The organism is Pseudomonas sp. B23(2017) (assembly GCF_002113725.1).
Lineage (GTDB): Bacteria > Pseudomonadota > Gammaproteobacteria > Pseudomonadales > Pseudomonadaceae > Aquipseudomonas > Aquipseudomonas putida_Z.
Genome location: NZ_NEJM01000008.1, coordinates 113,645 through 170,253 on the forward strand (window position 1 = coordinate 113,645; position 56,609 = coordinate 170,253).

The window sequence follows — 56,609 nt, forward strand, 5'->3', positions numbered from 1 at the left end:
GGGCGAGGTGGCGCTGGAGGCCATCGCCGGGCTGCACGCCGACTACGACAGCCAGAACCAGCGCCTGCTGCTGCAAGTGCCGCCGGCCTGGCTGCCCGACCAGCAGCTGGGCGACCGCAACCTGTACCCGGCCAGCGATGCGCGCAGCAGTTTCGGCGCCTTGTTCAACTACGACCTGTACCTGAACGACACCGATGACGGCGGCAGCTACCTGGCGGCCTGGAACGAACTGCGTCTGTTCGACAGCTGGGGTACGTTCTCCAGCACCGGGCAATGGCGCCAGTCGTTCAATGGTGCGCCGACCGACGACACGCGCCAGGGCTTCTTGCGTTACGACACCACCTGGCGCTTCACCGACGAACAGCGCCTGCTGACCTACGAAGCCGGTGACCTGATAACCGGGGCCTTGCCCTGGACCAGCTCGGTGCGGGTCGGTGGCCTGCAGTTGTCGCGCGATTTCGCTGCGCGCCCCGACCTGGTCACCTATCCGCTGCCGGCGTTCTCCGGTGAAGCGGCGGTACCGACCTCGCTGGACCTGTTCATCAATGGCTACAAGTCCAGCACCAGCGAATTGCAGCCGGGCCCCTACACGTTGACCAACGTGCCGTTCATCAACGGCGCCGGGGAGGCGGTGGTGGTTACCACCGATGCCCTTGGCCGGCAGGTGTCGACCACCTTGCCGTTCTACGTCACCAGCAGCCTGCTGCAGCAGGGCCTGACCGACTATTCGGTGGCAGCCGGCAGCCTGCGCCGTGACTACGGGGTGCGCGATTTTGCCTACGGCCCAGGGGTTGCTTCGGCCAGCCTGCGCTACGGGGTCAGCGACATCTTCACCCTGGAGACCCATGCCGAAAGCGCCGAATCGCTGATGCTGGGGGGCCTGGGCGGCAACATGCGGCTGGGCAACCTCGGCGTGCTCAACGCGGCCCTGGCGCAGAGCCGGTTCGACGGCGACAAGGGCCACCAGGTCGCCCTCGGTTACCAGTACAACAGCCAGCGCATCGGCTTCAGCTACCAGCGCCTGCAACGCCATGGCGACTATGCCGACCTGACCCGGGTCAACAGCCGGGACATACAGCTGAGCCAGCGCAGCGAACAGGTCACGTTGAGCCTGAACCTGAACGAATACGGCAACATCGGCGCCGGCTATTTCGATGTGCGCGCCGGTGACGGCACACGAACCCGGTTGATCAACCTGAGCTACAGCAGGCCGCTGTGGGGCAACAGCAGCGTGTATCTGTCGGCCAACCGTGAAGTGGGGGACAGCCAGTGGGCGGTGCAGGCGCAACTGGTGATCCCGTTCGACCTGCATGGCACCCTGGCCCTGGGCATGGAGCGCAGCCAGCAAGGCGAAAGCCTGCAGCGGGTCAACTACAGCCGCGCGACGCCGGTGGGTGGTGGTGTCGGTTACAACCTGGGCTACGCCGCCGGTAGCGAGCGCGATGCCTACCGCCAGGCCGATGTCACCTGGCGCCTGCAGTCGGTGCAGTTGCAGGCCGGTGTGTATGGCAGCAGTGGCGAGATGACCCGCTGGGCCGACGCCAGTGGCTCGCTGGTGTGGATGGATGCCGGGCTGTTCGCTGCCAACCGCATCGACGATGCCTTCGTGGTGGTCAGCACCGGTGGTTACGCCGATGTGCCGGTGCGCTACGAAAACCAGGAGGTCGGCCGCACCGATGCCGATGGCCACCTGCTGGTGCCGTACAGCAGCGGTTACTACCGCGGCAAGTACGAGATCGACCCCATGGACTTGCCGCCGGACATCCTCGCGCCGGAAGTGGAACAGCGGGTGGCGGTGCGCCGGGGCAGTGGCTACCTGCTGGAGTTCCCGCTCAGGCGCGTGCTGGCGGCCAGTGTCGAACTGGTGGACGCCGACCGGCAGGTGCTCAAGCTGGGCAGCCGTGTCACCCATGCAGAAAGCGGCAGCCAGGCGGTGGTCGGTTGGGATGGCCTGGTCTATCTGGAAAACCTGGCGCCGCATAACCGTCTGCAGGTGGAGCTGGAAGGGGGTGGGCAGTGCCAGGTGGCGTTCGACCTGCCTGAAGCACAAGGTTCGATCCCCTTGATCGGCCCGTTGGTGTGCAAGTGAAGGCCTGCTGGCGTGGTTTGTGGGCATGCGCCTTGTTGTTGTGGGCGGGCTCGGCCTGGGCCAAGTGCACGTCAGTGCTGACTACGCCGGCGGCGTTTGGTTCGCTCAACTCGACCCAGGTACGTGGCGCGGTACAGACAGCTTCCAGTACCAACTCGGGCCTGCAATGCAACGGTTCGGTGATCAGCGTGCTCAGCAGCACCGACTCCTTCAAGATCAAGGTCACCTCTACCACCAGCGGGCTGGTAGGCCCTACCGGGGATGTGATCCCCTACACGCTGTATGCCGACGCCACGACCACCTATCCGATCACCCGTGGCACCGCCTTCGAATTCAGGACCACCGGCATCCTCGACTTGCTCGGGTTGCTCAACGGTACACCGAAGAACGTGCCCATCTACATGCGCACGCAGGTAGGCAGCAACGTATCGGCCGGGCTGTATCAGGAAACCCTCACTGTCGAGTGGACCTGGGACTATTGCGACGGGATTGGTGTTGGCGGGCTTTGCATAGGGCGAGACCAGGGCACTGGTACCAAGACCCTGCTGGTGAGCATGACGGTGACCAACGACTGCCAGATCACCACACCCAGCATCAATTTCGCCAGCGCGCCGGTGGTGGCGGGGTTCGGTACGGTTAGCCAGAGCCTGAGCGTGTCGTGCACCAAGGGCAGCAACTACACCGTGGGCCTGGATGACGGGCAGAACGTGGCCAATGGGCGACGGCGGATGAAGTCGGCGGCCAACAACTACCTGGCCTATGACATTTTCAAGGGCGCCGGTGCAGTGCGCTGGGGTTCGACAGGGGCAGCGCGACGGGCCAGTACCGATGCCGATGTGAACCCCGGCACGGGTACCGGCACCGGTAGCCAGGTGTTCAACTACAACGCCAAGGTCTACACCGACCAGGCTACACCCCCGGCTGCGACCTATACCGACAGCGTGCTTCTGGATGTGCAGTTCTGAGCGCAGGGACCTTGTGGCAGCGGCGGTCCGCGTAACCTGTGGGAGCGGCTTGAGCCGCGAAGAATCCAACGCGGTGCATGGCACCGGCTACGCCGGTGTTCGCGGCTAAAGCCGCTCCCACAGGGTCCCTGCTAATTCCATGAGTCATGTGCAGTCCTGTGAGAGCCGGCTTGCCGGCGATGGGCCGTTTCAGTCAGCGCAAATCGTCAACCATCTTCGCCAATGTCTCCAGCACCGCCCCGGCCAACGCCTTCGAGCGCGCCCCCGACCACCCGGTGACGGCATCCGGCGCGTCGTCATGGTCCTTGAACGGCATTTCCAGAGTCAGTGACAGGCAGTCATGCGCCATCCCCACCGCATTGCAGGCCAGCGTCGTGTTGGCTTGCCCCGGTTCGTCGCGGGTGTAGCCATGCACGGTCTGGAAGTCGCGGGTCAGGCTGCACAGGGTGCTGCGGAACTGCTCTTCCAGTTTGGCCAGACGCGGCGTGTAGCCGGGGTTGCCCTCGCAGGCCGCGGTGAACACATGGGGAATCTCCTCGTCGCCATGCACGTCGATGAACGCATCCACGCCGTATTGCTTCATCTGCGCCTGGGCGAAGAACACCTCGGGGCTGAGCTCGACGCTGGCGTCCTGCCAGGCACGGTTGAGGTCCTTGCCCTTGAAGTTGGTGCGCAGGTGGCCGAGGAAGGCGCCGTCGGGGTTCATGTTGGGGATCAGGTACAGGTCGGCCTTGGCCAGCAACTGCCGGATCACCGCGTCGTTGGCCTGCAGACGGTCGATCACGCCTTCCATGAACCATTCGGCCATGTGTTCGCCCGGGTGTTGCTGGGCAATCAGCCACAGCTTGCGCTTGCCTGCGGCGCCATCACCGGCGCGCAGCAGGGGAATGTCGCGGCCCTGTACGCTGCGGCCACTGGCGAGCAATTCGACCCCCGGCAGTTGCCGTGCACGCTCGATCAGCTGGTTGTGGCGCGCGCGCGGGTAGGGCTCGAAGTAGGCGAACCAGATGTGCGGCTGTTCGGCCTTTACCTCGAACGACAGCGCCGTGCCGTCGAACTGGCTGGGGACGCGAAACCAGGTTTGCTGGTCGTAGGAGGCCACGGCGTTGTAGCCGCTCCAGGCGTTCTTGTAGGAGGAACCGGAGGCGTTGTCGAGGCTGAAGCGATGGACCTGGCCCGGCGTCAGCCCGCTGACCTTGAAGTGGAACCACTGGTAGTGGCCGCTGTGGGTGTCCGGGCGGATGGCCAGGTGCACCTGGGCCGGGTTGCTGGCATCCAGCACCTGGATGTTGCCGGAGTCGAAATCGCAGTCGATCTGCAGGGGGGACAGCGTCACGGTCATGTGCCGGGCTCCTTCTGGGGGCTTTGTTGTGAGGGTACTGTACACGGCTTGGCAGGGTTGCTGCGCGAGATCAGGCAACGCGGGGCCGATCAGGCGGTTGATGTATCAGGATATTGCATAGTAGCGCCTGGTTTCATAGCATCTCCCCCCAGGAGATGGCATTCCTCCTTGAACCGCCCCCGCGCTGATGATGCCTACGCATACCCTGTGACAGGGGCGCGTAGGCTATCGCCCGCCGTCTACCCACAGGGTTCCCGTTTACCCTGTGGAGTTTCCCGATGTACCTGTCCCTTTTTTCCGTAGTTGTTGGTGGCAGCGCTGGTTGCGTGTTGCGCTGGCTATTGGGCCTGCGCCTGAATTCGCTGTTCCCGGGCATGCCCTTCGGCACCTTGCTGGTGAACCTGGTTGGCGGTTTCATCATTGGCGGGGCCATGGCGTTTTTCCTGCGCTGGCCCAACCTCGACCCGGCCTGGCGGCTGCTGGTCACTACCGGCTTTTGCGGTGGCCTCACTACCTTCTCGACGTTTTCCGCCGAGGTGATGGCGATGCTGATGCATGGCCGTTATGGCTGGGCCATGGCCACGGTGTCGGCGCATGTGCTGGGCTCGCTGCTGACGACCTTCGCCGGTTTCGCGCTGGTGCGCTGGCTGGGCTGAGCAGGGGCGCGCTGCCTGGCACCGGCTTGGCCGGTGTTCGCGGGTAAACCCGCTCCCACAGAGGCCGCGTCGCGCTTAGGAATTGAATTCTCTGCGCGAAAGCGCAGCCCAGAGTGCCGGGTGATCTCCTACAGGAGTGTCACTAGCCTCAGGTGCGGTGATATCCCTGTGGGAGCGGGTTTACCCGCGAAGAGGCCCGCACAGTCAATGTGTCGCTTCCAGGTTATTTGAAGAACTGACTCGGCGTAGTACCGAACTGGCGCTTGAACATGCTGGCAAAGGCACTTGGGCTGTCATACCCCAGCGTCCCCGCCACATCGATGATCCGCTCGCCCAGGGCGATCCGCTCCAGTGCCTGCATCAGCCGCGCCTGCTGGCGCCACTGGCCGAAGGTCATGCCGGTTTCCTTGCGGAACAGGCGCTGGATGGTCTTTTCGTCCACCCCCAGCTGCTGGCCCCAGTCGGCCACGGTGGCGTTATCGTCAGGCCGCTCGTGCAGCGCGGCGCAGATTGCCTGCAGGCGCTTGTCGCCGGGCTGCGACAGCTTCAGTGGCAAGGTCGGCAGCACGCAGATCTCGTCGAGGATCAGGCGCATCACCCGGGCTTCACGCGAGTCCTCGGCAAACGGCGCGGTAAAGCCGACGGAGGCCTTGATCAGTTCGCTGAGCAACGGCGAGATACTGATAGCCTTGCTCTGCACGGGCAACTGCACTGCCGCGTCGGTGCGCACGAACACACTGCGCATCTTCACATCGCCCACGCAGCGGATCGCGTGCACCTGGCCGCAGGGCATCCATACGCCGCGGCTGGGTGGCACGGTCCAGCGTTCGTTACCGGACTCGACGATCATCAGGCCTTTGATGGCATAGATCAGTTGGTGCTTGGCATGGCTGTGGGGCTCGATGAACCAGTCGGTCGGGTAGTCCGTCGCACGGCTGCCCACCTCCCAGCTCCACTCATCCACCTCCACCAGCAATTCGTGCTGCGGCTTCAGCATTTCGACCTCTTGTACGGGCAGCCTGGCACGCCCACTTTAACAGCAGCGGCTGGGGCGGGCTTGCGAGCGGGTTGCCGGCAGCAGCGCGGTGGCCAACCCCAGCAGCGGCAGGAACGAGATGACCTGGTACACCCACTCGATGCCATGCCGGTCGGCCAGTTCGCCGAGCCCGGCGGCGCCGATGCCGCTGATACCGAACATCAACCCGAACATCACCCCCGACACCATGCCGACCCGGCCCGGCACGGCCTCCTGGGCGTACACCACCAGGGCGGCGAAGGCCGAGGACATCACCAGGCCGATGGCCACCGCCAGTACCGCCGTCCAGGCCAGGTTGGCGTAGGGCAGGGCGAGGGCGAAGGGCGCCACGCCGAGGAACGAGACCCAGATCACCGCCTTGCGCCCGATACGGTCACCCACCGGGCCACCGGCGAAGGTGCCCAGGGCCACGGCCGCGAGGAACACGAACAGGTACAGCTGGCTGTGCTGCACGCTCAGGCCGAAATGCTCGATCAGGTAGAAAGTGAAGTAGTTGGTGAACGAGGCGATGTAGACGAACTTGGCGAACATCAGCACGGCGATAACCGCCACGGCGCGCCACATGGCGCCACGCGACAGGCCGGGGGCCTGCTGGCCGGCGAAGGACTTGAGCCGGGTCTGGCCGTGGCGTACGGTCCAGCCGGTCACCCGCAACAGCACGAATACCGCCAGCGCGGCCGCCAGCATGAACCAGGCAATGGCCGGTTGGCCGTGCGGAATGACGATGGCAGCGGTCAGCAGCGGGCCGAGGGCCGAGCCGGTGTTGCCACCGACTTGGAAGGTCGACTGCGCGGTGCCGAAGCGCCCACCGGAGGCCATCCTGGCCACTCGCGAGGCTTCGGGGTGGAAGGTCGCCGAGCCCACGCCGACCACCGCCGCGGCCACCAGCAGCATTTCATAGCTGCTGGCGAAGGCGAGCAGGGCGATGCCCACCAGCGTCACCAGCATGCCAGCCGGCAGCAGGTAGGGTTGCGGGTGCTTGTCGGTGTACAGGCCGACCCAGGGTTGCAGCAGGGACGCGGTCACCTGGTAGATCAGGGCGATCCAGCCGATCTGGGCAAAGCTCAGCGCGAAATCGCTCTTGAGCATCGGGTAGATGGATGGCAGCACGGCCTGGATCAGGTCGTTGAGCAGGTGGGCGAATGCGGCAGCGCCGACGATGCGGACCAGAAAGCCCTGGGGTTGGTCGGCAGGCGTGGTGGCGGCCATGGAGGCGGTGGAGGTCGTCATGGGCGATCTTCTTCTGGCGAAAGGGAACAAGGCATTTGCCGAGGAAGGGTAGCCAGTGCCCGGTTTGCCTGTCTCACGCCGAACAGGCAGCCACTGTCGCGTTTCGGACATTCCGGGCCTGACGCCCTGAATTCGCAAGCGGTCCGCGTACCCTGTGGGAACGGGTTTACCCGCGAAGAATCCAACGCGGTGCATGGCACCGGCTGCGCCGGTGTTCGCGGCTAAAGCCGCTCCCACAGGGTCCCTGCTAATACCTGGCCGCCCTCGGATTCATCGTTCGTGCCGCGCCACCCAGCGCAGCAATGCTGCAATCGGTACGCTGCGATGAGCCTCGTGCCGGTAGGGCTTGCCTTCGGCGGTAAAGCGTTCGCGATAGCGGCTCAGCACCAGGCTCCGGCCATCGGCCGAAACACGGGCCTCCAGTTCATGCAGCAACAGCGGTTGCCGGGCAGCGCCTTCCAGGCGCCTGAACAGCAGCATGGCGGCTTGGGCATCATTCTTCACGGGCACCCCCTGCACAATCCACTGGCCGCGCCCCCGGCTCGCCGGCCTTGCCTTCTGCCACCCGGTTGCTGCGCCGCTGCGCGGTGTAGTCACGCAGCGCAACGTAGTAGTCAGGCCAGGTGCGCAGCAGGTCGGTCAATGGCAGTGCTTCGGCCCGTGCATCGACGATGCCGCCGGCCGTGGCTACGTTGCCCATGGTTTCGACGGTATCGCTGTTACCGCCAAACGGGTCCAGTGCCAGGCCCAGCACCGTGCCGGTGGCATCGCGCAGGTTGTGGGTGCCCAGCAGCGGCAGCTCGACAATGGGCCCCGCGGCGATGTTCCATACCCCGAAGGTCTGGCCAAAGTCCGAGCGATGCTGGCTCAGCCCCATTTTGCCAGACACGTCGACCAGCCCCGCCACGCCCAAGGTGGTGTTGAAGATGAAGCGGGAGAGGCTGGTCATCGCCCGTTCGCCATTGCCCTGCAGCAGGTCGTTGACGAACACCTTGGGCTCACCGAAGTTGCTGGCAAAGTTGTGCATGCCCTGTTGGGCAAAACCGGGCAGCGCGGTGTAGCCCCGGGCGACGGGGGCCAGCAGATAGTCATCGACCGTGCGGTTGAAAGCGAATACGGCGCGGTTGGCAGGCTCGGCCGGGTCACTGACCTGATAGGCGACATTGCCGCAGGCCGCCGTGGCCGGTGCACGTTGGCTGCAGCCTCCCGCTGCAAGCAACGACAAGGCCAGCGCGGCGGAGCGCGCTGAGCGGGAGGCGGATGATGAACGGGACATAGATACATTCCTGGCAAGAACTGGCGGCGATGCTGCGCAGTTTTCTTTGCCTGGGAATGTCCGGATTGTCTCGGCGTCGACACTTTGTTTCCGGGTTGAAATATATGACGGCTGCGTGGGGATGGCCTTAAAGTACGGCTTGGTAACCTTGTTTTGCGGTGCTTTTTTGTGAGCCATTTGCTGATAGTCGACGATGATGTCGAGGTGCTCGACCTGCTGCAGAAGTTTCTCTGCCAGCATGGCTACGAGGTTGATGTGGCCAAGGATGGCAAGGCGCTGTGGCAGGCCGTTGAGCGGCGGGTGCCGGACCTGGTCATTCTGGATGTGATGCTGCCTGGCGACAGTGGCCTGGTGTTGTGCCAGCGCTTGCTGGCCGAGCACAAGGTGGCAGTGATCATGCTCACCGCCATGGGTGAGTTGAGTGACCGGGTGGTTGGCCTGGAGCTGGGCGCAGACGACTACCTGACCAAGCCGTTCGCCGCCCGTGAACTGCTGGCCCGGGTGAGGGCAGTGCTGCGCCGTGCCGGTGAAGCGGCCGGTGGTTCGGCGGGCCATGCCTGCGCGACCCTGGAGTTTGCCGGCTGGCGGCTGGATGTGGTGCGGCGCGAGCTGCGTTCGCCGGACAATGTCATGATCCCCTTGTCCAACGGTGAGTTCGAGTTGCTGCTGGTGTTCGCCGAGCATCCGCGGCGGGTGCTCAGCCGCCAGCAGTTGCTGGACATGGCCCGTGGCGATGCCTACGACGCCTATGACCGCAGCATCGACGTCCAGGTGAGCCGGCTGCGCCGCAAGCTTGAAACCGACAACGGCAACGAGCCCTTGATCCGTACCCTGCGCAACGCCGGTTACCTGTTCACGCCCACGGTCGCGAAGCGATGAAGCTGCTGGCCAGGGTTCGCCAGGCCCTGCCACGGCCCAGGATCACCATTGCCCGCTGGATCGCACTGACCACCCTGACGGCGATGCTGTTCCTGCTGCTGCTCAAGGGGCTGTTCAGCCTGTTGCTGAGCGTCTGGGCGCAGCCACCGCTGCTGGAGAGCGGGGTGATCGAGAAGGTTGCAGCGGTCACCCGCATCCTCGATGCCGCGCCCATGGCGCAGCGTGCCAACATCGCCAGTGCGGCGGGCGACGGCTCATATTCCGTGCGCTGGCTGCGCCGCCATGACGAAGCGGGCGTGCCAGTGCTGGTCGATGCCGAGTTCAGCGAGGGCACGCCTATCCTGCGCGCACTGCTAAAGCGCCCGGATGCCAGGGTGGAGGCTTTCGAACCGTCCGACATGCCGGAGTACGCACCTGAACGTGGCTATGCGCTGATGATCGAGCTGAGCGACAAGTCCTGGGTGCTGTTCCGTGCCACCAGCCGTAGCTGGGGCCTGGATGAACTGCCGCGCAACCTGATCATCCTCGGCCTGATGCTGGTTTCCAGCCTTGCCGTCGCGTTGCTGGCCACGCGCTACCTGGCCAAGCCACTGGAACGCTTTGCCGAAGGTGCGCGGCGTTTTGGCAAGGACTTCAACGCCCCGCCCATTCCGGTGGTCGGCCCGCACGACCTGCGCCAGGCCATTCTTGCGTTCAATGCCACCCAGGCCCAGCTCAAGCATTTTCTCAACGACCGCACCCAGATGCTTGCGGCCATTTCCCATGACTTGCGTGCACCGCTGACGCGCATGCGCTTGCGCGCCGAGTTCATCGACGATGCCCAGCTACAGGCCAAGTTGTTCAAGGACGTCGACGAGATGCAGGCGATGGTCGATGCGGCGTTGGAGTTCTTCCGTGATGACGCACGGCTGGAACAGACGACCGTATTCGACCTGGGCGAGTTGCTGCTGACCGTGGTGGACGACTTCAAGGACGCGGGGGTCGAGGTCGGCCTCAGCGGGCCGCGCCGCTGTGTGTACACGGGGCGGCCCGTGGGTATCAAGCGCGTGCTGGTCAACTTGATCGACAATGCAGCGAAATACGGCTGTGAGCCAACGGTGGTGCTGGCGGTAAGCGCCAGGCAGATCGAGATTACCGTGCAGGATCGCGGCCCGGGCATCGCGCCGCAGCTGCATGAGCAGGTATTCGCGCCGTTCTACCGTATCGAAGGTTCACGCAACCGCAATACCGGTGGTGTGGGGTTGGGCCTGCCCGCAGCACGGGCCATCGTGCTGGAGCAGGGGGGCAGCGTGACCCTGGGCAACCGCCCGGGTGGCGGGCTGGAAGTCAGGGTCATGCTGCCGCTGGGCTGATCAGAGCCCCAGTTCGCTGAGCCCGGGGTGATCATCCGGGCGCCGGCCCAACGGCCAGCGGAACTTGCGCTCGGCTTCGCTGATAGGGTGCTCGTTGATGCTCGAATGACGGTTCTGCATCAGCCCGTCCTCGGCAAACTCCCAGTTCTCGTTGCCATAGGCGCGGTACCACTGGCCGCTGTCGTCGTGGTACTCGTAGGCATAGCGCACGGCAATGCGGTTGCCGGTGAAGGCCCACAGCTCCTTGATCAGGCGGTACTCCAGTTCATGGTTCCATTTACGCGTCAGGAACGCCTCGACCTCGGCACGGCCACGCGGGAACTCGGCGCGGTTACGCCAGACGGTGTCGATGGTATAGGCAAGCGCGACCTTGGCCGGGTCGCGGCCGTTCCAGCCATCCTCGGCCAGGCGGACCTTTTCGATGGCGCTTTCGCGGGTGAAGGGCGGCAGGGGTGGGCGGGACATCGGGGTACTCCTCAGTTCGATTGGCTGGTAGGAGAGTAGTAGCCGCTGGCCGAACAGAGAATGGGTGTGCCTGGCACATCATAATTGCAGTGCGTGGAACAATTGAGACCGCTCGAGATGGGGCAACTGTCTTGCTCAAATCTGAAAGCTTGCGCAATCCCTGTGGGAGCGGCCTTGTGTCGCGAAAGGGCCGCAACGCGGCCCCGGGATTTCAGCCGTGATGCATAGGTTGCCGGGGCTGCGATGCAGCCCTTTCGCGACACAAGGCCGCTCCCACAGGAGGGGGCTTTATCAGGCTGCTGCGGTTTTCCCGGCAGCCTTGCTACGCCCGCCCAGCCACACCAGCAGCAGCCCGGCAGCCGCCAGCACGCCACCTGCCATCGGCACTGCCGCATAGCCCAGGTCCAGGCTGATCACCGCACCACCCAGCGCCGCGCCCACGGCATTGCCCAGGTTGAACGCGCCGACGTTGATCGACGAGGCCAGCCCCGGTGCTTCGATGGCGGCGATCATCACCCGCATCTGCAGCGGCGGTACCACGGCGAAGGTGAACATGCCCCATACCAGCAAGGCGATGGCGGCGCCGATGTGGCTACCGAGCACCAGCGGCATCAGCAGCATGATCACTGCCAGTGCCGCGAGGAAGATTCGCGCCGCCCCATCCAGCGACCAGTCGGCCAGGCGGCCACCCAGGCTGTTGCCCAGGGTGAAGCCCACACCGATCAGCACCAGGCCGAGGGTGACGAAACTGTCCGAGGCGCCGGTCAGTTCGGCCAGTACCGGTGCCACGTAGGTGTACAAGGTGAACATGGCGCCGGCACCGAGCACGGTGGTGGCCATTGCCAGTAGCACGCTGGGGCGGGCGATGACCGCCAGCTCCTTGCGCACGTGCGGCACGCTGCCGCGTTCACCCTTGGGCAGGGCATACCACAGCGCGGCCATGGCCAGCAGGCCCAGCACGGCGGTACCGGCAAAGGCCATGCGCCAGCCGACCTGCTGGCCGATCCAGGTGGCGGCCGGCACGCCGCCGATGTTGGCGATGGTCAGGCCCATGAACATGGTGGCCACGGCACTGGCCTGTTTCTCCTTGGGCACCACGCTGGCGGCCACCACTGCGCCAAGGCCGAAGAACGCGCCGTGGTTGAGGCTGGTGACCAGGCGCGAGGCGAGCAGGGTGTAGTAGTCCGGTGACAGCGACGACAGCAGGTTGCCGAGGGTGAAAATGGCCATCAGCGCCATCAGCGCGGCGCGCTTGCCGAAACGGCTGAACAGCAGGGTCATGATCGGCGCACCGACCATCACCCCGATGGCATAGGCGGTAATCAGCATGCCAGCGCTGGGGATGCTGACATCGACACCTTGGGCGATCACCGGCAGCAGGCCCATCGGGGTGAACTCGGTGGTGCCGATGCCGAAGGCGCCGATAGCCAGGGCAAACAGGACGCGCCCGGGTTTCATTGCGCAGGCTCCTGCGCGTCCAGTTCGGTCAATGGCCCTTGCATACGGTAGAAGGTCAGGTCGCTGGCGGTGAAGAAGGCCTGCGAATGGCCGTTGGCGAAGTCATCCACATGCACCACGGTGGCGCCGTCGGCTTCCTGCCAGGAGATCACGTAGACCCCTTCGGCAATCTGCTGCCACTGGCATTCGGCTTCGCCGCTGGCGCCAGCGTAAGGGCCGGAAACGATGGCGTAGCTTACGCGGCGGCCATCGGCGGAATAGATGTTGTGCGCGGCCAGGCCGGGGTATTCGACCTGGAAGCTGCGGCCTGCGAAGGCCGGCAGTGGGGTAGGGGTGCTCACGGGGTGGCCTCCGTCAGTTGGGTTTTTGTCTCATGGAATTGTGGCAATACGTATTCGGCGATTTCGCGCAGGGTTTCGTCCAGCGGGCGCACGTTGCGCCGCAGGTGCAGGCCGATATGGTCGACGCCCGCCGCACGCAGGGCGCTGAGTTCGGTCGCCAGCGCCTTGCGGCCGCCGCGGAAACCGAAGCGCCAGCGTTGCAGCGGTTCGTCGGGGTTGTCCGCCAGGTCCAGGTGGATGAAGCTGCTGTAAGGCTTGTTGCCCGCCACCGCGCGCCAGGCGGCGACCCGGCGCCGGTGATCGTCTGCTGTGCCGGGGTAGGCCAGGCAGCCGTCCAGGTTGCTGCCGATCCATGCCGGGCTCTGCTGGGCCAGGCCGGCTACCAGCAACGGTAGCGGCGAAGCGGTGCTGGGTAGCACGGCCAGCCCTTCGGGCAGGTGGCCGTTGGCACCATCACGCAGCAGCGCGACCTGTTCGCGGAATGTGTTGCCACGCCCCTCGAAATCCCGACCGAACAGTGGGTACTCCACCGGCCGGTCACCACTGGCCACGCCCAGCAGCAGGCGGTTGCCACTGAGGCGCTGCACGCTGTTGGCCGATTTCAGGGTCAGCAGTGGTTCGCGAATCGGCAGCACCACGGCAGCCGTGCCAAGCAGGATGTCGCGGGTTACCCCGGCCAGGTAGCCGAGGTAGGCAAACACCTCGAACACCTGGGCGGCGTCGCCGAACGACGGGTCGTACAGCGGCACATCGCGGACCCACAGGGCGCGGTAGCCCAGGCGGTCGGCCAGTTGTGCCAGTTCTGCGTGGCGGGCCAGGTCCGGCTCGCCGAACTGGCGGCCATCGCGGCGCCGCGCCTGGTCGCCGGCGGGCGTCCAGTCGTGGTCCAGCGGCGCTTCCAGGCCGATGCTGAAGCCGCCAGCAGTCAGGCGTTCGAGGGGTGTGGTCATGGTATCAATCCCAGATTGGCGCCAGGCCGTCAGGGCTGACTTCGCGGCCATTGCGCTCGAGCTTGGCGATGCGTGCCATGTCGTCGGCGTCCAGCTTCAGGTCACGGGCGAGCAGGTTGCTGGCCAGGTTTTCGCGCTTGGTCGACGACGGGATCACCGCGTAGCCCAGCTGCAGGGCCCAGGCCAGGGCAACCTGGGCGACGGTGGCCTTGTGCTTGGCGGCGATGTCGGCCAGAACCGGGTCCTTCAGGACTTTGCCGTAGGCCAGGGTCATGTACGAGGTGACGGTGATGCCTTGCTCCTTGAGGAACGCGGTCAGCTTGCTGTTCTGCAGGTACGGGCTGAGTTCGATCTGGTTGGTGGCGATTTCGCCTTTGCCGACCACTTCGATGGCCTGGCGGGTCAGTTCGATGTTGAAGTTGGACACACCGATCTGGCGCGTCAGGCCCAGCTTCTTGGCTTCGGCCAGGGCGCTCATGTACTCGCGCAGCTCAACGCCGTTGCCTGGGGCAGGCCAGTGGATCAGCAGCAGGTCGACGTAGTCGGTGCGCAGTTTCTGCAGGCTGTCGCGCAGGCTCGGGATCAGCTTGTCGGCGGCGTAGTTTTCGACCCAGATCTTGGTGGTGATGAACAGCTCGTCGCGCTTGACGCCGCTTTCGGCGATGGCCTGGCCGACGTCGGCTTCGTTCTGGTAGATCTGCGCGGTGTCGATGACCCGGTAGCCCAGTTCCAGGGCCGACTTGACCGAATCGATGACGGCCTGGCCGGTGAGGCGGAAGGTGCCGAGGCCGAAGGATGGAATGCTCATGGATCTGCTCCTGGTGAGTGAGAGGTGAGCCGAATCGAGCCTGGTCGCTCGGGTTCGATCGCTCTTCGTGTGGGGAGCAGTGTGCGGCTTTGAGGGGGATTGATTAAGGTGGGGCGGGGCCAAGGTCATTTGACCGGGAGGCAAGAATAGGTCGCTGTGCCTTGACTGTTGCTGAGGGAATGCAGGGTAAACCTGTACCGGCCTCTTCGCGGGTGAACCCGCTCCCACAGGGACCGCGCCGCACTCAAGAACGGTGCAGTACCTGTGGGAGCGGGCAAGCCCGCGAAGAGGCCGGTACAGGAAAACGAAACGGCCCGCCATAGAGGCGGGCCGTCTGGCATTGCAAGGTGACGATCAGCGGCGGCGGAACAGCGGCAGCGGCTCGTCGGTGGCGGCCTGGTAGGTCACCGAGAAGTCCTTCAGGCTTTGCAACGCGTCTTCCGGGTCCTTGTCGGCACGGATGGCGAACGCGTCAAAACCGCAACGGGCCATGAAGAACAGCTGGTCGCGCAGCACGTCGCCAATGGCGCGCAGCTCGCCCTTGAACTTGTAGCGGTCACGCAGCAGGCGCGCATTGGAGTAGTTGCGCCCGTCGGTGAACGCCGGGAAGTTCAGTGCGATGACCTGGAAGTGCTGCACGTCCTCGCCGATTTCTTCCGCTTGCTCGTCGCTGTCCAGCCACACGCCCAGGCCGCCGTCGCGGGCCTTGAGTACGTGGGCATGGTCGCGCCACATCTGCAGCGGGACGATGTAGTCGTCGCAGTTGGTCAGCTCGTCAAAGGACGTTTCCTTGGGCAGCAGATGCCAGGTTTCGTCGACGATCTGGTTGTTCTTAATGATTCGCTGCATAGACGCGTTCCTTGAAGGGGTCGATGCCGATACGCTGGTAGGTGTCGATGAAACGCTCTTCCTCGGTACGTTGCTCGACGTACACGGCGATCAGCTTCTCGATCACATCGGCCATGTCATCCTGTGCGAAGGACGGGCCGAGGATCTTGCCCAGGCTCGCGCCACGCGCGGCATTGCCGCCCAGCGACACCTGGTAGAACTCCTCGCCCTTCTTGTCCACGCCGAGGATGCCGATGTGGCCCACGTGGTGGTGGCCGCAGGCGTTCATGCAGCCGGAGATGTTCAGGTCGATCTCGCCGATGTCGAACAGGTAGTCCAGGTCGTCGAAGCGGCGCTGGATGGATTCGGCGATCGGGATCGACTTGGCGTTGGCCAGCGAGCAGTAGTCACCACCCGGGCAGCAGATGATGTCGGTCAGCAGGCCGATGTTCGGGGTGGCGAAGCCGCTTTCGCGCAGTTCCAGCCACAGGGCGTGCAGCTGGCGCTGCTCGACGTCGGCGAGGATGATGTTCTGCTCGTGCGAGGTGCGCAGGAAGCCGAAGCTGTAGCGCTCGGCCAGGTCGGCCACGGCGTCCAGCTGCTTGTCGGTCAGGTCGCCCGGGGCAACGCCGGTGGGCTTCAGCGACAGGGTCACGGCCACGTAGCCAGGGCGCTTGTGGGCGCGGGTGTTGCGCGAGCGCCAGCGGGCGAAGCCTGGGTACTCGGCGTCCAGGGCGGCGTAGTCGACGTTGTCCAGGGCCAGGTAGGCCGGGTCGACGAAGTGGCGCGATACACGCTGCACTTCGGCTTCGGTCAGCGTGGTGCTGCCGCCGCGCAGGTGGACCATTTCGGCCTCGACCTTCTCGGCGAACACTTCCGGGGTAAGGGCCTTGACCAGGATCTTGATCCGCGCCTTGTACTTGTTGTCACGGCGACCGTAACGGTTGTACACGCGCAGGATGGCGTCGAGGTAGCTGATCAGGTCCTGCCACGGCAGGAACTCGTTGATGAACGAGCCCACCACCGGGGTACGGCCCAGACCGCCACCGACCAGCACACGGAAGCCCAGCTCGCCAGCGGCGTTGCGCACCGGCTCCAGACCGATGTCGTGCACTTCGATGGCGGCGCGGTCTTCCTGCGAGCCGTTGATGGCAATCTTGAACTTGCGCGGCAGGTAGGCGAATTCCGGGTGGAAGGTGGTCCACTGGCGGACGATTTCGCACCACGGGCGCGGGTCGACGATTTCGTCTGCGGCCACACCGGCGAACTGGTCGGTGGTGGTGTTGCGCAGGCAGTTGCCGCTGGTCTGGATCGCGTGCATCTGCACGGTGGCCAGTTCGGCGAGGATGTCCGGGATGTCTTCCAGTGCCGGCCAGTTGTACTGCACGTTCTGGCGGGTGGAGATGTGGGCGTAGCCCTTGTCGTAGTCGCGGGCGATCCTGGCCAGGGTGCGGACCTGGGTGGCGTTCAGCTGGCCGTACGGCACGGCGACGCGCAGCATCGGTGCGAAACGTTGGATGTAAAGGCCGTTCTGCAGGCGCAGAGGGCGGAATTCTTCTTCGCTCAGCTCACCGGCCAGATAGCGGCGGGTCTGATCACGGAACTGCTTGACGCGGTCCTCGATGATCCGCTGATCGTACTCGTCGTATACGTACATAAAAGTCCTGTCTCAGGCATGCAGCTATTCGCGCGCACGGCCGCGCACTCCGCTTCGGAGCCGGGGAACGATAGCAGGTTGCGTTTATGCGCTAAAGTGATGTTTTTGCATATGAAAAGAACCAAATGGACTATGTGAGACTGACTGCCATTTGTGCGTTGGGCGTGGCCTGGCGTTTATAATCCGATGTTTGCTTCGCAGGGATGTCAGCCCATGCTCAAGGCATTGTGCCAAAGCTTGTGTCTTGTCTTGCCGCTGGCGGCGAGCGCGCAGCCGGTTTCGGTGGTTTTCCTCAACCCGGGTCTGTCCACCGAGACGTTCTGGACCAGCTATAGCCGCTTCATGCAGGCCGCTGCGGACGACCTGGGCATGACCCTGCGCGTGGAGTACAGCGAACGCCGCGCCGACTTGGCGCTGACCCAGGCCAGGGCGATCCTGGGCGGGCCGCAGCGCCCGGATTACCTGGTACTGGTCAACGAGCAGTACGTGGCCCCGGAGATCATCCGCCTGTCGCGCGGCAGCGGGGTCAAGCTGTTTCTGGTCAACAACGGCCTGACTGCCGGCCAGGCCCGCAGCATCGAGGCCCAGCCCGACAAGTATGCCGCGCTGCTGGGCACCTTGACGGCCAACGACGAGCAGGCGGGCTTCCAGATGTTGCACCAGATGGTCGCGCAATTGCCCCGTGACAGCGGGCCGGTGGACCTGCTGGCGTTTGCCGGGGTCAAGACCACCCCGGCCTCGCAACTGCGCGAGGAAGGCATGCGCCGGGCCCTGGCCGACTTCCCCCAGGTGCGCCTGCGCCAGGTGGTATATGGCGGCTGGAGCCGCCAGCGCGCCTACGAGCAGGCGCAGCAACTGCTGGAGCGCTACCCGGCCACCCGCCTGGTGTGGTCGGCCAACGACGAAATGGCCTTTGGTGCCATGCAGGCGTTCGAGGAGGCGGGGCGCAAGCCAGGGCGCGATGTGCTGTTCAGCGCCATCAACAGCTCGCCAGAGGCCCTGCACGCACGTATCGACGGGCGCCTGAGCGTGCTGATGGGCGGGCATTTCACCCTCGGCGGCTGGGCGATGGTGATGCTGCACGATGATGCCCAGGGGCTGGCGGTGAACCGTGATGGCCTGCGCGAGCATCGCGTGCCGGTGTTGCAGCCGATCGACCAGGCCAAGGCAGTCCGATGGCTGAAACTGCTGGAGCGGCCGGACTACGGCATCGATTTCCAGCATTACAGTGCCGAAGGGCGGCCGCCCGACTACCAGTACCCGTTTCTGACATCACCGATCAATTATTGAAAGACCCTGCTTGAGGGAAGGGCATTGCTCGTCTTAACTGCTGGTGGTGAAGTGCATTCCCATAACCACTACAAGAGGCAATGCAATGGGAAACTCAACCAAGGTCCGCAAAGCTGACAGCAGCGTCGATGCCTGGGCGATCCTCTGCCTGATCGTTCTGGTGGTGGTCACTGCCGTGTATTGGGTCAGCCACCAGTAGACTTGTATTCAAGACCGTGATGCAGCCAGAGCGCCTGCGGGAGGGAGTCCCGCAGGCGTTTTTGCTAGCGCGCAAGGTGCAGGGCCAACTGCACCAGGCCGATCAGCACGGCAATGAACACCAGGGTGAACAGCGTCCCCAGCGCAATGAAATGGCTGGCCTTGCCGTGTGTGAAGTCGCGGGCGCGGTTCTTGCCGCTTTGCACGCCGAAGGCGGCAGCGAGGATGCTGTGCAGCATCTGCCAGAAGGTAGGGGGCTTGCCCTGGCTGGAATCGTCCATGGTGGCTCCTGAGGAAATCAGAGGCAATCAGGGACAGTGTAGGTGGCTATTGGGGCTGCTGTGCAGCCCATCGCGACACAAGGCCGCTCCTACAAGGGATTGCACTCTCCTGTAGGAGCGGCCTTGTGTCGCGATGGGCCGCAAAGCGGCCCCAAGGGTCTTAGCTGTCGTAACCCAGGTTAGGCGCCAACCAGCGCTCGCTGACACTCACATCCTGGCCCTTGCGCGCGCTGTAGCGCTCGATCTGGTCCTTGTCGACCTTGCCCACGGCAAAGTACTGCGCCTGCGGGTGGGCAAAGTACCAGCCGCTGACCGCCGCCGCCGGGAACATCGCGAAGTGGTCGGTGAGGAACACGCCGCTCGGCCCGGTCTCGCCGATGGCAGTGCCGTCAAGCAGGCGGAACAGGGTTTCCTTCTCGGTGTGGTCCGGGCAGGCCGGGTAGCCGGGGGCCGGGCGAATGCCGCGGTACTGCTCCTTGATCAGCGCCTCGTTGTCCAGGTGTTCGTCGCGGGCATAACCCCAGTGCTCTTTACGCACCTGCTCGTGCAGCCATTCGGCACAGGCCTCGGCCAGGCGGTCGGCCAGGGCCTTGACCATGATCGAGCTGTAGTCGTCGCCCTTGTCCTGGTAGGCCTTGGCCACTTCCTCGGCACCGATGCCGGCGGTGGTGATGAAACCGCCCACGTAGTCAGTAACGCCACTGGCCTTCGGCGCGACGAAGTCGGCCAGCGACCAGTTGGGCTTGCCGTCCGGCTTGATGGTCTGCTGGCGCAGGTGGTGCAGGGTAGCCAGGGCCTGGCCGTCCTCGCCGTACACCTCGATATCGTCATCGGCCACCTGGTTGGCCGGCCAGAAGCCGAACACCGCGCGGGCGCTGATGAGCTTTTCGTCGATCAGCTTGTCGAGCATCTCGCGGGCATCCTTGTACAGCGCCGTGGCCGCCTCGCCGACCACTTCGTCGGTAAGGATGCGCGGGAACTTGCCGGCCAGGTCCCAGGAAATGAAGAACGGGGTCCAGTCGATGTACTCGGCCAGGGTGCGCAGGTCGATGTCTTCCAGCACCTTGACGCCGGTGAAGGAGGGCACCGCTGGCTGGTAGCCAGCCCAGTCGTACTGCGGCTTGGCGGCGATAGCCTGGGCATAGCTCAGGCGCTCGGTGCGGGCACTGCGGTTGGCGGTGCGCTCGCGTACTTCCTCGTATTCCTGGCGGGTCTTCTCGACGAAGCCGGCTTTCAGCTCCTTGGACAGCAACTGGGTGGCAACACCCACCGCACGCGAGGCGTCGGTGACGTAGACCACGGCGTCGTTGCTGTACTTGGGCTCGATCTTGACCGCGGTGTGCGCCTTGGAGGTGGTGGCGCCGCCGATCATCAGCGGCAACTGGAAGCCCTGGCGCTGCATTTCGCGGGCGACGTGGACCATTTCGTCCAGCGACGGTGTGATCAGGCCGGACAGGCCAATGATGTCGCACTTCTCGTCGCGGGCGGTTTGCAGGATCTTCTCGGCCGGCACCATCACGCCGAGGTCGACGATGTCGTAGCCGTTGCAGCCCAGCACCACGCCGACGATGTTCTTGCCGATGTCGTGCACGTCGCCTTTTACCGTGGCCATCAGGATCTTGCCCTTGGCTTCCGGCTTGTCGCCTTTCTCGGCTTCGATGAACGGGATCAGGTGTGCTACCGCCTGTTTCATCACGCGGGCCGACTTGACTACTTGGGGCAGGAACATCTTGCCCGCGCCGAACAGGTCGCCGACCACGTTCATGCCATTCATCAGCGGGCCTTCGATCACTTCGATCGGGCGGGCGCACTGCTGGCGGCATTCCTCGGTGTCTTCGACGATGAACGCGGTGATCCCCTTGACCAGCGCGTGCTCCAGGCGTTTTTCCACCGGCAGCGAGCGCCACTCTTCGTTTTCCACTTCCTTGGTTGCGCCGCCGCCCTTGTAGTCGTCGGCGATGGCCAGCAGTGCGTCGGTGCCATGCGGGGTACGGTTGAGCACCACGTCCTCGACCTTTTCACGCAGGGCAGCCGGGATCTCGTCATAGATCTCCAGCTGGCCGGCGTTGACGATACCCATGGTCAGGCCGTTCTGGATCGCGTGGTACAGGAACACCGAGTGGATGGCTTCACGCACCGGGTTGTTGCCACGGAACGAGAACGACACGTTGGACACACCGCCCGAGCTCAGGGCGTGCGGCAGGTGGTCGCGGATGTAGGCACAGGCCTCGATGAAATCGACGGCGTAGTTGTTGTGCTCTTCGATGCCGGTGGCGACGGCGAAGATGTTCGGGTCGAAGATGATGTCTTCCGGCGGGAAACCCACTTCATTGACCAGGATGTCGTAGCTGCGCTGGCAGATTTCCTTCTTGCGCGCGGCAGTGTCGGCCTGGCCGACTTCGTCGAAGGCCATCACCACCACGGCAGCGCCATAGCGCTTGCACAGGCGGGCGTGGTGCTTGAACTGCTCGACGCCTTCCTTCATGGAAATGGAGTTGACGATGCCCTTGCCCTGGATGCACTTGAGGCCCGCTTCGATCACTTCCCACTTGGACGAGTCGATCATGATCGGCACGCGCGAGATGTCCGGCTCGCCGGCGATCAGGTTGAGGAAGCGGACCATGGCGGCCTGGGAGTCGAGCATCCCTTCGTCCATGTTGATGTCGATCACCTGGGCGCCGGCCTCGACCTGCTGCAGGGCGACTTCCAGGGCTTCGGTGTAGTTCTCTTCACGGATCAGCCGGGCGAACTTGGCAGAGCCGGTGATGTTGGTGCGCTCGCCGACGTTGACGAACAGCGACTGGCGGTCGATGGTGAACGGCTCCAGGCCCGACAGGCGGCAGGCCTTGGCGATTTCCGGAATCTCGCGCGGCTTGTACTTGGCCACGGCCTCGGCGATGGCCTGGATGTGGCCAGGGGTGGTGCCGCAGCAGCCGCCGATGATGTTGAGGAAGCCGCTGGCGGCGAATTCCTCGACCACCACGGCCATTTCCGCCGGGGTTTCGTCGTATTCACCAAAGGCGTTCGGCAGGCCGGCGTTGGGGTGGGCCGAGACATGGGTGTCGGCCTTGGTCGCCAGCTCTTCCAGGTAGGGGCGCAGGTCCTTGGCGCCGAGGGCGCAGTTCAGGCCCACGGAAATCGGCTTGGCGTGGCGTACCGAGTTCCAGAACGCTTCGGTGGTCTGGCCCGACAGGGTACGGCCCGAGGCGTCGGTGATGGTGCCGGAGATCATGATCGGCAGTTCGATGCCGTCTTCCTCGAACACCTGCTGCACGGCGAAGATCGCCGCCTTGGCGTTGAGGGTGTCGAAGATGGTCTCGATCAGCAGCAGGTCGGCGCCGCCCTCGATCAGGCCGCGGGTGGCCTCGATGTAGTTCGTTACCAGCTCGTCGAAGGTGACGTTGCGGTAGCCGGGGTCGTTGACGTCCGGGGAAATCGAGCAGGTGCGGCTGGTAGGGCCGAGCACGCCGGCGACGAAGCGCGGCTTGTGCGGGGTTTCCAGGGTCTTGGCATCGGCCACCTGGCGGGCGATGCGCGCGCCCTCGACGTTCAGCTCGTAGACCAGCGACTCCATGCCGTAGTCGGCCTGGGAAATCTGCGTGGCGTTGAAGGTGTTGGTTTCGAGGATATCGGCGCCGGCATCCAGGTAGGCCTTTTCGATGGCGGCGATCACATCCGGGCGGCTGAGCAGCAACAGGTCGTTGTTACCCTTGACATCGCTTGGCCAATCGGCGAAACGCGTGCCACGATAGTCGTGTTCCTCGAGCCGGTAGCTTTGGATCATAGTACCCATGCCGCCGTCGAGGATCAGGATGCGCTCTTTGAGTGCGTTCTGGAGTGCTTGGAGACGAGCGCTGCGGTCGGACATAGGAACTACCTGGTCGGGCAAATTTCAGAAGGTGCAGAATCATAACAAAGCTGCGCGGTTTTTAGGCGCATCGCCCATTTGCATGAAAATGGCTCATGTTGGGCGGGCGTCGGCGAAGCAGGGCACCCAAGGACGACCAGGCAACAAATCGTGATGGCTTTCAATACCCAGGACTTTCCGCACATGGTGCATCGTATTCTTGCCGGCGTTTTCGCCCTGCTCATCAGCAGTGTGGCGTTCGGGCAAGCCCCCCAGTCGAGCCCGGCTATTTCCTACACCCGGGACATTCAACCGATCTTCACCGAGAAATGCGTGGCCTGCCACGCCTGCAACGACGCCGCCTGCCAGCTGAAGCTGGAAAGCCCCGAAGGTGCAGTGCGCGGCGCCACCAAGGTTCCGGTGTACCAGGGCGAGCGCAGCAAGGCAGTGCCCACCACGCGGCTGTTCTACGACGCCCACAGCGAGGGCGAGTGGCGCAAGAAGGGCTTCTACTCGGTGCTCGACAACCAGGGCAGCCAGGCTGCACTGATGGCGCGCATGCTCGAGCTGGGGCACAAGACCCCGCTCACGCCCAACGCCAAGCTGCCCGAGGAAATCGTCCTGGGCCTGAACCGCAACAACATGTGCCCGTTGCCGCATGAGTTCGATGCCTATGCCGGCGCCCACCCCAAGGAAGGCATGCCACTGGCGGTGACCGGCCTGACCGACAAGGAATACGACACCATGCGCCGCTGGCTGGCCGCCGGTGCGCCGGTCGAGTACCAGCCGATCAAGCCAAGTGCGGCCGAAGCCAAGCAGATTGCCGACTGGGAAGAGCTGCTCAACCGCCCGGGTTCCACCGAGGCACTGGTCGGCCGCTGGCTGTACGAGCACCTGTTCCTGGCGCACATCTACTTCGTCGGTGGCGAGCAGGGCCACTTCTTCCAGTGGGTACGTTCGCGTACACCGAGCGGCCAGCCGGTCGACCTGATCGCCACGCGCCGCCCCAACGACCCGCCGGGCACCGACTTCTACTACCGGTTGATCCCGGTGCAGGGCGTGATCGTGCACAAGACGCACATCACCTACCCGATGGGGCCGCAGAAGCTCAAGCGGGTCAAGCAACTGTTCTACGCCGGCGACTGGCATGCCACCGCGCTGCCAGGCTACGGCCCGCGCCACCGGGCCAACCCGTTCGAAACCTTCGAAGCGATCCCGGCAGTGGCGCGCTACCAGTTCATGCTGGATAACGCCGAGTACTTCGTGCGCACCTTCATCCGTGGCCCGGTATGCCGTGGGCAGATTGCCACCGACGTGATCCGCGACAACTTCTGGGCGTTGTTCCAGGAGCCGGCCCACGACCGCTACGTCACCGATGCCAAGTACCGTGGCGAGGCCACGCCGCTGCTGGCCATGCCTGGGCAGATCGATGACGTGGGCAGCGTGCTGAGCCTGTGGCACGCCTACCGTGACAAGCGCAACGAGTACGAAAAACTGCGCCGCGAAGCCTATGCCGACATGCCGGCGCCGGGCTGGGCGACGCTGTGGGCCGGTAACGACAACGCGTTGCTGAGCATTTTCCGCCACTTCGACAGCGCCTCGGTGACCAAGGGCCTGATCGGTGATGTGCCGCTGACCGTGTGGCTGTTCGACTACCCGTTGTTCGAGCGCACCTATTACCAGCTGGCGGTCAACTTCGATGTGTTCGGCAACGTCTCGCACCAGTTGCAGACGCGCCTGTACTTCGACCTGATTCGCAACGGCGCCGAGGTAAACTTCCTGCGCCTGATGCCGGCCGACCAGCGCAAGGCGATCCTCGGCGACTGGTACCAGAACAGCGGCAAGGTGAAGATGTGGATGGATTATGAAGACATCGACACCGACACCCCGAGCGGCATCCAGCTCGACCCGCGCAACCCCAAGCGCGACTTCGGCCTGAAGCTGTTGCAGCGTACCGGCAGCCTGAATGCCGCGCCTGACCCGATCAACCGCTGCCAGGGCGCGTTCTGCTCGCGGCCGCAGGTGAGCGAAGAGTTCCGCAATGTCGAGCAGTCGCTCAGCCGCCTGGTGTCGCGCCCGGCTGCCGGGTTGAAGGTGATCAACCAGCTGCCCGAAGCGACCATGCTGCGCATCGAAGGGCAGGGCGGCCAGCGCCAGGTGTACAGCCTGCTGCGCAACCGCGCGCACAGCAACGTGGCGTTCCTGCTGGGTGAGGCTTACCGCTACCAGCCGGGGCTGGATACCCTGACGCTGTACCCGGGCGTTCTCAGCAGCTACCCCAACTTCATCTTCAACATCCCGACCAAGGATGTGGCGGAGTTCGTCGAGGACATGGAGTATGCGAAAGATGACCCGGCCAGGTTCGAGCGCATCGTCATGCGTTGGGGTGTGCGCCGCAGTCACCCAGAGTTCTGGCGCTACTTCCATGACCTGAACAGCTTCATCAAGGAGACCGAACCAGTCGAGGCGGGCGTGCTGGACATGAACCGCTACGAGAACCTCTGATCGGTTGGGCTGACCTTTCCGATTACCCTGCGGTCGGACTTGCTGGGTGGTCCGGGGGCTGCTTTGCAGCCCAATCGCCGGCAAGCCAGCTCCCACAGGGGCCGCACATGCCTGAAGGCTGCGCAGTACTTGTGGGAGCTGGCTTGCCGGCGATGGAGCGCAACGCGCTCCCAAAGGCCTCAATGCACCGGCAATTGCAGGGTTCTCCATGCTGTATTCGCTTCAAGCACTGCGGGCGTTCGCCGCCTGGGTGGTGGTCTGCCACCATTTCATGCAGATCTTCTTCGACTTCCAAGCCTCCGGCCCCATCGGCCAACTGCTCACCGACCGCGGCGCCGCAGGCGTCGACATCTTCTTCGTCATCAGCGGGCTGGTCATCTACCTGTCGACTTGCGACAAGGCCATCGAGCCCCGCCAGTTCCTGCTCAACCGGGCGCTGCGTATCGTCCCGGCCTACTGGTTCTACACGGCGCTGATGGCAACCCTGCTGCTGGCCTTCAGCCAATGGATGCCGCACCAGGCATTCACCTGGCACCATCTGCTGCTGTCGCTGCTGTTCATTCCGGCGGAAAACCCCGGTGGCTACGGGTTGTACCCGACCCTGAACGTGGGCTGGACGCTGAACTTCGAAATGTTCTTCTACCTGCTGTTCGGCCTGGCCTTCCTGGTGCGCCAGCGTCATCACCAGTTGCTGGTCACCGCCGCGCTGCTGCTGGCCAGCGAGATGCTGGGCCGGCTGGGCGTGCTCAGCCGCTTCTACAGCAACGACATCATCTACGAATTCCTGCTCGGCATCGGCCTGGGCGTGCTGCACCGTCGCGGGCTGATCCACCAGGGCCGCTGGCTGCCGTTGGCGTTGCTGGCGGTTGCAAGCCTCGCCATCTACCACCTGGACGCTTCCCGGCGCTTGCTGCACTGGGGCGTGCCGAGCGCAATGATCGTGCTGGCCTTCGTCGCCCTGGAGCCGGTGTTCCGCGGCAACCGGCTGCTCAAGGCGCTGGGTGACTGTTCGTATTCGGTGTACCTGCTCCATGTGCTGGTGCTGTACGCAGGCTGGTTCGCCAGCCAGCGCCTGCAGTTGAACCCGTACCTGGTGTTCGCCCTGTGCGTGCCGTCCATTGGACTAATGTCGTGGTTCAGCTACCAGTGGCTGGAGCGCGGCCTGTACCGGCGCATGCAGGCCTGGCTGGCGGCGCCACGGGGGCGGGCCCCTGAATATGCGCTTTCCCGAGTCAAATACTAGGACTTTGTTCGAAGGCCGGGTTGGCGTACACTTGGCCGCAAGTCTGTGAGGAACCTACATGAGCGCTATAACCATTACCGACGCCGCCCATGACTACCTGGCCGATCTGCTCTCCAAGCAGAACACGCCTGGCATCGGCATTCGCATTTTCATCACCCAGCCGGGCACCCAGTACGCCGAAACCTGCATCGCCTACTGCAAGCCGGGCGAAGAGAAGCCTGACGACACCGCCGTGGGCCTGAAGAGCTTCACCGCTTACCTGGACGCGGTCAGCGTGCCGTTCCTGGAAGACGCACTGGTCGACTATGCCACCGACCGCATGGGTGGCCAGCTGACCATCAAGGCGCCGAATGCCAAGGTGCCGATGGTCAACGAAGACAGCCCGATCAACGAGCGCATCAACTACTACCTGCAGACCGAGATCAACCCCGGCCTGGCCAGCCACGGCGGCCAGGTGAGCCTGGTGGATGTGGTCGACGACGGCATTGCCGTGCTGCAGTTCGGTGGTGGTTGCCAGGGTTGTGGCCAGGCCGACGTGACCCTGAAGGAAGGCATCGAGCGCACCCTGCTCGAGCGTATTCCCGAGCTGAAGGGCGTGCGTGACGTGACTGACCACAGCCAGAAAGAGAACGCCTACTACTGATGTAGAGGCAGGCGCGTTCCGTTGCGTGTGGGAGTGGCCGCACAATCTGGTCAGGCCTTAGCAACAAAGTGTTACCGTTTCAACCCCTGCGACAACAGGCCGCAGCCCGTATTCAAAGGGCTGCAGCCAATCCTTGCCTTCGTCGGGTAGAACCCCTCGGGGTGTCGTGCCAGAATGCCCCGGTTTTTCGACCGGCCCGTCCCGAGGGCCGGCACCTTCCCTGTAAAGGATGGTTTCATGAATGATCTATATACCCGGCGCGCAGTTGTCGCCGGGATGGGCGTTCTCGGGCTTGGCCTGCTCGCAGGCTGCAGCCCGGCCCGGGGGCTCGAGTTCAAGTACGGCAAGAACATGAGCAACGAAATCCTTGGGCGCAAGTTCAGCCTCAAGGACACCCAAGGCAATGTGCGCACCCTGTCGAGCTTCTACGGCAGCATGCCGATGATCTTCTTCGGCTTCACCCAGTGCCCGGCCGTGTGCCCGACCACCCTGGCGCGCGCCGCGCAAATCCGCAAGCTGCTGCGCGGCCGCGATCGCGACCTGTTCCAGGTGGTGTTGATTACCCTGGACCCGGAGCGCGACACCCCCGAAGTGCTCGATGCCTACGTGAAGGCGTTCGACCCGTCGTTCACCGCGCTGACCGGCACCCCCGAGGAAATCGCCGCGGTGGCCAAAGAGTTCAAGGTGTTCTACGAGAAAGTCCCGGCCGGTGATACCTATACCGTCTCTCACTCGTCCACCAGCTACGTCTACGATACGCGTGGCACCCTGCGCCTGAGCCTGGGCCATTCCCTGACCGCCCAGGAATGCGCCGAAGACCTGGTCACCCTGATGGAGATCTGCTGAATGTCGATGCAACCGATCAAGCACGGCCTGGCTGCCCTGGTCCTGATGGGCCTGGCGCTGCCGGCCCTGGCCCAGACCACCGTGAGCGACGCCTGGGTGCGTGCGACCGTGCCGCACCAGCAGTCCACCGGTGCCTTCATGACCCTGACCGCCAGCAGCGACAGCAAGCTGGTGGGCGTGGCTTCGCCTGTGGCCAAGACCGTGCAGGTGCACGAGATGACCATGAACGGCGATGTGATGGGCATGCGTGAGGTCAAGGCGGTCGAGCTGCCGGCCGGCAAGGCCGTGACCCTCGACCCGAACAGCCTGCATGTGATGCTGATGGGCCTGAACAACCAGGTGAAGGAAGGCGAGAAAGTGCCGCTGACCCTGACCATCGAAGATGCCAAGGGGGCCAAGGAAACCCTGGACGTACAGGCCGAAGTGCGTGCGCTCAACGCCGAGGCGGGCGGTGGGCATGATCACATGCACATGAAGCACTGATCAGGCTGAACCCTTTGGGGGCGCTTTGCGCCCCATCGCGACACAAGGCCGCTCCCACAGGAGAACGCGTATCCCCTGTGGGAGCGGCCTTGTGTCGCGATGGGCTGCCAGGCAGCCCCCGGTTCAATCAGCTGCGAAACTTGGGCAGCGGCCTGTCGAGGGTCAGCGAGGTCAAGGTCTTGCGGACCTGGGCCTCATCGGCCTCCAGGGCCTTGAGACTTGCGCGGATCTTGCCGGCGGCGGGCACGTCGCCCTGCCGGTCGATCCAGTCGGCTATCTCCTTGCAGGCACTGCTCAGGCAGGCCTGGCGCTGGTTCATCAGCGACAGGAGGGTGGTGAGCTCTCTTTCGGACATGGCAGGATCCTCCATTCAGCCTTGTCAGTGTAGCAGTGGCTGGCCGGCCTGCCTGAGGCCGGCTGTCGCAGCTCAGCCTTGCAGGCAGGCGCTGCGATAAGCCCCTGGCGTTACCCCGTAGGCCTGCTTGAACTGCCGGCTCAAATGGCTCTGGTCGGCAAAGCCCAGGCCGAACGCCACTTCCGAGGCAGCCCAGCCACGCTTGAGCATTTCCCGCGCACGGGCCAGGCGCCGCTGCTTCAACCAGGCATGTGGCGGCAGGCCGGTGGCCTGGCGGAACACCCGGGCGAAGTGGAACGGCGACAGGTTGACCGCCGCCGCCAGGGCCTCGAGCGAAGGCGGGTCGGCCAGCTGGCTTTCCAGCAGCTCACGGGCGCGGGCCACTGCCAGCGGTTCGTGGCCAGGGGCGGCAGGTTCGGCGCATTGCCCGTGCCGTTGCACCAGGGCCAGCACCGCCTGGCGCCAGGCGGTCTGCTGCTGCAGGGCGCTGGCGCCGGCTTCGGACAGCTGGTGCAACTGGCTGAAGGCAAGCGCCAGGGCTGGGTCGTGGATCACGCTGTCCTTGAAGCTGGGCATGCCGTGGCGGCCCAGTTCCAGTTCGTCGAGCACCCCGGTTACCCGTTCATGTTCCGGGTAGAACCCTCGGTAGCGCCAGCCCGCTTCGTGGGCGGTGGCCCCGGTGTGCAGTTCGTCGGGGTTGATCAGCACCATGCTGCCGACCGGCGCCAGATGCTCGCTGCCGCGATGCCAGAAGCGCTGGGCGCCCGACTCGATCACGGTGAACACATAGCCTTCATGCACATGCGGGGCGAAACGCTGCTGGAAATAACGCGCGTGCAGCATCTCGACGTCGCCCAGTGCCGGCGCCTGCCAGAGGTGTGTCTGCTCGCGCAGGGGCGTGCTCATGCCAGCCAGCTGCGCAGGAGGAAAAAGATCAACATGCTCACCAGCATGCTCAGCAACACGCTGCGGGTCAACAGCACCAGGGCGATGGCCACCAGCGAACCCAGCAGGTAGGGGTTGAGCAGGCTCAGGTTCAACTGGTGCTCGGGCATGAAGATGATCGGGCCGCAGATTGCGGTGAGCATGCCCGGCACGGCAAAGCCGAGGAACTGCCGGGCGTTGGAGCTCAGGCGCAAGGGCAGGCGCGGCTCCAGGAACGCATAGCGGTTGAGGAACACGATGGCGCCCATGGCAAGAATCAGGACCCAGGTCATGCGCGGGCTCCGGCGAATTTCTGGCAGACGAAACCGGCGCTCATGCCCAGCAGGCCTGCGGCCACCAGGGCGGTTTCCCAGTGCCAGTAGCTGAACAGCACCGAACAGAACAGCGACACCGCCACGCACACCAGCGTGGCCAGGTTGCGCACCAGTGGCGCGATCAGGGCGACGAAGGTGGCGACGATGGAAAAGTCCAGGCCGAGCTGGTCCAGGTGCGGAATGTTCTGCCCCAGCAGGATGCCGGCCAGGGTGAACAGGTTCCAGGCGACGTAGAAGGTCAGGCCCACGCCCAGGGCGTACCAGCGGTTGAACTGCTGCTGGTCGTACTGGCTGGTCAGGGCGAAGAACTCGTCGGTGAGCAGGAAGCCCAGGCCCAGCCGCCAGCGCAGCGGCTGGCTGGACAGCACCGGGCGCATCGTCAGGCCATACAGCAGGTGCTGCGAGGTCAGCAGCAGGGTGGTCAGCAGGATCGACGCCAGGTTGGCGCCGCCCTTGAGCATGCCGATCGCCACCAGTTGCGCGGCACCGGCGAAGACAATGGCCGACAGCCCTTGCCCCTCCCAGGCGCTGAGGTTGGCCTCGATGGCCATGGAGCCGGCCAGCAGGCCCCAGGGGGCGACGGCCAGGGACAACGGGAGAATGGCGATGGCGCCGTGGAGAAAGGCTTGGCGGGCGATGTGGGGCATGGTGGCTGCAGTGCGTGTACGTTGGCAGGCCAGCATGCCAGACGGGGCGGGGGATGGCTTGAACGATCTTGCTATGCCTGGCACGGTCCCTTGTAGGAGCGGCCTTGTGTCGCGATGGGGCGCGCAGCGGCCCCAGGATTTCAGCTTCGCCGCAGATATTGCCGGGGCCGCTGCGCGCCCCATCGCGACACAAGGCCGCTCCTACACGGGAGCCGTGTCCGTGTTAAGGACGGCTGGTCAGGTGCTGCTGCGCTGTCACGCAGCCGTTGGTGTCCACGGCCTTCTGCAGCAGGCTCTGGCGGTGCTGTGGGTCGAGGTCGCCGAGCAGGCGGTAGACCTCGGCCTGGTAGTCACGCTGGCGCCCCCACTGCATTTCCAGGCCTTGTGGCCGGTTGCGGTTGCAGGCCAGGCGCGTGGCCGGTTGCGGGTAGTAGGGGGCATATACGGTGGCCATGTTGGGGATGGCCTCCAGCGCAGTACGGTACTCGCTGCTGACGTTATAGGGCGGGCACCAGGTGGCGATGGCCGGCGCCGGCGCGGCAAAGCCCTGTCTGAGGCTGGCTTCGAGCAGCGGGCAGGCGGCATCCGGGATTTGCGCGGCGGGCAGGTAGGTCATGTAGTACAGCGCCAGGCGGTACTGTGCGACCGGGTGGCCCAGCTCCACGGACTTTTTCAGCAAGGCGACGGCTGTCGGCAGGGTGTGGGCCATGGCCTGGCCCTGGCGGCTGAGCTCCGGGTCGCCGCCGATGGCCGTGCGCAGCGTGCTGGCGCCGTCGTCCTGGCTGTCGGCCTGCTCCAGCAGGGGCAAGGCCTGGCGGTAGAGCAGGTCGGCATGAGGATCGATGCGCACCTCCAGCGCGTGCGCGGCCAGCGGCATCAGGGCGATCAGCAGTGGGGGCAAGCGAAGCATGCGGCTCACAGGCAAGCCCCATGGGGTGCCAGGTACTGATGGATGGCTTCGATGTTCATGGCGGTCAAGCGTGCGCCTCGGGCAGATCGGAACGACGGCCTATTCTAGCCACCCAAGGGGCCTGGCCGGAAGACCACCTGGCAACTGTCAGACGAGCTTGATCGGCGTGACCTTGCGCTGGGCATGTTTTTCCTGGGCCAGGCCAAGCTTGGCGGTAATGACCTTGGCCAGGGCATTGTTGCCCAGGTCGTTCAGGTGCAGGCGGTCGATGAACAGGTCGGCGCCGAACACCGGCGAGCTGCTGAGCATGCAGTTCATGTCATAGCAGGGCACCGGGTCGGCCTGGCTCTTGATGCGACGGAAGAAGGCCGAGTGCAACTGGCTGTCGAACGCGCCGTCCAGCAGCCGGTCGAAATTCGCCGGTCGTCGCTGCAGCGCGTCCAGCATGGCCTGCTCGCCAGCGGGCAGGCTATCCCGGCACCAGGGCAGCAACGGCTGCAGGATGAAGGTGAGGGTGGAATGGCTGTCTGCCAGCAGCCGGTCCCATTGGCGCAAGGTCCGGCCAATGCTGTCGGCGGCACGGGCCAGGCGCTTTTCCGGGGGTGACAGTGGCCAGGTGGCAGGTGTTGCGACCGAGGGCGTGGCTAACGCCTGGCCGATGCGCCGCCACAGCGATTGCCGGCGGGGCGCCGCCGTGGGCTGCATGCCTTCGCTGAAACTGTTGAGAAAATCCTGGTAGGCCTTGGCGTGCCGCGGGTCGCTCAGGCTGGCGAGGACTTCGCAGAGGGCTTCGTGGGCCAGGGTGTTGAGGCCGCTGAGCACCACCACATGGCCGAGCTGGCCAAGGCGGTGCTGGTGGGTCAGGAACATCAGCAGCTCCTGGCTGGCATTGAGCCCGCAGCCAGCCAGGCTCAGCCAGACTTCGCCAGTCAGCATCGACAGGTGCGAGGCCACAGTGTGTTCGTCGGAGCTGGCACCGATGCCCAGGGCGGTGGAGCCGCCGACCAGCAGGTTGATGCGTGACGCACCACCGCGCTCGGCTGCCGAAAAGCGCTTGCCGGCAAAATGGCTGTAGCGCAGGCCCAGGGCATCGGTGTTGATGGTGCCGGAGCGGTAGCCGGTTTCGTGCACATGCACGGTGTGCGGGGCGCGCCGGCTGCCCAGCAGCAGAAAGCGCTGGTAGTCCTGTTGCAACGGCGAAGGCGACGGGGTCGTGTCAGTCGCGGTCATGGGTTCTCCTTCTGTTGCAGCGGGCACCTTGCGTCACGTTCAGGCCGCCAGCTCCTTGACGTTGTACAGCAGGCCGCCGGCGGCGATCAGCAGCAGGGCGACCCCCGAGGCCAGGCTGATCATGCGGTTGCTGCGCTGCGAGGCGATCTTGCCGATGGCGAAGATGTACAGGCTGAGCACGGCAAAATCGATGGCCACCCACAGCATCGACAGCACCACCATGCTCTTGCCGAACGACTCGGTGATCTGGATGAACTGCGGGAAGAAGGCGATGAAGAAGATGATGTCCTTCGGGTTGGAAATGCCCACCATGAAACCTTGCAGCAGCCCGCCGCCGGCAGGCTTGGCGAGCTCGCCCGGTGCCTCGGCTGCCGGCGCCTGCAGGGCGTCCCGCAGCGTGCCGACGGCAATGTAGCCGATGAACAGGCAACCCAGCAGGCTCATGGCGCTGAGCCAGGCCTTGTCGATGGCGGCGCTGGTGAGGATGATCCAGGCCGCCGCGCCGATCAGCACCAGTGATGCCCAGTTGGTGCCCACAGCCGTGAACATGGCCTTGCGTGAGCCGGAGGCGGCCGCGGTGTTGACGATCAGTGCCACCACCGGGCCGGGGGTGGCGATCAGTAGCAGGACAGTAAGGGCGTAGGTAGCGGTGAGTGCGGTATTCACGGTCAGGTCTCGATCAGTATGTCGGGTGTTGCCGGCTGTACGGCATGGGCGTGGAACGGGCAGCGGGACGGGTTGAGCGACCCTGCCTCCTGCAGTTGGTACTGCTTCCACTCGTAGTTGTCGGCATCGCCGAAGAAACCAAGGGTGTCGGGCATGACGCCGTCGTTGTAGTGGTGCACGCGCTCGCGGATGCGTTCGCGGATACGATGGCCGCTTTCGGTGTTGACGTTGGCCACTTCGTCGAAGTTCGCCCGCGGGTTGATGACGAAGGTGATATGTGGCCCCAGGTTGCGGCTTTTCATCTGCTGGTGGCCGGGGAAGTTCATGTTGATGAACAACGGCATGCCGGCAAAGCAGAACGACCAGGCGTTGTCGTCGGGGTCGGTCGGGATGCCCTGCGGCCAGGGATGCGGGTCGCGCGCGTGCACGCCACGCAACACCTTCCAGGCCAGCGCCTGTTGCTCGGCCAGGGTGTAGTCGGCGGCAGTTTCGAGAAACACCACCAGTGGGCTGCCGATACGCTGCTTGGGTGGGATAGGTGTGACGGTGCGCACGTAGTCGGCCAGGCCCATGGCGATGTCATCGGCCAGCTGCCCGGCGCGGGCGAAGAGGATGTGGCAGGTTGCGCCGTTTACCGCCTTGCGGCCGAACAGGCAGGGAAACTCGGGGTTGGCGAGGACACTGCGAAAATGTTCTACGGCTTTGTAGGTCCAATGTCGCGCGTTGCGCACATGGTCAGCGGCCAGCTCTAGCGCATCCAGGCGATAGCAAGTTCCATAACCCGTCGACATGATTTCCCCAGGCGTAAATTTGATGAACGTTCAAGTCACATGCAGGCAGGATCTTGGTTATGTTTATTATTTACCCGCATTTTCCGAGACGTCCTTGGCGTTGTAAAACGCGTGGAACTATGACCTACTATTAGTCTTACTCATGCTCAGGGCGTCGCCATGTCGGAACGGATTCAGGCTTTGCACGCGCTGCGTGCCTTCGAGGTGGCCTCTCGCTATGGCTCATTTACCCGTGCCGCGGAAGAGCTGGCCCTGACCCAGGGCGCCGTCAGCCACCACATCAAGACCCTCGAAGCCATGTTCGGCTGCGACCTGTTCGAACGCCGCGGGCCGAAGCTGGCCCTGACCGAGCACGGCCGCCTGCTGGCGCAGGAGCTCAAGGTTGGCTTCAAGATCATCGAAAATGCCTGCGCCCTGCTGCGTCAGGACCGCTACGGCCTGCGTCTGAAGGCGCCGTCCACGCTCACCGTGCGTTGGCTGCTGCGGGCGCTGGATGCGTTCAAGAAGGTCGAGGACAACTGCAGCGTGCAGCTGTCCAGCGTGTGGATGGACATCGACAGCGTGGACTTCTACTCCGAGCCCTACGACTGTGCGATCCTCCTGGCCAACGGGCGTTTTCCCGCCGATATCGAGAGTTTCAAGCTGTTCGATGAATGGCTGATCCCGGTGTGCCACCCGGATTACATGGCCCAGGCACAACCGGTCCTTGCCGACCTGGCCCAGTGCGAATTCCTGCACCCGTCCCCTGACCGACGAGACTGGCGGCGCTGGCTGGCTCGCATGGATGCGCTGGACATCAGCATCGATCACGGGCAAGTGTTCGATACCCTCGACCAGGGCATCTCGGCCGCACAGCAAGGCCTGGGTATTTCGGTGGTCGACCTGGTGCTGGCCAGCGCCGACCTGTTGGCCGGGCGCCTGGTCACACCGTTCAAGCACGCGGTGGCCACCGGCGACGGCTATTACATGACCTGGCTCAAGGCCAGCCCCAAGGCGCGGCAGATGCACAAGCTGCGCGAGTTCCTGCTAGGCCAGGTGCCACCGCTGGCCTGCAAGGACATCAATTACCTGTACGGTTGAACACGCGCTCGAGCAAACGCCCGGCCGCCGGCAAGCGCCCGGCGCTGAAATTATTTCGGCAAACACCTGCGGGCCCCAACAAAATGCGCTGCGACGGTGCGTCAGCGGTAGAATCGCCGCAATAGCACAACAAACGATTCAGAGGTCGACGCGGTGGAGTTGCAGCAGGGCTTTGTCCTGACCCGACATTGGCATGACACGCCCGAAGGCACCTGCGTGGAATTCTGGCTGGCCACCGACCAGGGGCCACGGCAGCTGCGCCTGGCGCCACAGGTATCGGTGGCATTCATCCCCCAGGCGCAGGAAGCGCACGCACGGGTGCTGCTGGCCAACGAAGCCGGTGTCGAGTTGCGGCCGCTGCAGCTGAAGGACTTTGACCAGCGCCCGGTGCTGGGCCTGTACTGCCGCCAGCACCGGCAACTGATGCAGCTGGAGCAACGCCTGCGCATGGCCGGTATCGAGGTGTTCGAAGCCGATATTCGCCCGCCCGAGCGCTACCTGATGGAGCGCTTCATCACCGCCCCGGTGCAGTTCACCGGCCAACCGGATGCCCAAGGCGTGCTCTGCGATGCCCAGCTCAAGCCCCTGCCGGGTTATCGCCCGCCGCTGCGCCTGGTGTCGCTGGACATCGAGACCAGCGAGCGGGGCGAGCTGTACAGCATTGCCCTGGAAGGCTGTGGCCAGCGCCAGGTGTACATGCTCGGGCCGGCCAACGGCACGGCTGATGGCCTGGACTTCGACCTGCACTACTGCGCCGACCGCGCCGACATGCTGGCCTGCCTCAACCAGTGGATGGCCGAGCACGACCCGGATGCAATCATCGGCTGGAACCTGATCCAGTTCGACCTGCGCCTGCTGCACGAGCACGCCAAGCTGCTGCAGGTACCGCTGGCACTGGGGCGCAATGGCGCGCCGATGACCTTGCGCAGCCATGCCGGTGGTGGCCACGTGTTCGCCGATGCCCCGGGGCGGCTGCTGATCGATGGCATCGAGGCGCTGCGCTCGGCGACCTGGAGCTTCCCGTCGTTCAGCCTCGAAAGTGTCGCCCAGACCTTGCTCGGTGAAGGCAAGGCCATCGACACGCCGTACCAGCGCATGGATGAAATCAACCGCCGCTTCGCCGAGGACAAGCCGGCGTTGGCGCGCTACAACCTCAAGGATTGCGAGCTGGTGACGCGCATCTTCGCCCACACCCGCCTGCTCGAATTCCTGCTGGAGCGGGCCTCGGTCACCGGCCTTGCGGTGGACCGCAGCGGTGGTTCGGTGGCCGCGTTCTGCCATTTGTACATCCCGCAGATGCACCGCCTGGGCTTCGTCGCCCCCAACCTCGGCAGCCGCCCCGACGAAGCCAGCCCCGGTGGCTTCGTAATGGATTCGCGCCCGGGCCTGTACGACTCGGTGCTGGTGCTGGACTACAAGAGCCTGTACCCGTCGATCATTCGTACCTTCCTGATCGACCCGGTGGGGCTGGTCGAAGGCTTGCGCCTGCCCGACGATGAACACTCGGTGGAAGGCTTCCGCGGGGGGCGTTTTTCCCGTAGCGAACATTGCCTGCCGGCCATCGTCGAGCGGGTATGGCAGGGCCGGGAAGCGGCCAAGCGCGAGGGCAACGCGCCGCTGTCGCAGGCGCTGAAGATCATCATGAATGCCTTCTACGGAGTGTTGGGCTCGAGCGGCTGCCGCTTCTTCGACCCGCGCCTGGCTTCATCGATCACCATGCGCGGCCACCAGATCATGCGCCAGACCCGTGCGCTGATCGAAGCCAGGGGCTACGAGGTGATCTATGGCGATACCGACTCCACCTTCGTCTGGCTCAAGGGCGCCCACGGCGAGGAGGCTGCAGCACGCATCGGCCGTGAGCTGGTGGCCCAGGTCAACCAGTGGTGGCGCGAACACCTGCGCGAGCAGATGAACCTGGAAAGCGCGCTGGAGCTGCAGTTCGAGGTGCATTACCGGCGCTTCCTGATGCCCACCATCCGCGGCGCGGACGAAGGCAGCAAGAAGCGCTACGCCGGGCTGGTGCAGCGGGCCGATGGCAGCGAGCAGATGGTCTACAAGGGCCTGGAGTCGGTGCGTACCGACTGGTCGCCGCTGGCCCGGGAGTTCCAGCAGGAGCTTTATGGCCGGATATTCCGCGGGGAGCCGTACCAGGCGTATGTGCGCGATTATGTAAGGCGCACCCTGGCGGGCGAGCTGAATGAGCTGATGGTGTACCGCAAGCGTTTGCGCCGGCCGCTAGCCGACTACCAGCGCAATGTGCCACCGCACGTGCGTGCGGCCCGGCTGGCCGATGACTACAACCGCCGCCTTGGCCGCCCGTTGCAATACCAGCGCGGCGGCTGGATCAGCTATCTGATCACCCTGGCGGGCCCCGAACCCCTGGAAAACCTGCAAGCACCGGTGGACTACGAACATTACCTGACGCGGCAGCTGCAGCCGGTGGCCGATGCCATCCTGCCTTTCGTTGGCGACAGTTTCGAAGGGTTGACCGGCCAGCAGCTGGCGCTGTTCTGAAGAGGTGGTAGCTATCTAGCCAATCGTTTGGCAAGCCTGCGTCTAGTGTCGGGCCTTTTGATCAGCCCGAGGCGCAACAACGTGACTACACCCCGCCAGGAACAACCGCCAACCGCCGATACGCTGGCCATGGAGCAGGCCTATCAGGACAACCTCATCGTCAAGCGACTGCCCAGATGGATTCGCCGGCTGCGTATCGTCTCGCCGACCGAGCAGAACATCCCGGCCAACGGTTTGTATGAATCGCAGCATGCTGCATTGCGCGACGCATTGAAAGACAGCCTGGCCTGTCGACAGTGGCTGGAAAAGGAGCTTGCGCGAATCGAGGGCATCGACCGTTTCGTCAAGCCGCTGCTTCAAAACGCCATGCAGGAACAGTTCGGCACCAAGGAAAATGTCGATGGCCTGTATTTCAGGCGCTGGTACACCTACACCGCTCCCAGCCAGGGCACCGTGTGGGGGCGCTACCCGGTTTTGGAAAAGGACTATTTCGAGGTACCGCTGATCGAGGCGGCACTGGACAACTTCACGCCGGGCGAGGGGCGGAACGAACAGCACAAGGACAACTGCATCGTCGACAGCCTGTCGCAACGGCTCGCCTCGCCAACGGCGCCAGCCTTCGCACGCTTGTGCCGCCAGCTGGATCTGGGCAAGCGCTATCAACAGCACCTGGACAGCGTGCTCAAAGCGCCGAGCAGCCAGGCAAGCGGCTGGCGCAGCATGGCTTCGACGCTTGCCCAGCTGTACAGCTCGGTCATGCTGATCGATGCGTGCAAGGCTAAAGGTGATGGAGTACTGAGTGCTGCCGAACTGGAACTGGTGCTAGAGCTGTGCAAGCACGGCAGACCTGGCACGTTGTACGAGTCGAAAGTGGTGGCCCGGCAACTCAAGGCGTTCGGCTGCGATTTGCAACAGATCGTGATACTCGATGTGTTTCATGACAAAGTCAGCCGCAAGATCATTGTCTATATTCCCGACGACCCCCACGGTCCCTGGACCGCAAGCCCCGACCTGGAAAGCTTCACCCGCAAGGTCTTGGGCAAGCGTCTGCGAGACAAGCGCTATCAGGATTTCTTCAAACGTTTCGTACGCCGGCGCGACAGCCAGCAGTTCTTCTCCAGGGTTGCCAAGGACCTGGTGGGCGTCGCCGATTGGGCAACCCGGGAAATGGACCAGCACATGCGGGACTACCCGCTGCCGTTGTTCGCCCACCTTGCTGCCGCGCGCATTGCCCACATCAAGGACGATGCCGCGCTGATTGCCACGCCGGTGTCAGATCTTGATCGCAAGGCCCAGGAAGCCCATCAACAAAGGTTGGTTGCCGAGGGTTGGACACTGGCCACCGTGGCGGGCGTGTTCATCCCCGCACTCAATGCACTGCTGCTGGCGGTAATGGTCTGGGACCTGCTGGGCGAGCTGTTCCAGGCCGTTGAAGATTGGCGCGAGGGCGATACCAGCGCCGCAATGGACCATGTGCTCAGCGTGACCAAAGACCTGGCCGTGATCGGTGTCACCGCTGTGGTATGGCGGGAAGCGAGCCGGGCCTGGGCCGCATTGGACCAGTGGGTGCCAGCGCGCCTGGAAGACGGCAGCGAGAAGCTCTGGAATGGAGACCTGGTGCCGTTCCGCAGCGTTGCACCTCCCGCTGGGGAAGTGGCCGATGCAATGGGCATCTACCGTGCCCAGGACAGAAGCTGGATGACCATGGATGGCCATAACTACGAAATCGTCCAGCGCGCAGATGAAGAGTGGCAACTGGCACCCCGAGATGGTCATGGGCCTTTGTTGCGTCACAATGACGCCGGTGCCTGGCGGCTATGGACCGAGCAACCGTCCAGCTGGACAGACAAGCACCGGATGTTCCGCCGCCTAGGTGAGCGTTTCGCTCGCCTGGATGATGACCAGATTGACCAGGCCATGGCCGTCCATGCCCTGGATGCAGACCATCTTCGGGCGTTGCATGTGTACGGCCGGCCGCCTGAGGCCGAGCTGGGCGATACCGTAGAGCGCCTGCTGATCGACCGCCGGCTGCAGGCCCTGCTGGACGATCTGCAACTCGGGCGGGTGCCGGAGGACGCGCCGTTGCTGGCGAAGGCCCGCGCCTTGCCTGGCGTCACCGAGCAGAGCGGGCCAGCATTGGCGGCGCAGGTCTCGGCAAAGCGGCGCCAGCTGTTTCAGCAGGTGTATGACGGGCAGCAGGAGCCAGACGATGCGGCGGTGGCAACGTTGCGCAGGGCATTCCCGAGCCTGCATCGCCGAGCGGCGCGCGAGCTGCTGGGTGAGCTGTCTGCCGAAGGTGCGGAGTTTCAGGCACTGGTCAGCGGTACGGTGCCGTTTCGGCTGGTCGAAAGGGCCAGGCTGAGCGTACTGCGCATACGTGTTGCGCGTGCCTGCGAGGCGCTGTTCATCGAGACGCCCCAGACCCTGGACCAGGCCAAGGTCGCGCTGACGCTGCTGGAGACGCTGGATGTCAGGGAGGCCAGGCCGCGCTGGCGGCTGTACGATGGTGATAGCCCGCAGCCGATAATGACTACTGCTGGCGACGGGCAGAACTACAGGCTTGTGCATGACAACGGGCAGTTCGAGCTTGAAGATGCGCTAGGCCTCGACCTGAGTGGCCCCGGCGAGCTGTTCGAGACCTTGGCGGCTGCGTTTGCCCCGGCCGATCATGCGGCACTCGGTATCAATGAACCCTACGCCCCGAGTTTGCGAGCAGTATTGGCCCGGCAAATGGCCGGGCACACCAAAGTACTGGCCCAGGTGTTGGGCAAAAACCCTCGACAGCCATGGATGCTGGCGCCACTGCGCCTGGAGGATGGCAGGGTCGGCTACCCGCTGGGCGGCGGCCTGGGGCGCTTTGCCCGGCCTGCGTCTCGACCCCGGGCGTTCGAGACGCGTCTGCGCGACCTTTACCCGGCCTACAGTGATGAACAGATCGAAGCCTGGCTGACCACGTTGCATGCTTCGGGGCGTGATACCGACACCGAGCTCGGTGTGCTCGAAGAGCAGGCACGTCGGTTAAGCGATCACTTGAGAAGCTGGGAGCGGCGAGGGTTGCTGGCCGGAGAGCGAGCCGAGCGCAAGCGGTTTCGCAAAGCAATCCTGCAATGCTGGCGGGAACGGGTGCCCGCTCAAGTTACACCTGAGCATCAACGACTGGCTTTAACTTGGCATTACAGCGCGTATGACCTGTGCTCGTTGCCTGAATTGGGTCCACTCTTCAGCTTCCCGCACGTTACCGAACTTTCCTTGCGCAGCCTGTTGCTGAAAGAGGTACCAGAGCAGTTCCTGCTCTCATTCCCCAATCTGACGTCCCTGGAACTGAGCTACAACCAGTTGCAACGTCTGCCAGCGAGCCTGTCGTTGCTCAATGACTTGCGCATACTCGACTTGTCCGGCAATCGCATCTCTCTGGACGAGCCCCAGGCTCAATTGCTGGCGCAATGCAGCCGGTTACGTTACCTGAACCTTTCGGACAATCGCTTGAACATGACCTTTTCTGTGGCGCAGATGAACCAGTTGGCCGAACTGCGTTTGCGCAATGCCGGGTTGGTATTGCTGCCCGAGGGCATCACGGATTGTCAGACGTTGTACATGCTCGATGCTTCCAACAACTTCATCACGCTGTTGCCCCCCAACTTCATCCAGTCCCCGTTGTGGCGGGACGGCTACGTGGCGCTGTCAGGCAATCCTGTGCTGCTGCACCAGGCTGAAGATGTGCAGGAGGCCTGGAACATTCCGGAGGACAGTTCGGTCCCTCACAAATTTCGCTGGGTGGACCGCCTGGACGGTGATAGACGCGAAGATTTGGGTAACCTGTGGGCCACTGTTGAGCAAATGGATGGGGTGACGAACTTCATGCAACTGCTGAAACAGCTTACGCGCTCGCAAGACTTCACTCATCCTCGATATGGGGAAATGCTGGCTGCACGCGTTTTGACCATGATGGAAAAGGTGGACAGCTCAGCAGCACTGGCCAGTGAAATTTTCGCCAATGCACTGGTCGAGAACTGCGCCGACAATGCCACGGTGGTCTTCCAGCAGCTTGAAATCCGATGCCTTGTGTGGGAAGCCGAGCAGGCCGCCCCTTCTGGCAGCCAGGAACGAGCCCTGGTGAAGCTGGCGCGGCAGTTGTGGAGGCAGCAGGAGGTCGACTTCATCGCCTTGCGCGTGGCTGAGGATGCAGGTGCGGGGAACGAGTCGATCGAATGGGCGCTGGCCTACTCGATCCGCTTGCGCGAGGACCTGGGCCTCCCTGGCAACGCGCGGAGCATGCTACACGCGGGCATCCCGGACCTGGATGACGCTTCGGTGATGCGCGCGGCTGATCAGGTCAGGCGTAACGAGACAGACCAATCGGTGGCAGTGTGGATGGTCCAGCAACCGTTCTGGAGAAATTATCTCGAGAAACGCTACGTGCGCGAACTGGAAGTGCCGGCAAGTTTTCAGAACCAGTTGGCGGAGGATGCCAATGCCGAGGACGCTGCCAGGTTGATGGCGGAAATCAGGCTTTGGACCGAGAAGACCGAGCTTCAACTGACCATCGAGGCTCTGCAACGGCCGGCATGACCAGGGCGCATTGGACTATGCTCAAGCTACAAGTGAGAGGGGTACTTTTTCGGGCTCGGGACGGGGAACGTCCGCACTTGGTAACCGCCGGTTACTGTTCATTCAAACATGGAGGCCTTTTGCTGGTTTACGCTCGCTCGTCGGATCTTTCGCCCTGATCTGTAGTCTTCTGGTTTATCGAGAGAATAAGGAGATACGCATGCTCGTCCGGTCACTGACCCTCGCCACCTTGCTCGCGCTCGTCGGCCCTGTGTTTGCCGCCGACAGTGACGCGCCGCTGGCCAAGGAACTGGGCAAGGCCAGGCCCTTGGTCGTCATTGCGCCCAGCAGCGCCGACCCGACCTTGCGTGGGTTGAACGAGGCCCTCAAGGACCCGGCCACCCAGGCCGCCTTCAAAGAGCGCAACCTGGTGGTGTACAGCGTTGCCAACATGATGGGCAAGCGTGAGGACAAGAACCTCGAGCAGCAGACCACCATGGCCCTGATCCGCGAGTTGAAGCTGGGTGCCAGCAAAGGCACCAAGGTGATCCTGGTGGGCAAGGACGGTGAGCGGCACATGCTCAAGGACGACGAGGAGGGCGAGGCCATCGACCCGCAGGTGATCCTCAAGGCGGTCGATGATCTGCCCGCCAGCGAAAAAGCCGTGACGGCGCCGGAGCCTGTGGCAGCGGCGGCACCGGAACCCAAGGCCAAGGACAGCAAGCCTGCCAAACCCGCCAAGCCGGCCGCGCCACCCAAGCCGCTGGAAGACTGACCCTGCACGACGGCCCCGAGTCACCTTGGGGCCGTTGTGTATCCCACTGTATCTGCCCACGCCGCAGACCCATTCCCATACAAAACCGCACCCCGCGCGATACATCCACGACATACCGCAACGGCCTAATGGCTCCACATTCCAACCACAGTGGAGCGACACCATGACTCAAGTACGAAACACCCTCGGCCTGCTCGGCGCTGCCCTGATCGGCAGCATGGCATTGAGCAGCAGCGCCTTTGCCGTCGAGCCGTTGGCCCAGGGTTACCAGCTGGCTTCGGCCAAGGTGGCCGGCGAGGGCAAGTGTGGTGAAGGCAAATGTGGTGGCAGCGCCAAGGCCACCCAGGGCGAAGGCAAATGCGGTGAGGGCAAGTGCGGCGCCAGCGCCAAGGCCGGTGCCGAAGGCAAGTGTGGCGAGGGCAAGTGTGGTGATGCCTCGTTCGCCAAGACCGACAGCAACCACGACGGCAAGGTCTCGCGCGACGAGTTCCTGGCGGTGGCCAAGGACCGTGCCGGCGACTTCGACAAGATCGACAGCAACCATGATGGTTTCATCTCCGAACAGGAGGCGGCGGATCACCTCAAGGCGATCTACCAGGCTAATGGCAAGGCCATGCCCGAAGGCTTGTTCAGCCACCTGACCGGCAAGTCCTGACCTTCTGCCCCATGAACCGCGCAACGCCCCTCCTGCTGGTCAGGCGGGGCGTTGTGCCTGTTGCGGAGACCTGTTCATGCACCCCACATCTTTGTCCCCTGTACCTTTACAGACCGGGCTAGGCCTGCGCCGCGGCCTGCTGCCGGAACTGCTGGCCATGGAGGCTGGCGCCGTGGACTTTCTCGAATGCGCACCGGAAAACTGGGTTGCCGTGGGCGGTGCCTACGGCAAGGGCCTGGCGCAGTTGGCCGAGCGTTTTGCCATTACCTGCCACGGGCTGTCGTTGTCGCTGGGTGGCAGCGAGCCGCTGGACCGCCATTTCCTTGGCCAGACCCGCCAGTTTCTCGACCGCCACCAGGTGCGCCTGTACAGCGAGCACCTGAGCTACTGCAGTGATGACGGGCACCTGTATGACCTGATGCCCATTCCATTCACCGACGAAGCGGTGCGCCATGTGGCCGCGCGGATTCGCCAGGCCCAGGAATACCTGGAGCGGCGCATTGCCGTGGAAAACATCAGCTACTACGCCGCACCGTACCAGGCGATGAGTGAACTCGACTTCATCCGCGCGGTACTCGATGAGGCCGACTGCGACCTGCTGCTGGACGTCAACAACGTCTTCGTCAATGCCTGCAATCACGGCTATGACGCCCGCGAATTCCTGGCGGGCTTGCCCCAGGCGCGGGTCACCGGCATGCACTTGGCTGGCCATTACGATGAAGCGCCGGACCTCAAGGTAGACACCCATGGGGCTGCGGTGAAGGAGGATGTGTGGGCGCTGTACGCGGTCGCCTGTGCGCGCTTCGGTGTGCAACCGACCGTGCTCGAGCGTGATTTCAACTATCCGCCGCTGGCCGAACTGCTCGCCGAGGCGGCGCGCATCCGCACTGTGCAGCGTGCTGCGGGAGGGCATGCAAATGAATGAGACCTTGCGTGAGCAGCAGTACACCTTGGCCCGGCACCTGCGTGACCCGCAGCGCCATGCGCCGCCGCCGGGCGTGGAGGCCCGGCGCCTGAAGGTTTACCGCGAGCTGTTCTATGGTGCTATCGAAGGTTTGCTGGCCGGCAGTTTTCCGGTGATGCGCCAGGCGTTGGGCGAACCGCGCTGGCATGCCCGAGTGCGAGATTTCTATGCCAACTATCGCAGCCAGACACCGTTGTTCACCGAGATTGCCCAAGCGTTCGTCGATTACCTGCAAGGCATCGAGCTGGATGCGCCCTGGCAGCTGGAGCTGGCGCACTATGAGTGGGTCGAGGCGCAGTTGTATCTGAGCGATGCCGAGGACCCGGCCCATGACCCGGCAGGCGACCTGCTGGAAGGGGAGCCACTGTTGTCGTGTGTGGCACGAGTGTTGGCCTATCGCTGGCCGGTGGAGCGGATCGGGGCGGATTACCAGCCAGCGGTGGCGCCAGAGGCGCCGACCTTGTTGCTGGTTTATCGCGATGCGGGGTTGAAGGTGCGCTTCGCGCGCCTGGCGCCGCTGGCGTACCGGTTGCTGGCGCTGGAACAGGGCAGTGGGCGGGCTCGGTTGCAGGCGTTGGGCGGTGCTGTGGAGGAGGGGTTGGCGTTGCTGGAGGGGCTGCGCGAGCAGGGGGTCATCATCGGTACAGGTTGAGTGCGGGTGCGGGGGGCGCCTTGCGCCCCTATCGCGACACTAGGCCGCTCCTACAGAGGTACGCGATCCCCTGTAGGAGCGGCCTTGTGTCGCGATGGGCTGCAACGCAGCCCCGGCGATATCACCTGCAGAACCGCCCTCTGAGCCAATGATCCAGGCTCAACCGCCCAGCCCCTTTCAGCAGCAGTGGCAGCAACGCCACCAGGTAGATCAACGGCAACTTGAAGTTGCCAAAGCCCTGGTCGGTAATCGCATACCCTTGGGCCAGCTCGGCCAGGTTCGACCAGTGCGCCGGCCAATGCACCGCGGCAATCGCCACCACGGTCACCACCATCAGCCCCAACGAGGCCAGCCGGGTACCTAGCCCCAGCAATAGCAGTAACGGCAGGATCAGCTCCGCCCACATCGACAGCTGCCAGTTCAGCTCTGCAGGCAGCAGGTTGAAGGGGAACGGGAAGTTCGCTTGCAGGTCGGCGAACCAGTTGCTGCCATTGAATTTCTCCCAGCCGGATTCGAAAAATTCCCAGGCCAGGAACAGCCGCAACGGCAGGTCGGCGCTCCAGGTACCGAAACGGTCGAAGGTGGTCAGGGTGCGGGTCAAGGTGGTCATGCTGGTTTCTCTCTTCAGGAAAGGGCACGGGCGTTACGGCGTTGCTGGCGGGCCAGCTTGGCGGTGAGCTTGACGGCGATGGCGCTGAACATCAGGGCGAACGCCAGCGGGTACCAGCCGCCCATGGGGATGCGTTTGTAGAACGACAGGCAGAACACCGCGGCCAGTACCCACATGCCGGTGCTGTGCAGGGCCTGCCAGGCACGGCCACCCAACAGGCGCATCGGGGCCTTGAACGAGGTGATGGTGAGCAGCAGCAGGAACAGGTAGCCGAGGGTGCCGGGCAGGCTGGAGGTGAGCGTGCGGCCGGCCCAGAACAGCTCGGGGAATTGCTGGGCATAGCGGTAGATCAGTACGCCGTGCACGGTGTGGGAAAAGGCGAATGCCAACCCCAGATAGCGCCGTTCCTGGAGGATGCGGCGGCTGCTGGTGCCAGGCAGCAAGGTCACCAGCGACGAGGCCAGGAAGGCCAGTAGGAATAGCGCGAAGGAGCTGCGCGCAGTGGCACGGATCGCGCTGCGCAGGCCGTCCGGATCAGGTTGGCTGGCCAGGACCACGGCGGTCATCGCCAGGGTCAGGCCGGCGAGCGTGGCGAACAGCTTCCAGCCGGAGGGAAGGGTGAGGGGTTTCATCAGGAAGGCTCCCGGGGTGTGGTTGTGTGACCGGGAGTGTGTCGGGGTGGGGTATCTGCAGTGTGTCGGCGGTGGTGGGGTTGTGTATCGGAGTGTACTGATACTTCAAGCACCACCTGCTTTTTGTGGGAGCGGCCTTGCGTCGCGAAAGGGCCGCAACGCGGCCCCGGCAATTCATGCGACGAAGCTGAAAACCTGGGGCTGCTGCGCAGCCCTATCGCGACGCAAGGCCGCTCCCACAAACTGTCATTTGAGCTCGATCTGCGCGCACAGCCCGCCGCTTGCGCGGTTGCTCAGGGTCAACCGGCCGCCCATGGCCTGGATCAGCTGATGGGCAATCGCCAACCCCAGCCCGGTGCCGCCGGTGCTGCGGTTGCGTGAACCTTCCACGCGATAGAACGGCTTGAGCACTTCATCCAGTTCGCCACCGGGTATGCCTGGCCCGTTGTCGAGCACGCGGATCAACGTCCTGTCGCCCTCGCGGCACACCTCCAGCTCGGCAGCACCGGCAAACTTGAGGGCATTGTCCACCAGGTTCACCAGCACCCGGCGCAGGGCATGCGGGCGGGTTTCCAGCAGGCTGCCGCTGCTGCCATGGCGCTCGACCTGGGCGCCACTGTCCTGGTAGTCGAACACCAGGCTGTCGAGAAAGGCATCGAGGTTGACCCGGCACGGGGCCTCGGTGCTGGTGTCCATGCTGCGGGCATAGGCCACGCCTTCGCGCACCAGGTGTTCCATTTCACCCAGGTCGCTCCACAGCTTGTCCTTTTCCACCCCTTCGTCCATCACTTCGACACGCAACTTCATGCGCGTGATCGGTGTTTGCAGGTCGTGGGAAATGGCCGCCAGCAACTGCATGCGTTCCTTGAGGTAGGCAGCGATGCGCGCCTGCAAGGCGTTGAAGGCCACGGCGGCATAGCGCACCTCGCGCGGGCCGCTTTCATCCAGCTGCACGCCAGGCTTGTCCGGGTCGAGGTTGTCCACCGCACGGGCCAGGCGGGTCAGCGGGCCGATCGCCAGGCGTACCGCCAGCCAGGTGCACAGCAACAGCACGGCCAGCTGGATCAGCAACACCACGGGCAGCCAACGTGCCACCGGGACCGGCGATGGGGTTACGTCGATGGTCAGCGGTGCGCCATCGGCCAGGGTCAGGTGTGCCTGGAAGTGCGCATTCGGGCCGGGGATTTCCTGGAAGGAAAGGCGATAGTCGGCGCCAATGGCCTTGACGATCGAGTCGGCGGCCATGGGCGGGTCGCTGGTCGGCATGGCTTCGCCCGCCAGGCCCTGGTCCAGCCGGTAGCGGTAGGTACGCCGCTCCAGGCGCGGCAGCCAGGCGGCGCGCTCGGCCGCGGGCAGGCGGTCGAGGATGGCCACCGAGGTGGCCACATCCTGCTCCAGGGTGCTGAGCATCATCGAGCGGCTGCTGATGTAGCGCTCGTAGGCCTGCAGGCCGAACGACAGGCCGTAGGCCAGCACCAGGCCGGTGAAGAAGATCAGTGCCAGGCGCGAGGCCAGGGTACGTGGCCATTTCATGATGGTGACTCGAGCAGTTGCACCGGCAGTGAGAACACGTAGCCTTCGCTGCGCACGGTCTTGATGCAGCTGGGTTCGCGGGCGTCGTCACCCAGGCGCTGGCGCAGGCGGCTGACCAGCAGGTCGATGGAGCGGTCGAAGATGTCGGCTTCGCGGCCCTGGGTCAGGTTGAGCAACTGCTCACGGCTGAGCACCCGCTGCGGGTGGTCGAGAAACACCCGCAGCAGGCGGTATTCGGCACCGCTCAGGGCGACCAGGGTGCCTTCGCTGTCGAGCAGGTGGCGCGCGGTGGTGTCCAGCCGCCACTGGCCGAAGCCGAGCAGGCGGCTGCTTTCGCTGATGGTCAGGTTGGGCGGCAGCATGCGCGTGCGGCGCAGCACGGCGTTGATACGGGCGAGCAGTTCGCGGGCCGAGAACGGCTTGGTCAGGTAATCGTCGGCGCCCATTTCCAGGCCGATGATGCGGTCGGTTTCGTCGTTGCGGGCGGTCAGCATCAGCACCGGGGTGTTGCGGTGCTTGCCGGCGCGCAGCTCGCGGCACAACAGCAGGCCGTCGTCGCCGGGCATCATGATGTCCAGGACGATCAGGTCGACGCTGTTGGCTTCTAGAAAGGCGCGCATCTGCCGGCCGTCGGCGACGATGCTGGTGCGCAGGCCATTCTTCTTCAGGTAGTTGCCGACCAGTTCGCGGATTTCGCGGTCGTCGTCGACGATCAGGATGTGATCGACGTGTTCCATGCGCTGCGTTCCTGTGCAAGAGGGGATGGGCGCAGTGTACCGAGCGCATTCGCGCTTGCCTGCGGGGGTTTGTATTGCAGTGTATCTGGCATGTGTACAGACACAGGAGGAAGCACATCACAGCTTCGGGCGACACATACGGGATACCTGGCCGGCGTGAAATGGCTCTCGACCGGGGAGCACAACTCCCCACCCTCAAGCGTTACACAGGAGAGATGCCATGAACTTCATTACCTTCGCCCGTGCCAGCCTGTTCGCCGTGCTCAGCTTCGGCGCCATTGCCGCCCAGGCCTCCACGATGCCGATGGACGATACCGGGGTCATGCAGTACCGCTACGGTGACCACCTGGACGTGAAGAAAGTGCTGTCGATACAGGACGACCAGAGCGACGCCTGCGGCCTGGTGAACACCCGCATGGACTACCTCGACTCCAAGGGCCAGCAGCAGAGCGTGCAGTACCGCACCTACGCCACCGGCGGTTGCCATGAGAATTGATCGCCGCTTGTTGTTGAAGGTTGGCGGTATTGCCCTGGCGCTGGCCGGCCTGGGCCTGGCCGGGCACCTGATGGCCCGCGACAGCTACGGTGCCATGCCGTCGCTGTCCGGCGCCAGCCAGTGGCTGAACTCGGCGCCGCTGGATGGCCCCGGGCTCAAGGGCAAGGTGGTGCTGGTGGACTTCTGGACCTGGGACTGCATCAACTGCCGGCGCAGCCTGCCGCATGTGAACGAATGGGCGCGGCGCTATGCCGACCAGGGTTTGGTGGTGGTCGGCGTGCACACCCCGGAGTACGACTACGAGCACGATGTAGGCACCTTGCGTGACAAGGTAGCCAGCCTGGGGATCGGTTACCCGGTGGCGGTGGATAACGACTACAAGGTGTGGAATGCCTGGGGCAACCAGTTCTGGCCGGCGCATTACTTTGTCGACCGCAAGGGGCAGGTGCGCCATGTGCACTTTGGCGAGGGGGATTATGGGGGGCAGGAGCAGGTGATACAGGCGTTGCTGGATGAAAAAGGGTGAGTTGTCTGTGCCGGCCTCTTCGCGGCGGTTCGACGACTCGATGAACCCGCTCCCACAGGTACTGCACCGCTTGCAGACTGTGCGATCCCTGTGGGAGCGGGTTTACCCGCGAAGAAGCCAACACCGATCTGTCAGGTGAAACTGGCAAAGTGCGCCTGCATCCGCGCCGCATCCGCCTGGCGCCCGCTGAACAGCTCGAACGCCTTCACCGCCTGGAACACGGCCATGTTGCTGCCATCCAGGGTGCGGCAGCCCAGCGCCCGGGCGGCGCGCAGCAGTTCGGTCTCCAGCGGGAAGTAGATGATCTCCGCCACCCACAGGCGCGCATGCAGCAACTCCACCGGCAGCGGTGTGCCCGGCAGCTTGGCCATGCCCACCGGTGTGGTGTTGACCAGCCCGTCCGCCTCGGCCAGGGCCGTGGCCAGGTCGTTGCCGACCACGGCGCGCCCGGCACCGAAGTGGGCATTCAGGTTGTCCACCAGGGCCTGCGCACGGGCCGCGTCCACTTCGAACAGTACCAGCCGCTCGACCCCTTCACCCAGCAGGGCATGGGCCACGGCCGAACCGGCACCACCGGCACCCATCTGCACCACCTGGCGCCGTGCCACATCAGGCAGGCCACGGCGCAAGCCTTCGGCAAAGCCCAGGCAGTCGGTGTTGTGGCCGACCCGCTTGCCGTCCTTGAGCACCACGGTGTTCACCGCGCCGATGCCGCGGGCTTCGTCCGACAGTTCGTCGAGCAGCGGCAGGATCGCCTGCTTGAACGGATAGGTGATGTTGAGCCCGGTGAAACCGGTGTGCTGGGCGGCGTCGAGCAGGCCGGGCAGGGCGCTGTCGTCCAGTTGCAGCTGGTCGGCATCGATCAGCCGATACAGGTAGCGCAGCGCCTGGGCATCACCTTCGTGTTCGTGCAGGGCAGGAGTGCGCGACAGCTGGATACCACGGCCGATCAGGCCGGCGAGGATGGCTTGCTGGGTCATGCGCTGTGCTCCTGCAACATTTCGGCGAAGTGGCTGATGGCCATGCGGTAGCCATGGCTGCCCAGGCCGCAGATGACCCCGACGGCGATGGACGATACGAACGACAGGTGACGGAACGGTTCGCGCTTGTGCACGTTGGACAGGTGCACTTCGATTACCGGCACTTCGCTGGCCACCAGGGCATCGCGGATGGCCACCGAGGTATGGGTCCAGGCACCGGGGTTGATCACGATGCCGGCGCAGCGGCCACGGGCGGCATGGATCCAGTCGATCAGTTCGCCTTCGTGGTTGGTTTGGCGGAATTCGATTTCCAGGCCGTGGGCATGGGCGGTATCGGCACAGCCCTGGGCCAGGTCGGCGAGGGTTTCGTGGCCATATTGGGCAGGCTCGCGGGTGCCCAGCATGTTCAGGTTGGGGCCGTTGAGCACGAGAATGAGGGGCTTCATGACGGGCATCGCTTTGTTGTTGTTGGATGCGCCTAGTTTTGTACCGACTGGTTAGTTTGGTCAATCGGACTAAACCGCTGTACCGGAAAAGTGGGCGATTATCGAACTTGATATCGCCTGTACCGGCCCTATCGCCGGCAAGCCAGCTCCCACAGGAACTCCATAGGGCTCCAGCTTTGTCGCCTGCAGCTTGATTACAAAATTGTAATTTTCCCGCCACCGCCCCGATAAGCGCGGCTTTCTACAGTCCCTCGCCAAAGCTCGCCGACGAGGATCTGTTTCGTGTCCATCCCCCGCAAGACCGCCTTGCTCTGCCTGTTGCTGGCTGTTGCCGCCAGCGCCCAGGCCAGCCAGAGCCTGAGCCTGCCCCAGGCGCTTGACGCCGCCTTTGCCCAGAACCCGGAGCTGGCTGCGGCCGGCCGGGAAATCGGCATTGCCGATGGCGAGCGGCGCCAGGCCGGGCTGATCCCCAACCCGGAGCTGTCCTGGGAGGTCGAGGACACCCGCCGTGACACCAGCACCACCACTGTCACCCTCAGCCAACCGCTGGAGCTGGGCGGCAAGCGCGGTGCACGCATCGCCGTGGCCGGTGCCGGCCAGGCCATTGCCCAGCTGGACCTGGAGCGCCAGCGCAACGGCCTGCGCGCCGATGTGGTGCAGGCATTCCACGGCGCCCTGCGCGCGCAGACCGCGCTGGAGCTGGCGCAGCAATCGCAGGCATTGACCGAGCGTGGGCTGCGAGTGGTGCAGGGGCGGGTGACCGCTGGCCAGTCATCGCCCGTGGAGGCCACCCGGGCCCAGGTGCAGTTGGCCCAGGCCCAGGCTGAAGTGCGCCGTGCGCAAACCCAGCGCAGTGTGGCTTACCAGGCCCTGGCACGGTTGACCGGCAGCCCGCTGGCAAGCTTCGACCAGTTGCAGGCCGCCAACCTGTCCCCCGGTGATGCGCCCAGCGCCGACGCCCTGCTCGGTCAGGTGGAGCAAACGGCTGAATGGCGCCTGGCCGCCGCCCAGGTCGAGCGCGGCGAAGCGTCCCTGGGTTCGGAAAAGGCCCTGCGCATTCCCAACCTCACCGTCAGCCTTGGCAGCCAGTACAGCCGCGAAGACCGCGAGCGGGTCAATGTGGTGGGCCTGTCGATGCCCTTGCCGCTGTTCGACCGCAACCAGGGCAACGTGCTGGCCGCGGCCCGCCGTGCCGACCAGGCGCGTGACCTGCGCAACGCCGTGGAGCTGCGCCTGCGCAGTGAAACCCGCAGCGCCGTCAGCCAGTGGGCCACGGCCATGCAGGAAGTGCAGGCCTATGACCGCACCATCCTGCCTTCTGCCCAGCAGGCCGTGGACACCGCCACACGCGGTTTCGAAATGGGCAAGTTTGCCTTTCTCGATGTGCTCGACGCCCAGCGCACGCTGATCGAGGCGCGCGGGCTGTACCTCGAGGCGCTGGCCTCGGCGACCGACGCGCGGGCGCAGGTCGAGCGGATCTATGGCGACCTCGATGGCCTGCGCAACAAATTGAACAGCAGGAGCAACAATGACTAATCCACGCAAGATAGCCCTTCTGGCTGCCGCCATTGCCGCGCTCGGCCTCGGTGGCCTGGCCTGGACCGGCAACCTCGGCAACGCGTCAGGCACTGAAGCCCGGCACGACGACCACGGCGAAGACAGCCACGGCCACGGCGAGGAACAGGCCGGCGAAGGCCACGAAGAAGAGGAGGGCAAGCTGCACCTGTCCATCGCCCAGATCGAAGCTGCCGGTGTGCAACTGGCCAATGCCGGCCCTCGTGAACTGGGCACCGCCATCAGCTTCCCGGGTGAAATCCGCTTCGATGAGGACCGTACTGCCCACGTCGTGCCACGCGTGCCCGGTGTGGTCGAGTCGGTGCAAGCCGAGCTGGGCCAGGCGGTCAAGCGTGGTCAGGTGCTGGCGGTAATCGCCAGCCAGCAGATTTCCGACCTGCGCAGCGAACAACAGGCTGCCCAGCGCCGCCTGGAACTGGCGCGCCTGACCTTCCAGCGCGAACAGCAGCTGTGGCAGGAACGCATCAGTGCCGAGCAGGATTACCTGCAGGCCCGTCAGGCGTTGCAGGAAGCCGAGATTGCCTTGGCCAACGCCCGGCAGAAAGTCGCCGCCGTGGGCCCGGCCGGCGCCGGCAACCGCTATGAACTGCGCGCGCCGTTCGATGCAGTGGTGGTGGAAAAGCACCTGACCGTGGGCGAGGTGGTCGATGAGACCAGCAATGCCTTCACCCTGTCTGACCTCAGCCGGGTCTGGGCCACCTTCGCCGTCGCCCCGCGCGACCTGGACAAGGTGACCACCGGCCGCGATGTCACGGTCAGCGCGCCGGACCTGGGCGCCCAGGTCGAGGGCAAGGTCAACTACGTCGGCAGCCTGCTCGGCGAGCAGAACCGTGCCGCCACTGTCCGCGCCACGCTGGCCAACCCCAACGGCGCCTGGCGCCCCGGGCTGTTCGTCAATGTCGCGGTCAGCGTCGAACGCTTCAACGCCGCCGTGGTGGTACCGCAAAGCGCCCTGCAAACCTGGGAGGAGCAGACCGTGGTGTTTGCCCGTACCGAGGAAGGCTTCGAGGCCCGCCCGGTGAAGACCGGCCGCCGCGACGCCGGCCAGGTGGAAATCACCACCGGCCTTGCCGCCGGAACCCAGGTGGCCGCTGCCGGCAGCTTTGTCCTCAAGTCCGAGCTGGGCAAAGGCTCGGCCGAGCACAGCCATTGATCACGGGGACGCCTGCATGTTCGAACGCCTGATCCAATTCGCCATCGAGCAGCGCCTGGTGGTGATGCTGGCCGTGGTCCTGATGGCCGCGGTGGGTATCCACAGCTACCAGAAACTGCCGATCGACGCTGTACCGGACATCACCAACGTCCAGGTGCAGATCAATACCGCCGCCCCCGGCTATTCGCCGCTGGAGACCGAGCAGCGCATCACCTTCGCCATCGAGACCGCCATGGCCGGCCTGCCCGGGCTCAAGCAGACCCGCTCGCTGTCGCGTTCGGGCCTGTCGCAGGTCACGGTCATTTTCGACGACGGCACCGACCTGTTCTTCGCCCGCCAACTGGTCAACGAGCGCCTGCAAGTGGCGCGTGAGCAGTTGCCCGACGGCATCGAAGCGGGCATGGGGCCGATTTCCACCGGGCTGGGTGAAATCTTCCTGTGGACGGTGGAAGCCGAGCAGGGCGCGCTGAAGGAAGACGGCACGCCCTACACCCCGACCGACCTGCGGGTGATTCAGGACTGGATCATCAAGCCGCAGCTGCGCAACGTGCCCGGGGTAGCCGAGGTCAACAGCATCGGCGGCCATGCCAAGCAGTACCTGATTGCGCCGGAGCCCAAGCGCCTGGCGGCCTACAAACTCACCCTCAACGACCTGATCGCGGCGCTGGAGCGCAACAACGCCAACGTCGGCGCCGGCTACATCGAGCGCAATGGCGAGCAGTTGCTGATTCGCGCGCCAGGCCAGGTGGCGTCGGCCGAGGACATCGCCAACATCGTCATTTCCAGTGTCGATGGCACGCCAATCCGCGTCAGCCATGTTGCCCAGGTCGGCCTGGGCGAAGAACTGCGCTCGGGCGCGGCCACCGAAAACGGCCGGGAAGTGGTGCTGGGCACGGTGTTCATGCTGATTGGCGAGAACAGCCGCACGGTGTCCCAGGCGGTCGCCGCCAAGCTGGTCGAGATCAACCGCAACCTGCCCAAGGGCGTGGTCGCGGTGACGGTGTACGACCGCACCAACCTGGTGGAGAAGGCCATCGCCACGGTGAAGAAGAACCTGGTCGAAGGTGCCATTCTGGTCATCGCTGTGTTGTTCCTGTTCCTGGGCAACATCCGCGCGGCGCTGATCACCGCCATGGTCATTCCGTTGTCGATGCTGTTCACCTTCACCGGCATGTTCAGCAACAAGGTCAGCGCCAACCTGATGAGCCTGGGCGCACTGGACTTCGGCATCATCGTCGACGGCGCGGTGGTGATCGTGGAGAACGCTATCCGCCGCCTGGCCCACGCCCAGCAACGCCATGGCCGCATGCTGACCCGCACCGAGCGCTTCCATGAAGTGTTCGCTGCCGCCCGTGAGGCGCGTCGGCCGCTGATCTATGGCCAGCTGATCATCATGGTGGTGTACCTGCCGATCTTTGCCTTGACCGGGGTGGAGGGCAAGATGTTCCACCCTATGGCCTTTACCGTGGTCATCGCCCTGCTTGGTGCCATGATCCTCTCGGTTACCTTCGTGCCGGCGGCCATTGCCCTGTTCGTCACCGGCAAGGTCAAGGAAGAGGAAGGCCTGGTAATGCGCACGGCGCGTCAGCGCTATGCCCCGGTGCTGGCCTGGGTGCTGGGCCGGCGCAAACTGGCGTTCGCTGGCGCCGCTACCCTGGTGTTGTTGTCCGGGGTTATGGCCAGCCGCATGGGCAGCGAGTTCATCCCCAGCCTCAGCGAAGGCGACTTCGCCCTGCAGGCCTTGCGCGTGCCAGGCACCAGCCTGTCGCAGTCGGTCGACATGCAGCAGCGCCTGGAGCAGGCGATCATCGCCCAGGTACCGGAAGTGGAGCGGGTGTTCGCCCGCACCGGCACCGCCGAGATCGCCTCCGACCCGATGCCGCCGAACATTTCCGACGCCTATGTGATGCTGCGTCCGCGTGAGCAATGGGGCGACCCGGGCAAGCCGCGTGATGAGCTGATCGCCGAGGTACAACGTGCCGCCGCCAGCGTGCCGGGCAGCAACCACGAGCTGTCGCAGCCGATCCAGCTGCGCTTCAACGAGCTGATTTCCGGGGTGCGCAGCGATGTGGCGGTGAAGCTGTTCGGTGATGACATGGATGTGCTCAACCGCACCGCCGCGCAGATCGCCAGCAGCCTGCAAGGCGTGCCGGGCGCGTCCGAGGTAAAGGTCGAGCAGACTACCGGCCTGCCGGTGCTGACCATCG

At 64.6% G+C, this 56,609-nt stretch carries 51 protein-coding genes and 1 riboswitch (2 of these 52 running past the window's edge); of the genes, 23 read left to right on the forward strand and 28 right to left on the reverse strand.

What is annotated here, in order from left to right; genetic code table 11:
- Both CAG46_RS14955 and CAG46_RS14960 read left to right on the forward strand, forming a co-directional pair.
- Positions 1-2,089, forward strand: partial view of a fimbria/pilus outer membrane usher protein gene (locus CAG46_RS14955; RefSeq protein ID WP_143493478.1) — the 3' portion only. Its footprint begins 209 nt before the window's first position; 2,089 of the gene's 2,298 nt are visible here — the last part of the coding sequence; its start codon lies beyond the left edge, outside the window; it ends in the stop codon at positions 2,087-2,089.
- On the forward strand, positions 2,086-3,054 hold the full coding sequence (locus tag CAG46_RS14960; protein WP_085617556.1) for a spore coat U domain-containing protein: 969 nt from the start codon (positions 2,086-2,088) through the stop codon (positions 3,052-3,054). Before CAG46_RS14955 ends, CAG46_RS14960 begins: the two co-directional genes overlap by 4 nt.
- 193 nt (positions 3,055-3,247) lie before the next feature.
- Here the strand turns inward: CAG46_RS14960 and CAG46_RS14965 are convergent, their stop codons facing one another.
- A complete protein-coding gene (locus tag CAG46_RS14965) occupies positions 3,248-4,396 on the reverse strand; it encodes a M14-type cytosolic carboxypeptidase (protein WP_085617558.1) in 1,149 nt (382 codons plus the stop codon).
- Positions 4,397-4,538: 142 nt separating this feature from the next.
- Positions 4,539-4,600, forward strand: a riboswitch (Fluoride riboswitch).
- Between the two features lie 74 nt (positions 4,601-4,674).
- Here CAG46_RS14965 and crcB point away from each other — a divergent pair.
- Positions 4,675-5,052: a fluoride efflux transporter CrcB gene (gene crcB / locus CAG46_RS14970; protein WP_085617560.1), complete on the forward strand. Its 378-nt coding sequence runs from the start codon at positions 4,675-4,677 to the stop codon at positions 5,050-5,052.
- Positions 5,053-5,275: 223 nt separating this feature from the next.
- On the opposite strand, the gene CAG46_RS14975 is transcribed toward crcB, so the two are convergent.
- The 4 genes from CAG46_RS14975 to CAG46_RS14995 form a co-directional block, all read right to left on the reverse strand.
- Positions 5,276-6,049, reverse strand: coding sequence for a helix-turn-helix domain-containing protein (locus tag CAG46_RS14975; RefSeq protein WP_075044628.1), 774 nt, complete (start codon positions 6,047-6,049; stop codon positions 5,276-5,278).
- A gap of 36 nt (positions 6,050-6,085) precedes the next feature.
- Positions 6,086-7,318 carry an MFS transporter gene (locus CAG46_RS14980; protein ID WP_085617563.1) on the reverse strand — a complete coding sequence of 411 codons (1,233 nt, stop codon included), beginning with the start codon at positions 7,316-7,318 and terminating at the stop codon, positions 6,086-6,088.
- A gap of 270 nt (positions 7,319-7,588) precedes the next feature.
- Positions 7,589-7,798 carry a hypothetical protein gene (locus CAG46_RS14990; RefSeq protein WP_075044630.1) on the reverse strand — a complete coding sequence of 70 codons (210 nt, stop codon included), beginning with the start codon at positions 7,796-7,798 and terminating at the stop codon, positions 7,589-7,591.
- A gap of 13 nt (positions 7,799-7,811) precedes the next feature.
- Positions 7,812-8,594: a VacJ family lipoprotein gene (locus CAG46_RS14995; RefSeq protein ID WP_085617567.1), complete on the reverse strand. Its 783-nt coding sequence runs from the start codon at positions 8,592-8,594 to the stop codon at positions 7,812-7,814.
- Positions 8,595-8,762: 168 nt separating this feature from the next.
- Here CAG46_RS14995 and CAG46_RS15000 point away from each other — a divergent pair, with 168 nt between their 5' ends.
- Complete coding sequence (locus tag CAG46_RS15000; RefSeq protein ID WP_085617569.1) at positions 8,763-9,473, forward strand: response regulator; 711 nt, start codon at positions 8,763-8,765, stop codon at positions 9,471-9,473.
- The gene (locus CAG46_RS15005; protein WP_085617571.1) at positions 9,470-10,825 is read left to right on the forward strand and encodes an ATP-binding protein; all 1,356 of its coding nucleotides are present in this window, start codon (positions 9,470-9,472) and stop codon (positions 10,823-10,825) included. The genes CAG46_RS15000 and CAG46_RS15005 overlap by 4 nt, the downstream gene beginning before the upstream one ends.
- Here the strand turns inward: CAG46_RS15005 and CAG46_RS15010 are convergent, their stop codons facing one another.
- From CAG46_RS15010 to CAG46_RS15040, 7 genes are all read right to left on the reverse strand, one after another.
- Complete coding sequence (locus tag CAG46_RS15010) at positions 10,826-11,290, reverse strand: nuclear transport factor 2 family protein (RefSeq protein WP_025338475.1); 465 nt, start codon at positions 11,288-11,290, stop codon at positions 10,826-10,828.
- Positions 11,291-11,581: 291 nt separating this feature from the next.
- The gene (locus CAG46_RS15015) at positions 11,582-12,748 is read right to left on the reverse strand and encodes an MFS transporter (RefSeq protein WP_085617574.1); all 1,167 of its coding nucleotides are present in this window, start codon (positions 12,746-12,748) and stop codon (positions 11,582-11,584) included.
- Complete coding sequence (locus tag CAG46_RS15020; protein ID WP_085617576.1) at positions 12,745-13,089, reverse strand: adenylate cyclase; 345 nt, start codon at positions 13,087-13,089, stop codon at positions 12,745-12,747. The genes CAG46_RS15015 and CAG46_RS15020 overlap by 4 nt, the downstream gene beginning before the upstream one ends.
- Positions 13,086-14,039, reverse strand: coding sequence for a TIGR03571 family LLM class oxidoreductase (locus tag CAG46_RS15025; RefSeq protein WP_085617579.1), 954 nt, complete (start codon positions 14,037-14,039; stop codon positions 13,086-13,088). The genes CAG46_RS15020 and CAG46_RS15025 overlap by 4 nt, the downstream gene beginning before the upstream one ends.
- Before the next feature lie 4 nt (positions 14,040-14,043).
- Positions 14,044-14,847 (reverse strand): 2,5-didehydrogluconate reductase DkgB, encoded by an 804-nt coding sequence (gene dkgB, locus CAG46_RS15030; RefSeq protein WP_085617581.1) that lies wholly within the window; start codon positions 14,845-14,847, stop codon positions 14,044-14,046.
- A gap of 354 nt (positions 14,848-15,201) precedes the next feature.
- Entirely contained in the window at positions 15,202-15,696 is a 495-nt protein-coding gene (locus tag CAG46_RS15035; protein ID WP_075044637.1) for a DUF934 domain-containing protein, read from the reverse strand.
- A complete protein-coding gene (locus CAG46_RS15040) occupies positions 15,680-17,332 on the reverse strand; it encodes a nitrite/sulfite reductase (RefSeq protein ID WP_085617583.1) in 1,653 nt (550 codons plus the stop codon). Before CAG46_RS15040 ends, CAG46_RS15035 begins: the two co-directional genes overlap by 17 nt.
- A 213-nt stretch (positions 17,333-17,545) precedes the next feature.
- On the opposite strand from CAG46_RS15040, the gene CAG46_RS15045 reads away from it, so the two are divergent.
- A complete protein-coding gene (locus tag CAG46_RS15045; RefSeq protein WP_085617586.1) occupies positions 17,546-18,622 on the forward strand; it encodes an ABC transporter substrate-binding protein in 1,077 nt (358 codons plus the stop codon).
- Between the two features lie 263 nt (positions 18,623-18,885).
- Here the strand turns inward: CAG46_RS15045 and CAG46_RS15050 are convergent, their stop codons facing one another.
- Positions 18,886-19,101, reverse strand: a complete 216-nt coding sequence (locus tag CAG46_RS15050) for a DUF2970 domain-containing protein (protein ID WP_003256398.1) — start codon at positions 19,099-19,101, stop codon at positions 18,886-18,888.
- 160 nt (positions 19,102-19,261) lie between these two features.
- A complete protein-coding gene (gene metH / locus CAG46_RS15055; protein WP_085592205.1) occupies positions 19,262-22,969 on the reverse strand; it encodes a methionine synthase in 3,708 nt (1,235 codons plus the stop codon).
- Between the two features lie 183 nt (positions 22,970-23,152).
- Between metH and CAG46_RS15065 the strand changes: the two genes are divergently transcribed.
- The 5 genes from CAG46_RS15065 (at position 23,153) to CAG46_RS15085 (ending at position 28,668) form a co-directional block, all read left to right on the forward strand.
- Positions 23,153-25,453, forward strand: a complete 2,301-nt coding sequence (locus CAG46_RS15065) for a fatty acid cis/trans isomerase (RefSeq protein WP_085617588.1) — start codon at positions 23,153-23,155, stop codon at positions 25,451-25,453.
- Positions 25,454-25,661: 208 nt separating this feature from the next.
- Positions 25,662-26,696 carry an acyltransferase gene (locus CAG46_RS15070; RefSeq protein WP_085617590.1) on the forward strand — a complete coding sequence of 345 codons (1,035 nt, stop codon included), beginning with the start codon at positions 25,662-25,664 and terminating at the stop codon, positions 26,694-26,696.
- A 58-nt stretch (positions 26,697-26,754) separates the two neighbouring features.
- On the forward strand, positions 26,755-27,339 hold the full coding sequence (gene nfuA / locus CAG46_RS15075; RefSeq protein WP_003250416.1) for a Fe-S biogenesis protein NfuA: 585 nt from the start codon (positions 26,755-26,757) through the stop codon (positions 27,337-27,339).
- A gap of 237 nt (positions 27,340-27,576) precedes the next feature.
- Positions 27,577-28,185 (forward strand): SCO family protein, encoded by a 609-nt coding sequence (locus CAG46_RS15080; protein WP_024086651.1) that lies wholly within the window; start codon positions 27,577-27,579, stop codon positions 28,183-28,185.
- Entirely contained in the window at positions 28,186-28,668 is a 483-nt protein-coding gene (locus tag CAG46_RS15085) for a copper chaperone PCu(A)C (protein ID WP_013971950.1), read from the forward strand.
- A 127-nt stretch (positions 28,669-28,795) separates the two neighbouring features.
- Here the strand turns inward: CAG46_RS15085 and CAG46_RS15090 are convergent, their stop codons facing one another.
- The 8 genes from CAG46_RS15090 to CAG46_RS15125 form a co-directional block, all read right to left on the reverse strand.
- Positions 28,796-29,023 carry a hypothetical protein gene (locus tag CAG46_RS15090; RefSeq protein ID WP_003260451.1) on the reverse strand — a complete coding sequence of 76 codons (228 nt, stop codon included), beginning with the start codon at positions 29,021-29,023 and terminating at the stop codon, positions 28,796-28,798.
- 72 nt (positions 29,024-29,095) lie between these two features.
- Positions 29,096-29,929: an AraC family transcriptional regulator gene (locus CAG46_RS15095; protein WP_085617592.1), complete on the reverse strand. Its 834-nt coding sequence runs from the start codon at positions 29,927-29,929 to the stop codon at positions 29,096-29,098.
- Entirely contained in the window at positions 29,926-30,240 is a 315-nt protein-coding gene (locus tag CAG46_RS15100; RefSeq protein ID WP_046615691.1) for an AzlD domain-containing protein, read from the reverse strand. The genes CAG46_RS15095 and CAG46_RS15100 overlap by 4 nt, the downstream gene beginning before the upstream one ends.
- Positions 30,237-30,929, reverse strand: a complete 693-nt coding sequence (locus CAG46_RS15105; protein WP_013971958.1) for an AzlC family ABC transporter permease — start codon at positions 30,927-30,929, stop codon at positions 30,237-30,239. The genes CAG46_RS15100 and CAG46_RS15105 overlap by 4 nt, the downstream gene beginning before the upstream one ends.
- 223 nt (positions 30,930-31,152) lie before the next feature.
- Positions 31,153-31,848 carry a sel1 repeat family protein gene (locus tag CAG46_RS15110; protein ID WP_075044645.1) on the reverse strand — a complete coding sequence of 232 codons (696 nt, stop codon included), beginning with the start codon at positions 31,846-31,848 and terminating at the stop codon, positions 31,153-31,155.
- Between the two features lie 138 nt (positions 31,849-31,986).
- A complete protein-coding gene (locus tag CAG46_RS15115; protein ID WP_085617594.1) occupies positions 31,987-33,069 on the reverse strand; it encodes a hypothetical protein in 1,083 nt (360 codons plus the stop codon).
- 39 nt (positions 33,070-33,108) lie between these two features.
- Positions 33,109-33,735 carry a LysE family translocator gene (locus tag CAG46_RS15120; protein ID WP_085617596.1) on the reverse strand — a complete coding sequence of 209 codons (627 nt, stop codon included), beginning with the start codon at positions 33,733-33,735 and terminating at the stop codon, positions 33,109-33,111.
- 2 nt (positions 33,736-33,737) lie between these two features.
- A complete protein-coding gene (locus tag CAG46_RS15125) occupies positions 33,738-34,526 on the reverse strand; it encodes a YqcI/YcgG family protein (RefSeq protein WP_025338492.1) in 789 nt (262 codons plus the stop codon).
- A gap of 159 nt (positions 34,527-34,685) precedes the next feature.
- Here CAG46_RS15125 and CAG46_RS15130 point away from each other — a divergent pair, with 159 nt between their 5' ends.
- The 7 genes from CAG46_RS15130 to CAG46_RS15160 all read left to right on the forward strand — a co-directional run bounded on the left by CAG46_RS15130 (position 34,686) and on the right by CAG46_RS15160 (position 45,714).
- Positions 34,686-35,606, forward strand: a complete 921-nt coding sequence (locus tag CAG46_RS15130) for a LysR substrate-binding domain-containing protein (RefSeq protein ID WP_085592215.1) — start codon at positions 34,686-34,688, stop codon at positions 35,604-35,606.
- A 153-nt stretch (positions 35,607-35,759) separates the two neighbouring features.
- A complete protein-coding gene (locus tag CAG46_RS15135; RefSeq protein ID WP_085617598.1) occupies positions 35,760-38,120 on the forward strand; it encodes a DNA polymerase II in 2,361 nt (786 codons plus the stop codon).
- 81 nt (positions 38,121-38,201) lie between these two features.
- Positions 38,202-42,689 carry an NEL-type E3 ubiquitin ligase domain-containing protein gene (locus CAG46_RS15140; RefSeq protein WP_085617624.1) on the forward strand — a complete coding sequence of 1,496 codons (4,488 nt, stop codon included), beginning with the start codon at positions 38,202-38,204 and terminating at the stop codon, positions 42,687-42,689.
- Between the two features lie 199 nt (positions 42,690-42,888).
- Positions 42,889-43,443: a DUF4174 domain-containing protein gene (locus tag CAG46_RS15145; RefSeq protein ID WP_085617600.1), complete on the forward strand. Its 555-nt coding sequence runs from the start codon at positions 42,889-42,891 to the stop codon at positions 43,441-43,443.
- A gap of 163 nt (positions 43,444-43,606) precedes the next feature.
- The gene (locus tag CAG46_RS15150; RefSeq protein ID WP_013971966.1) at positions 43,607-44,098 is read left to right on the forward strand and encodes a hypothetical protein; all 492 of its coding nucleotides are present in this window, start codon (positions 43,607-43,609) and stop codon (positions 44,096-44,098) included.
- Positions 44,099-44,174: 76 nt separating this feature from the next.
- The gene (locus tag CAG46_RS15155) at positions 44,175-45,023 is read left to right on the forward strand and encodes a DUF692 domain-containing protein (protein WP_085617602.1); all 849 of its coding nucleotides are present in this window, start codon (positions 44,175-44,177) and stop codon (positions 45,021-45,023) included.
- Positions 45,016-45,714 (forward strand): DUF2063 domain-containing protein, encoded by a 699-nt coding sequence (locus CAG46_RS15160; protein WP_085617604.1) that lies wholly within the window; start codon positions 45,016-45,018, stop codon positions 45,712-45,714. The genes CAG46_RS15155 and CAG46_RS15160 overlap by 8 nt, the downstream gene beginning before the upstream one ends.
- Positions 45,715-45,835: 121 nt before the next feature.
- Here CAG46_RS15160 and CAG46_RS15165 read toward each other — a convergent pair whose 3' ends face one another.
- The 4 genes from CAG46_RS15165 to CAG46_RS15180 all read right to left on the reverse strand — a co-directional run bounded on the left by CAG46_RS15165 (position 45,836) and on the right by CAG46_RS15180 (position 49,226).
- A complete protein-coding gene (locus tag CAG46_RS15165) occupies positions 45,836-46,324 on the reverse strand; it encodes a DoxX family protein (RefSeq protein WP_075044651.1) in 489 nt (162 codons plus the stop codon).
- A gap of 14 nt (positions 46,325-46,338) precedes the next feature.
- Positions 46,339-46,956, reverse strand: a complete 618-nt coding sequence (locus CAG46_RS15170) for a ferric reductase-like transmembrane domain-containing protein (RefSeq protein WP_025338500.1) — start codon at positions 46,954-46,956, stop codon at positions 46,339-46,341.
- 246 nt (positions 46,957-47,202) lie between these two features.
- Positions 47,203-48,489: a HAMP domain-containing sensor histidine kinase gene (locus tag CAG46_RS15175; protein WP_085617606.1), complete on the reverse strand. Its 1,287-nt coding sequence runs from the start codon at positions 48,487-48,489 to the stop codon at positions 47,203-47,205.
- A complete protein-coding gene (locus CAG46_RS15180; RefSeq protein WP_003250463.1) occupies positions 48,486-49,226 on the reverse strand; it encodes a response regulator in 741 nt (246 codons plus the stop codon). The genes CAG46_RS15175 and CAG46_RS15180 overlap by 4 nt, the downstream gene beginning before the upstream one ends.
- Before the next feature lie 220 nt (positions 49,227-49,446).
- Between CAG46_RS15180 and CAG46_RS15185 the strand changes: the two genes are divergently transcribed.
- Complete coding sequence (locus CAG46_RS15185) at positions 49,447-49,722, forward strand: DUF2790 domain-containing protein (RefSeq protein WP_025338502.1); 276 nt, start codon at positions 49,447-49,449, stop codon at positions 49,720-49,722.
- Positions 49,712-50,248 carry a thioredoxin family protein gene (locus CAG46_RS15190; protein WP_075044653.1) on the forward strand — a complete coding sequence of 179 codons (537 nt, stop codon included), beginning with the start codon at positions 49,712-49,714 and terminating at the stop codon, positions 50,246-50,248. Before CAG46_RS15185 ends, CAG46_RS15190 begins: the two co-directional genes overlap by 11 nt.
- 131 nt (positions 50,249-50,379) lie before the next feature.
- Here CAG46_RS15190 and CAG46_RS15195 read toward each other — a convergent pair whose 3' ends face one another.
- A complete protein-coding gene (locus CAG46_RS15195; RefSeq protein ID WP_085617608.1) occupies positions 50,380-51,228 on the reverse strand; it encodes a shikimate dehydrogenase in 849 nt (282 codons plus the stop codon).
- Positions 51,225-51,674, reverse strand: coding sequence for a type II 3-dehydroquinate dehydratase (gene aroQ, locus CAG46_RS15200; protein WP_025338505.1), 450 nt, complete (start codon positions 51,672-51,674; stop codon positions 51,225-51,227). Before aroQ ends, CAG46_RS15195 begins: the two co-directional genes overlap by 4 nt.
- A 282-nt stretch (positions 51,675-51,956) precedes the next feature.
- On the opposite strand from aroQ, the gene CAG46_RS15205 reads away from it, so the two are divergent.
- The 3 genes in view from CAG46_RS15205 to CAG46_RS15215 are tightly spaced (at most 16 nt apart) and all read left to right on the forward strand, a layout consistent with a single transcriptional unit that may run on beyond the window.
- Positions 51,957-53,210 carry a TolC family protein gene (locus CAG46_RS15205; protein ID WP_085617610.1) on the forward strand — a complete coding sequence of 418 codons (1,254 nt, stop codon included), beginning with the start codon at positions 51,957-51,959 and terminating at the stop codon, positions 53,208-53,210.
- Entirely contained in the window at positions 53,203-54,402 is a 1,200-nt protein-coding gene (locus CAG46_RS15210) for an efflux RND transporter periplasmic adaptor subunit (protein WP_085617612.1), read from the forward strand. The genes CAG46_RS15205 and CAG46_RS15210 overlap by 8 nt, the downstream gene beginning before the upstream one ends.
- 16 nt (positions 54,403-54,418) lie before the next feature.
- Positions 54,419-56,609 carry the 5' portion of an efflux RND transporter permease subunit gene (locus tag CAG46_RS15215; RefSeq protein WP_085617614.1) on the forward strand. 956 nt of this gene lie beyond the right edge of the window, so only the first 2,191 of its 3,147 coding nucleotides appear in the window; it begins with the start codon at positions 54,419-54,421; its stop codon lies beyond the right edge, outside the window.

What these genes read in the sequence shown, in the direction of transcription:
- CAG46_RS15180 (WP_003250463.1), bottom strand. Translation starts at nt 49,226, where the DNA reads ATGGAACACGTCGATCACATCCTGATCGTCGACGACGACCGCGAAATC.
- CAG46_RS15010 (WP_025338475.1), bottom strand. Translation starts at nt 11,290, where the DNA reads ATGTCCCGCCCACCCCTGCCGCCCTTCACCCGCGAAAGCGCCATCGAA.
- CAG46_RS15130 (WP_085592215.1), top strand. Translation starts at nt 34,686, where the DNA reads ATGTCGGAACGGATTCAGGCTTTGCACGCGCTGCGTGCCTTCGAGGTG.
- CAG46_RS15095 (WP_085617592.1), bottom strand. Translation starts at nt 29,929, where the DNA reads ATGAGCACGCCCCTGCGCGAGCAGACACACCTCTGGCAGGCGCCGGCA.
- crcB (WP_085617560.1), top strand. Translation starts at nt 4,675, where the DNA reads ATGTACCTGTCCCTTTTTTCCGTAGTTGTTGGTGGCAGCGCTGGTTGC.
- CAG46_RS14980 (WP_085617563.1), bottom strand. Translation starts at nt 7,318, where the DNA reads ATGACGACCTCCACCGCCTCCATGGCCGCCACCACGCCTGCCGACCAA.
- CAG46_RS14995 (WP_085617567.1), bottom strand. Translation starts at nt 8,594, where the DNA reads ATGTCCCGTTCATCATCCGCCTCCCGCTCAGCGCGCTCCGCCGCGCTG.
- CAG46_RS14975 (WP_075044628.1), bottom strand. Translation starts at nt 6,049, where the DNA reads ATGCTGAAGCCGCAGCACGAATTGCTGGTGGAGGTGGATGAGTGGAGC.
- CAG46_RS15145 (WP_085617600.1), top strand. Translation starts at nt 42,889, where the DNA reads ATGCTCGTCCGGTCACTGACCCTCGCCACCTTGCTCGCGCTCGTCGGC.
- CAG46_RS15050 (WP_003256398.1), bottom strand. Translation starts at nt 19,101, where the DNA reads ATGGACGATTCCAGCCAGGGCAAGCCCCCTACCTTCTGGCAGATGCTG.
- nfuA (WP_003250416.1), top strand. Translation starts at nt 26,755, where the DNA reads ATGAGCGCTATAACCATTACCGACGCCGCCCATGACTACCTGGCCGAT.
- CAG46_RS15035 (WP_075044637.1), bottom strand. Translation starts at nt 15,696, where the DNA reads ATGCAGCGAATCATTAAGAACAACCAGATCGTCGACGAAACCTGGCAT.
- CAG46_RS15160 (WP_085617604.1), top strand. Translation starts at nt 45,016, where the DNA reads ATGAATGAGACCTTGCGTGAGCAGCAGTACACCTTGGCCCGGCACCTG.
- CAG46_RS14965 (WP_085617558.1), bottom strand. Translation starts at nt 4,396, where the DNA reads ATGACCGTGACGCTGTCCCCCCTGCAGATCGACTGCGATTTCGACTCC.
- CAG46_RS15195 (WP_085617608.1), bottom strand. Translation starts at nt 51,228, where the DNA reads ATGACCCAGCAAGCCATCCTCGCCGGCCTGATCGGCCGTGGTATCCAG.
- CAG46_RS15210 (WP_085617612.1), top strand. Translation starts at nt 53,203, where the DNA reads ATGACTAATCCACGCAAGATAGCCCTTCTGGCTGCCGCCATTGCCGCG.
- CAG46_RS15105 (WP_013971958.1), bottom strand. Translation starts at nt 30,929, where the DNA reads ATGCCCCACATCGCCCGCCAAGCCTTTCTCCACGGCGCCATCGCCATT.
- CAG46_RS15085 (WP_013971950.1), top strand. Translation starts at nt 28,186, where the DNA reads ATGTCGATGCAACCGATCAAGCACGGCCTGGCTGCCCTGGTCCTGATG.
- CAG46_RS15025 (WP_085617579.1), bottom strand. Translation starts at nt 14,039, where the DNA reads ATGACCACACCCCTCGAACGCCTGACTGCTGGCGGCTTCAGCATCGGC.
- CAG46_RS15115 (WP_085617594.1), bottom strand. Translation starts at nt 33,069, where the DNA reads ATGACCGCGACTGACACGACCCCGTCGCCTTCGCCGTTGCAACAGGAC.
- CAG46_RS15015 (WP_085617574.1), bottom strand. Translation starts at nt 12,748, where the DNA reads ATGAAACCCGGGCGCGTCCTGTTTGCCCTGGCTATCGGCGCCTTCGGC.
- CAG46_RS15165 (WP_075044651.1), bottom strand. Translation starts at nt 46,324, where the DNA reads ATGACCACCTTGACCCGCACCCTGACCACCTTCGACCGTTTCGGTACC.
- CAG46_RS15150 (WP_013971966.1), top strand. Translation starts at nt 43,607, where the DNA reads ATGACTCAAGTACGAAACACCCTCGGCCTGCTCGGCGCTGCCCTGATC.
- CAG46_RS15080 (WP_024086651.1), top strand. Translation starts at nt 27,577, where the DNA reads ATGAATGATCTATATACCCGGCGCGCAGTTGTCGCCGGGATGGGCGTT.
- CAG46_RS15125 (WP_025338492.1), bottom strand. Translation starts at nt 34,526, where the DNA reads ATGTCGACGGGTTATGGAACTTGCTATCGCCTGGATGCGCTAGAGCTG.
- CAG46_RS15065 (WP_085617588.1), top strand. Translation starts at nt 23,153, where the DNA reads ATGGTGCATCGTATTCTTGCCGGCGTTTTCGCCCTGCTCATCAGCAGT.
- aroQ (WP_025338505.1), bottom strand. Translation starts at nt 51,674, where the DNA reads ATGAAGCCCCTCATTCTCGTGCTCAACGGCCCCAACCTGAACATGCTG.
- metH (WP_085592205.1), bottom strand. Translation starts at nt 22,969, where the DNA reads ATGTCCGACCGCAGCGCTCGTCTCCAAGCACTCCAGAACGCACTCAAA.
- CAG46_RS15005 (WP_085617571.1), top strand. Translation starts at nt 9,470, where the DNA reads ATGAAGCTGCTGGCCAGGGTTCGCCAGGCCCTGCCACGGCCCAGGATC.
- CAG46_RS15190 (WP_075044653.1), top strand. Translation starts at nt 49,712, where the DNA reads ATGAGAATTGATCGCCGCTTGTTGTTGAAGGTTGGCGGTATTGCCCTG.
- CAG46_RS15155 (WP_085617602.1), top strand. Translation starts at nt 44,175, where the DNA reads ATGCACCCCACATCTTTGTCCCCTGTACCTTTACAGACCGGGCTAGGC.
- CAG46_RS15170 (WP_025338500.1), bottom strand. Translation starts at nt 46,956, where the DNA reads ATGAAACCCCTCACCCTTCCCTCCGGCTGGAAGCTGTTCGCCACGCTC.
- CAG46_RS15090 (WP_003260451.1), bottom strand. Translation starts at nt 29,023, where the DNA reads ATGTCCGAAAGAGAGCTCACCACCCTCCTGTCGCTGATGAACCAGCGC.
- CAG46_RS15175 (WP_085617606.1), bottom strand. Translation starts at nt 48,489, where the DNA reads ATGAAATGGCCACGTACCCTGGCCTCGCGCCTGGCACTGATCTTCTTC.
- CAG46_RS15100 (WP_046615691.1), bottom strand. Translation starts at nt 30,240, where the DNA reads ATGACCTGGGTCCTGATTCTTGCCATGGGCGCCATCGTGTTCCTCAAC.
- dkgB (WP_085617581.1), bottom strand. Translation starts at nt 14,847, where the DNA reads ATGAGCATTCCATCCTTCGGCCTCGGCACCTTCCGCCTCACCGGCCAG.
- CAG46_RS15070 (WP_085617590.1), top strand. Translation starts at nt 25,662, where the DNA reads ATGCTGTATTCGCTTCAAGCACTGCGGGCGTTCGCCGCCTGGGTGGTG.
- CAG46_RS15185 (WP_025338502.1), top strand. Translation starts at nt 49,447, where the DNA reads ATGAACTTCATTACCTTCGCCCGTGCCAGCCTGTTCGCCGTGCTCAGC.
- CAG46_RS15040 (WP_085617583.1), bottom strand. Translation starts at nt 17,332, where the DNA reads ATGTACGTATACGACGAGTACGATCAGCGGATCATCGAGGACCGCGTC.
- CAG46_RS15045 (WP_085617586.1), top strand. Translation starts at nt 17,546, where the DNA reads ATGCTCAAGGCATTGTGCCAAAGCTTGTGTCTTGTCTTGCCGCTGGCG.
- CAG46_RS14990 (WP_075044630.1), bottom strand. Translation starts at nt 7,798, where the DNA reads ATGCTGCTGTTCAGGCGCCTGGAAGGCGCTGCCCGGCAACCGCTGTTG.